Genomic DNA, 55,198 nt, shown 5'->3' with positions numbered 1-55,198 from the left:
GTCGAGCGCGTCGGTTGCCGATGTCGCCGCCGCGCAGACGCTCGACGGCACCGTGACGCCGGTCGACCTCTATCTCAACCTGGCGTTTGCCACCGGCACGGATATCGACGCCGACGGCACGCTGGCGGTGTCGGGCACCATCACGCTGCTCTGGGAGAACTGGGGCGATAATGCCTGAGGCGCTAATCTTCCCCCTTGAGGGGGAGATGTCGCCGAAGGCGACAGAGGGGGTCGGTTCGACCGGGCGCGACGCCCGGCGACAGATGAGGTCGGCGCTCCACGCGCGGCTACCCCCTCTAGCCTGCCGGCCATCTCCCCTCGAGGGGGGAGATACCAAGCGTCGCCATCGGCTCTCCTCTGAAACGTCAACAAAAGGAATCTTCTCATGACAGATCTGGCAGACGCCGGGTCCGTGGTGGCGGCGCCACCGGCGGGCAACCTTGCACGGCCACCGGCCAACGGGGACAACGGGTCCGCCCCGCCTGCGGCCAAAAGCTGGTTTGACGGTCTTTCCGAAGGCAACCGCAAGCTTGCTGAAACCAAGGGCTGGACCAAGCCTGAAAGCCTCGATCGGGTCTTCGCCTCCTATGCGGAGCTGGAGCGGCAGCAGGGCGAGAGCCTGCGCGTTCCGGCAGCCGATGCAGCCGCGGAAGACTGGGACAGGTTCCATGCCCGGCTGCCCGAGGCGATGCGTCCGCTGACCTCACCCGAGAAGGTCGAGTACCGGCGCCCCGACGGGCTCCCCGAAAACTTCGCCTATTCGGACGAGCTCGCCAATGCGTCCAAGACCTGGGCGGTCGAGGCAGGTGCTACCCCGAAGGTCGCACAGGCCTATCACGACCGCTTCGTCGGCTACATGGCCGAGCAGGCCAAGGCACAGCAAATCGCTGTTGCCCGCTCGGTCGAGACGACCCACGACGACCTCGTCAGGGATTGGGGACCGACCGGCAGCGATGGCTTTCGCCAGAAGCTCGAGGTCGCCAACCGGGCGATGAAAAAGCTCGGACTGGTCAATGCCTACAAGGCGAAGGGTATCCTTCTGCCGGACGGCGCCTTGACCGACCCGCAGATCGCCAAGGCGTTCCACGCCATCGGCGAGGCGATGTTCCGCGAAGACACGATCGACGGCGGCACGGCCTTGAGCGGAGGCAATCCCTTCAAGCGCAATGCCGCCGGCGAGCGCAACCTGACTGGCATCTCGGCGCTCGTCAAAAGCGACCCCGCCCGCGCCCGGCGGCTGGCACGCGAGGCCGGCGAAAATCCCGACCTGTGGATGCCCAACAATCCTCTTTAACCCGAACCTGAAGGAAGACAAAAATGGCAGACGCCTATACCCGTATCGCGGACGCGATCGTTCCGTCCGTCTATGCGCAATACTCGTTCGAGGAGCACGTCCAGTCGCTGGAGATTTACCAGGCCGGGATCCTGTTTTCCGACCCGTCGATCGCCTCGAAGCTCAGCCTGGGCGGACGTTCCGTCGACATGCCCGGCTGGAAGGACCTCGGCAACGATCCGTCCGAGCCGGTCAACGACGACCCGGCCGACTCGATCGAGATGAAGAAGATCGGTGCGCGCCGCGAAGTCGCGGCCCGCAATGTGCGTGCGCAGGCCTGGGGCATCCCGGATCTGACCTCGATCCTTGCCGGCGACGATCCGCAGAAGCTTATCGTGCGCCGCCAGACCGACTACTGGCAGCGCGCCAACAAGCTGACGCTGCTGGGCATACTGAAAGGCGTGCTGGCCGACAACATCGCCAATGACGGCAGTGACCTGGTGCGCGTCACCGGCGCCTCCATCGTCGACACCGACATCATCGAGGCCGCCTACCTGATGGGCGACCGCGCCGACAAGTTCAAGACGATCTGGATGCATTCCAAACAGATGAAGGCGCTGAAGCTCGCCGACCTCATCGACTATGTGCCGTCGTCCGAGCAGGGCGGGCCGCTGATCCCCTATTACATGGGGCTCAGGGCCGTCGTCGATGACGACATTCCGGTTGCCGGCGGCGTCTACACGGCGTTCATGTTCAAGGACCAGGCGATCCTTTGGAACGAGCTGCCGGTCAACACCGAAGGCGGCCCGCTCGAGTTCGACCGCAAGCCGCGGCAGGGCCATGGCGGTGGTGTCACCGAAATGGTCGGCCGCCGGCATTTCGTGCCGCATGTGCCGGGCACCCGCTTCCTCGATGCGTCCTCGGCCGGCGAATTCGCCACCGATGCCGAGCTGGCACTGGCGGCAAACTGGGACCGCACGGCGTCGAGCGTCAAGCACATGACGTTCATCGCGCTGAAGACGACCGAGGCCTGATCGGGCGAAGGGGCGGGCGTCAGACGTCCGCCCCTTCGGGACACCAGGTCGGCCACCGTGGCGACCCGCAAGTTCACCCGCTGCGCTGCGTCGGAGTGATGTGAATTTTGGCGTTCGCTACAACATTCATGTTGCCCTTTGGCCAATCGACGGCACCAAACAGTTACAAGAAAGGGCGATGCTGCCTTGTCTTGGTAAGGGAGGTCACCATGAACATGAAGTACAAAACAGTTCAGGAAGTGCTCCGAAAAGCGGGCATTGTCATGAGTAAGAAGGGGGAAGTTCATCGCATAAACTTCTTCAGCGGCCTGGAAGACACCGCCTACTACACGCCAAGTCTTCAGGATGCCCTGGACAGGGGCTTGGCTTTGGCGGGAGGTGCCGGAAGGGTGAAAGCAACCGTCTTTGCCACGTCAGCTGAAACAGGGATCTCGACCGGCGCACGCATCGGCTGACACAATTCATGCAAGACATCGCCGCGTTGCGCGGCGGTGTCGTGAAACTGCAATAGCCGAAGCATTGCCGTCTTCCTTGCTCGAATGGGAAAAAGACGGCTGACGAAGCGTCTGCCACGCCGTTTCATGACGGGCGGGTGGCGTCGTGACGGCCCCCGTGCACGAGACGTGCAACGTTCCGCCCAAGCCAAAATCACAAAAAATCCCCAGCCGCTTCGAAGCGGCTTTTTGCCGTGGAGGCACCATGCCCCGTTTTCTCCGACCAACCATACAGACAGAGGGCTGAGCCATGGCCATCACCCCGCTCGACATCGCCAACATGGCGCTCGCCGTGCTCGACGAGGCGCCGATCGACAGCCTCGACCAGGACGCCAAGGCGGCGCGCCTGCTCAATCTGCATTTTGACCTGACCCGCGAGGCCGAATTGACCAAGCACGCCTTTGTCTTCGCCATCCTGGCGGCCTCGGTCGCCGGCTTCGACACCGGCAGCGGCGCTGGCACGCTGAACTTCGCCTATGAGCTTCCCGCCGACTGCCTGCGGCCCTTGCCGCTGACCCATAATGGCGAGCCGGATGGCGTGCCGCTCTCATGGCGGCAGGAGGCCGGGCTGATCTATTCGGATCAGGCCGGACCGCGCGTCATCCGCTATGTCGCCAATCTGACCGACCCCAACGACTGGGACGCGCTGTTCAGCGAAGTGCTGGTGGCGGCGCTCGCCATCAAGATCGCCCATCCGTTGACCCACAAGGCCAGCATGATCGACGTCGCCCGCAGCGCCTATGACAGGGCGCTGGACGCCGCCTATTCAGCCAATGCCATCCAGCGCGGCGGCAGATTTTCGACGACGTCCTGGGCTTTCCAGCGCGGCGACAGCCGGGGCGTCGGCCGATGACCACGCTCTATCCGGTCCAAGATGCTTTCATCCGCGGCGAGATTTCTCCCCGCTTGCATGCTCGCGCCTCGCTCGATCTTTACCGGGCGGCGCTGTCCAAATGCATGAATTTCGTCACGCTGCCGCATGGCGGTATCAGGAAGCGTGGCGGCACCTATTTTTGCGCGGAGGTGAGGGACTCATCAAAGGCGACACGGCTGATCCCGTTCATCTTCTCGGCCGATCAGGCCTATGCGCTCGAATTCGGCGATCTCTACATCCGCGTCTATGCCTATGGCGCGCGTGTCGGCACGGTCGAAGTCGTTTCGCCTTATCCCGAGGCCGATCTGTTCGACCTGCAATTCGTCCAGTCGGCAGACCAGATGTGGATCACCCACAAGGATCATCCGGTCAAAGTGCTGACGCGCACTGCGCACACGACCTGGACGCTCGCCGATTTCGTCTTTCTCGACGGCCCATACGACAAGATCAACACCACGGCCACGACGCTAACGCCGGCCGCAACCGGCAACGCCATGCCGGTCATGGCCTCGAATACGCTGCCAAGCGGCACGGTCAGCAACAGCAACGGCTCATCCGACGTGTGGCAGGTGTTCGATGGCGACAAGCAGAAGGGGGAGAACATAGCGGGCTTTCCGAGCGGGTATCTGCGCTACCAGTTCGGCGGCGGCGGGGCCAAGACGGTCGACGCCTACTGGATTACCGCCACGAATGATCACTCAGACACTGCATCGCCGACCCAGTGGCAATTCCAGGCCTCGCACAACGGCACCGACTGGACGACGCTCGACAGCCGCGACGGAGAGACCGGCTGGTCCAAGTCGGAAACCCGTTTCTTCGACGGCTTCAACAACACGGTTGCCTACGAATATTATCAGCTACTGTTTTCAGGTGGCGGCAGCGACGGAACCGCTATCGCCGAACTGGCCCTGCACGAATACGCGCCGTCGCAAACGCCATTTGATCTCTCGGCCTCCTCGATCGTCGGCATCAATGACGGCATCGGCTTCCAGACCAGCGATATCGGCCGCGCCATTCGTCTGCTTGGCGCGGATGGCTTCTGGCGCTGGGCCAAGGTCGTTGCCCGGACCAGCACGACGGTAGTCACGGTCCAGTTGTACGGGCACGCTCTGCCCGATCTCAGCCCGATCATCCGCTGGCGTCTCGGCACCTTCGTGCCCGGCAAGTATGTCCAGAGCGGTTCGCTTTACGAGGAGCGCCTGGCGTTCAGCCGAAAATTCTCGGTCTATGCCTCGCAAACCGGCGATTTCGACAACTTCGCCACCGGTGAGAAAGACACCGACGCGCTGGAATTCGTGCAGGCAGGTGGCGGCCAGGCCAACGACATTACGTGGGTGGCGGAATCGGACGGCGCGCTGATCATCGGGACGCTTGGCGGGGTGAGGGCGCTGTCGGGTTCCGGCATCGACGAGGCGCTGACGCCGTCCTCGTTCAAGAACCGCCGGTCGCGGACTTTCGGCTGTGCCCCGCTGCGTCCCGTCGATGCGGGGCAGTCGTTCCTCTATGTCACCCGCTCCCGCAAATCGATCGCCGAGCTGACGCAAAACGCCACCGGCCGCTTCACCTCCGACGATGTCGGTCAGATATCGGAGCACATTCCCAAGAAAGGCGTCGTCGAACTCGCCTTCCAGACCGACCCCGATCCGCTGCTCTGGTTCCCGCTCGGGGATGGCGAACTCGGCGGCTACACGCACCAGCCGTCGCAGGACGTTCGCGGCATGCACATCCACCAGATCGCCGGAAGCTTCGCAGGATCGAACTGGGCCGTTGTCGAAAGCGCCGTGGTGACGCCCGGCCAGGACGGCAACGACGATCTCTGGCTGATCGTCAAGCGCACGATCGGCGGCGTGACCAGGCGCTATATCGAAATCAAGACCGCGCCGTTTGAGTATGGCGGGATCGGCGATGCATTCGAAGTCGACTGCGGCCTGACCTATTCGGGCGCCGCTGTGGGCACGGTCTCAGGGCTTGATCATCTCAACGGCGAAACACTCGACGTCTTGGCCGATGGCAAGGTCTACAAGGGCCTTGCTGTGGCTGCTGGCGCGGTTTCGCTGCCCGGTGGGGCTACGGCAGCCAAATGGCAGGTCGGGCTCGGCTACCAGTCCGAAGCCAACACGCTGGAGCTCGACGTCGGCGGTCGCGACGGATCGATCGTCGGGCGGCGCAAGAAGGTGGCCAAGCTCATTCTTTCGCTGCTGGAAACCGACACAACCGGGCTTCAGGTCCAGTCGTTCATCCGCGGCCGCTGGGAGCAGGTTCGCATTCCGTCTCTGGTTGCACCCGACGGCATGGCGAAATTGTTCACCGGCAATGTCGAGGTGCCGATCGACGATAGCTGGGAAGGGCAGGGGCGGGTGAAGATCCGCCACGTCAATCCAACGCCCTGCACGATCAGGGCGATGACACCGGTGTTCGACGCCGAGCCTTAGAAACTGCTGATCTCCCCCCTCGAGGGGGAGATGTCGCCGAAGGCGACAGAGGGGGTCGGCACGTCCTGACGCGGCCTCCCATCGCCTCCATCGCGGGGGAAGAACGCCGGCGCTCCACGCGAGACGACCCCCTCTGGCCTACCGGCCATCTCCCCCTCGAGGGGGGAGATCACCCGCTCCGTCTTCCATCGCTTCCCCAACCAAGGAACCCACCCGTGACCCCAACCCATGCCGAGCAACTCGGCAAGGCGCGGACGGCTGCCGATTTTGTAGCCGTCATCGCCTTGCTCGACACCGACCTCAACGATGCGATCGCCCGCAAGGGCGAGCTGGAAACGGAAAAGTTTGACGCGATCTTCGGCGCCGGAAATTTGACGGCGGCGCGTGCCGCATTGGACGACTGCAACGCTGAAATCGCACTGATCGAGAAAACCATCGAGGACGCGGACGAGCGCCGCGTTGGCGCCCCCCTGGACGAACCCCCCGCCGAAGCTGCCGTCGCCACGCCTGCGCCCGGCGACGAGGTCAGGACAAAGGCCGAGGCGCTCGGCGAGCGCTGGCGCACGGTCCACTGGCTGATCGAGCAGCTGCGCCAGGAGCTGTTCGCGGCCGATGCCTTGAGCCGCGCCATCATCGCCGCCAACGGCCTTTTCGATGCCGACGGCGCCGTCGACCTGAAGATCAACGTGACCACCATCCGGCGCACCGCCATGGCCGGCCCGCGGGCCGCCGCGCCATCGCGTCTCAGCCGCCCGGCAATCCAGGCCGACCGGCTGCTTTTGTCCTTCCTCAGCCCCGGCGGTGTGCTCGACCGGCGCCCTGCGATCGGCGCACCGGTCGGCGGCATCAAAAGCAAATTCATTCCCGCCGGCGAACGAGGCTGACCATGTGCACACTAGCTCTTATCGGCACGGCGCTTTCGGTCGGCGGCGCGCTGGCGGAAGGCCAGCAGTCGAAGCAAATGGCCGAGTACCAGGCCAAGGCCTATGAACAGCAGGCGCGGGCCGACGCCCAAAGCTCGGCCTTCGAGCAGGGCCAGGAGCGCCATAAGCAGGATCTGCTGCAGGCGCAGGCGCGTGCCCAGGCCGGCGCTTCGGGCGTCGCTATTTCTGGTTCGCCGACCGAGGTGATGGCGGCCAATGCAAGGCAGGGCCAGCTCGACCTCAAGGCGATCCAGTACGGCTCGCAGCTGCGCCAGAACGGTCTCGCCACGCAGGCGGCGATCGCGCGCTTTTCCGGCAGGCAGGCGGTGGGCGCCTCGATTTTCAAGGCCGGCAGCAATCTCGTGTCCGGCATCTCCGGCATCTACGACCCGGCCAAGGCGGTGACGTTCGGCGGAAGCGCCTTCCCGCCGGCGCCGGGTGGAGGCCTCTACTGATGGCCACCATCCCGCTCCAGCTTGCGCAGCGCCGCCTCGATACCGGCACCGTGGCCTCCTATCCCGACGGCTCGCCGGTGGGCGCCGCCATGCAAGGCTTTGGCGACGAGCTCTCGGCGATTGCCGAGCGCTTCAAGCAACAGAAGCAGCAGCAGGACGCGTTCGACGCCGACATTATCGGCCGCGAGCTGAACGCACGCATCGCCCACGCCGAGGCCGTGGCGGTGCAGACCGCGCCGGCCGCCGGCGGCGGCCTGCACGACTTCATGTATGGCCAGCTCGATCCGCGCAGCGACGGCGTCGTCAGGCCCGGCCTGTTCGACCAGATCTTCGACGACACCGTAGCGAAAGTGCCGGAGGGCGAACGCGCCAATTTTCTCGCCCAAAAGCAGGCATTGCGGCTGGCCGGCTCGGCGCGCATGGCCGCGCAGCAGCACGCGCGGCGCCAGAACTATGAGCAGGCCGAGTGGAGCAAGGTCGAGGACGGCTACACAAGCGCCATCGCGCAGGGCGACCCGGACGATAGCGGCACGTTCGAGGCGATCAGGCAGAGCGGGCTCGACCTGATCGGCAAGATGGGCAACCCGGTGGCCCGCCAGGCCGCCGAGGCTGCCTGGCGCAGCAACACGGCAAAGGCGCTCGCCGACGCGATGATCGCCAAGGACCCGAAGCGTGCTGCGGAGGTGCTGGGGACTGGGCCGGTCTCAACGGACGGCAGGACTAAGGACGATACCATCGAAGCTGTGGGCGGACCTCGGGCGAGTGGGTCCAGCGTGCTGGCGACGCGCGAAGCGCCCGTAGGTGGCCTTCCGTCCGACGAAACACCTATCCGCACGGGTTCCGTGGGGCCCGTCGGAAATACGGCTTGGGCTGCCGCAGGACCCTGGATTGCCGACTTGTCGCCGGACACGGTTCAGGATCTCGGCCAGAAGGCGCAGGTAGCGACTGTGGCAAGCCTGGTCGATGCGCGCACGAACATCGACATCGCCTTGCAGAACGCGCCGGCTGCCATTGCCAATACCGGCAGCTATTCTGGCAAGACACCGGGTGCCGAAGACTTCACTGCCGTGTACGGCGCCGAAGATGGCGGCAAGCGTCTCCAAGCCTTCGACATAACGGCTGATATCGGCCGCGCAGTTTTCGACATGCGACCCGTCCCGAACCAGGCGATACACGCCCAGATTCGGGATTTTGAACCCGGCCCCTACGGCTCGCCGGAAGAGCGGGAGCAATATGAGATAAGGGCCGGCGCCGCGCAATTGGTGCTGGGTGCCAGGCGCGCCGATCCCGCCGGTTACGTCGGCCAACTGTTCCCGAACCATGCTCCGGACTGGGATAAGATCACAGCTCCTGAGGATTATAAGGCTGCCGTCACCTGGGCCGTCGCTGCTCAGCAGGAGTTGGGCTTCGACCGAATACTGCCAATGCCCTGGGCTGTAGCTGGCCAGCAGGCGGCGAAATACATCGACCAAGGCGTGCCGTTCGAAAAGCGCCTTGCCAAGTTGAGTTCGATCGTCCTGGCGGTTCGCGATCCTGATGCCCGCAAGGCGACAACCCAACAGATTTCTGTGGCGGCGGAAGCCCAGTGGCGAGCCAAGGCAGCCCAAGATCCGAACGTCGCGCCAGCGTCGTTGGAAGCCCAGGTTGCAGTGCTCAAGAACGGGCTGGCGTGGATCGGGGAACATCCGGCCCAAGCCCAGTACAGCACCATGCCGTGGCTACAGCAATTCGGCTTGGCGTTCTCGGATGTCGGCCGCCTCACGGCTAAGGGCGCGGCCGCCGGCGGTGCGGATGCGATCTCCGCCGGGCTGGACTCCGCTTGGTCCGGAGGAAACTACCAGAACCTCCTCGAAGATGAACAGGCCAAGACCGAGGACGCCGAGGACCGGGCCGGTTCGGCCGGTTGGGCGGCGGAAGCCCTCGGCACCGGCTTAAGCGGATATGGCCTGGCGGAGAGTTTGTTCGGTTTGCTGGGCCGGGCAAGCGTTGGCGCGGCGGCAGAGAACGGCTTGATCGGTCTTGCTGCCCGAACTGGCGTCGGGGGTGTGGTGGGTGGCACTTATGGCGGGGCATACGCCTTCAACACAGGACAGAGCGTCCCCTGGGGAATTGCCAACGGCGCGCTTTGGGGGGCGGGCGGCAATGTCCTTGCCGAAGGGCTCAGTGCAGTTGGCAGCCAGGTGTTGGCAAGGCTTGCCGGGCGTTCTGCGAATGCTAAACCTGATATCGTACTGGATAGTGGGGCTCCCCCGGTTTCTGTCAATGCAGAAGAGATTCCGATCTCGACCGGCAAGGCCCGAGAAATAAGGAGGCCCTATACGCATTTGGAAGATCCTCCCAACGTTGCGTCCGGCAAGGATCCAACAAAGAAGCAGAGGATAGCTATTTTCGAGGAAAATAAAAGGGTGAATGATGGAATTTTGAGATCGGATGAGAGTGGTATAGAAATAATTCCAGCAAAGAAAAGCAAAAGAGGCGTAACTCCTCCAAAAAACGAAGCTCATATCGATCACATAGATCCAGTTAATCCCGCTGACAAGACAAAATCGTCAGGATCAAATAGCTATAAAAATCTTCGTCTTACGGCTGGGTTTGAGAATATAGAAAAATCGAACAAATAGGTGACATATGACCGAATGGAAGTTCGAAAACCCAAAAAACACAGCCGTTATTTCGACTCGGAAGATATTTAGGGGGGGCGGCTGGATTGCGTATGTGTCACATGATGATGACGGCGACGATAATGAGTCGTGGCAATTCTACGGAAATGAAGCTGAAGTTGATCAAGATGACCTAATTTTAGTGGCCTTGGTCGAGGTGGTCGAGCTTGATGGAACTGTTGCACAGTTGGCGGATTTGCCGTTAGGCTGGCGTGCGTGGCGCGATACAAAGTCTTCGCCATGGAAGCGCGACAAAATCACCTAAACACATTCTGAATGGTAGCGGAGTTTACTCTGCTTTGACCCGGTGAAAGTAAAAAAAGGCGTTACTCCTCCGCCAACGAATCACAGTTTGATCACATCGATCCGCTTATTCCAGTTGATCCGACAAAGACTCCCGACGCGGATGAATCCGAAGATTTCGATGAAAGCGATATTATGATCATAAGCCTGAAAAATATGGTTGAAAAAGACAAGACTATTATGCAGTTGGCTGATTTACCTTACGGCTGGTATGCTTGGCGCGAGACAAAAACCTCGCCATGGAGGCGAGGCAAAACCCTCGACGAACACCCAGAATCGGAGCGGAGTTAGTTTCGACTTCCAATTGTAACGGTTGACATGGGTGATTGCGACGCTGAGCGGCGGAGCCGACAGCGGTGCAAGAAACCGGGGCGTCACTTCGCACGGAGCGTTCTGGCAAGGACCAATCAGCCCACGGGCCGGAATATGGATGTGTCTCACGAGAAAGCGCTGGCCGACGGGGGGCAGATCACCTCTCAAACATCACGCATCGTGCGAGAGCAGATCATATTAAACACCATGGCGATGCAGGAGACTATGCTCGCTGGGCAAGAAGAAGATGGCTCAAGCAAGAAATGAAAGGGAACACAGTGGTCGAGAGAAATTATAGCGACGTCAAACCCGACTTGACCAGCGTCACCCGCTTGCCGTCGACTGACAAAAGCACAGGCGATGAAGAGCTTGATGCTGCACGTCTGGAAGCCCTGAAAATATCTTGATTTCTATGATTGGGTTTCAGACATCAAGGGGGAATACCTTGGATACGGGGCCGACGGCATAACCTATATTTTTCTCTTCGAGATTGTTCCGGGCAGGCCGGAAGTTGACCCATGGATATGGGTAATCGTCGGCGATGTGCCCCCGACATATCTGCCGGCGGTAGACGCCAAGACTCCATACGAGGCGCTGGATGGATATATCGGCGCCATGGAAGCGTGGGTCGAAGCTGCGCGACGGGGGACTCGGTGGCAGATCTAATCCCGGTCAACGTGCCGCCTCGCCCAGCCAACGCCGAAATGTTGGATAGCCGTCTCAAATTTCTCGACGAAAGGGTGTTGCCGGAACTTCGAGAGTGATCGGCTGCCGCTTGTCGGCAAGCGCCGTCAGTTCCTTGACGAGAACGTGCTTTCGTTGCTCCCGAAGTGATGTACTGGCGTGCTCCGTGGCTCGTCGCGGATGCAAGCCCGGCACTCGGTTCGACCGGATCAGCACTGGCGCAATCACTGGTGAGTGCGCACGCCGGAAATGGCGACCAGGCACGCAACGTGCCGTCGGTCTGATTGTGGTCACGATGCTGGCTTATGGCCTGCTAACCGCCGAGCGGTCCCAGTCGGTGGTGCCTTCTGGATCGCCTCCTGTTTCAGATGAAGGATTGACCTGTTGCGCACAGACTCTTTTCCGACCATGGCAAGGATCGTTTTTCTGCTCACCCTGATCGTTGTTCTCCTGCTCGCGCTTTCGCCGGTGCGCTTCCTGCAGGAGTTGGACATGGGCTTCACCTTCCAGCACGACAAGCTCAACCACGCCGCGGCGTTCGCGGTGTTGGCGGCACTCGGAAGCCTCGGCTGGCCGGAACACAAGACGAGACTGGTCGTGCTCCTCGCCATCACCGGCGCGGCGATCGAGCTGCTTCAGGGCGCGCAGCTGATCGCGCGGGATATGGATATCCTCGACTGGGTTGCCGACTGCGCCGGCATGGCCTGCGGGCTGGTGGCCATCGGCGGGACAAGAAGGCTGATTGGCGGATTGCTGTAGTCTCGACCGCGTTGCCGCTCTCTGTCCTGAAAATGTAAATCGCCGGCTGCGCCAGATAGCGCGGTGTCCGGCCGCGTAGCTTAAGTCTCCCACCGACAGCACTGAACCCCTTCCAGCCTCGCTTATGCGGGGCTTTTTTATGGAGCAAGCCCTCATGTCCCGACCTGCAACTGCCGCCGTTCGTCTCCTGACCGGCGAACGCGAACCCGTGCGCCTCGCAACCACGGCCGACATCCTCCTGCACGGCCTGCAGGCCATCGACGGCGTGCCGGTCGAGGTCGGCGACCGCGTGCTGGTCAAGGATCAGGCCGACCCGACGCAGAACGGCATCTACACGGCGAGCGCAGGCGAATGGTTCCGCGCCGCCGACGCCCGTTCTACGCGCACCCTGCAGAAGGGCACGACGGTCCATACCCAGATCGGATCGGTCAATGCGGATCGCGTGTTCGAGTTCACGGCCGACGAGCCGGCCGTCGGCGCCGATGCCATCACCATCGCCGCATCCGTCCCGCCCGACATCGCGGACGTGGTCGATGAGGTCGAAGCGCTGCGCGATGAAACCCAGGCGCTGAAGGATGCTGCCGCAGCCAGCGCCGGCCAGGCATCCGCCAGTGCTGCCGCTTCCGCCGCGAATGCCGGACAAACCACAGCCGACCGGGCTGCGACCAATTCCGATGCCGTCGCCGCCGCGGCGGCCGTCATCAGCGCCCAGGCTGCACGCGACGCTTCGCTCTACGGCAAGGGCATTTTCCCGACGACGGCGGCGGCAATCGGCTTCGGCGTCGCCGGCAACGGTGCGATCACCGCCGGCTCCGGCGGCGCCAACGGCACGTTCGACCTGGCGTTTACCGGCGGCACCGGTTCGGGCGCCGCCGGCCGCTTCGTCGTGGCGGGCGGGGCGCTGACGCAGATACTGATCACGGCGCCGGGCTCCTACACAGTGGCGCCGACGTTCAGTTTTGCGGCGTCGGCAGGGCTGGCCGGCGCCGCCGCAGCGGCGGTGCTGGGCAGGAATGTCGTTGTCGGCGAGTATTTCTGGACGGAGGTCAGCGCCGGCATTGTGGGGCTTCACAGCGTCGGGACAGGCCCGATTGCCGTCGATACGGGTATTCGTGCGTCACCGGCGGAAATTGCCCCGATCAGCTCGCGGGCGATTGGGCCGGTTCCGATCACTGGTTCTGTCGGCGGCACGCTGATTACCAACGACAGCGTCTATTTCTGGCCTGGATCGGTGTCTGCGGCCGATGAATATCTCTCGACCTTGGAGCTTGGATTCGGCGCCGTGCCAGGGACAGCCCATATTGTCTTCGCCCACCTCGAGGGCGACGGGACGCTTAGCCTTGTTTCCGAGCAAACGATATCCGTTCCAGCCGGCCCGTCGTCAGTTGTTTCGGGACTCGCGATTCTGAAGCCGGCCGGGAGCGTCATGGGCGTCCAGCGCACTGGAGTTGGCAGCTGGTACTATACTGCCGGGGCAATTCCGAACGGTGGAGTCGAGTGGTTCACAGCGGTGGTACCGACCTCGCATACTGCCAAGACCATAGGCGCGGCAAATGGCCCGCAGTGGAAGGCGACCTTCACCGGCGAAGTCGCCGTCAAGGCGCGCGCTGCCTATTCCACGGCAAACGGTCTCGTTTCCGCTGTCGGCATTAGCCAGGAAATCGGCTGGCCGGCGCTGGTCAACACCGGGTCGGACGTTCCGGGCAGCTACAGCGTCATCATGCAGACGCCAGCGCCGGCCGACGGCTATATTACAGCGGTCGAAGTTGGCGCTGGCGCTGGCGCCGGCGCTGCGCTCATTCATGTAGTGGACTATCTCGGCGGGTTGGTGGTCAACGTCCTAAGCACATGTGCGGTGACGCTGATCAACGGGGTCGCCCATATTCCGCTGGGTATCCCAATCCCAGCCGGCAAATATCCGGCGATCAGCGGCGGCGCCTACAAGTTTCAAAACAGCGTCAACCCGCAAGGCATCCCGGCATGGATCAAGGCAGGCGCACTGTCGCTTGGCGCGACCGTAGCATCGTCCGCCCAGCATCGATATGAGCTTCGCTTTACGATCAAAACCGGTCTGCTCGCCGATGCCGACCGCGCCTTGACCCGGGGCGGCGGTAATGACGGCATGAATCTGCTGGCTGGCGCAGATCCGAATGGCGTCGTTGATGCGACCGCGCTGTTTGCGTCGGCGACCGCCGCTCATCCTAATCCCTATGTGCCGCCTGGGAATTTCGCTTTGACGGCCATTCCTGCATCTGGCGACGGTTTTTGGGGACCTGGCAAGCCGGCTGTCAACGGTAAGCGCTTCTTCATTCCGCGCCAGCCGTCGCTGCAAAATCTTTATGACGGCTTTCGCGCGAAGATGGCCGAACATATTGCCAACAACGATGTGTTCTGCCTGATCGCCGATAGCATCGGCCTTTGGGCACTTGCCAGCGACGGGCCGAAACACTGGTTCAACCTGGTTACCCGCTTTGCCAATATCGGCATTGCCGACGATGAACCGGGCATGACTGCTTTGCGGCCAAGCTCTACCTACGTTCCGACCTTCTATGGCGTCACTGTCGCCGGCAGCGTGTCGACAGGGTCGCGCGGGCCGATCGGCGAGAGCATCATCCTAGCGGCCGGCGCGACCCTGTCGTTCACCGGCGCCTATGAACAGGTCGACGTCCACTACACCCAGGACGCAGCCCAGGGCTCACTTGCCTTTGCCTTCGACGGCGGCGCGGCCTATAAAACCGTCAATTGCGCCGGCGCCCTGGCGCTTGACCGATATTCGGGGCCGTCGCTCACCGCGCAGGCGGCAAGCGGCAATTACACTCTTACGGCTGTCGGCGGTCCTGTCGAGATTACCGGGCTCATCAGGCTTGGCGTCAAGGCGGCCGGCTCGCGTCCGCGCCTGCGCACCTTGCGCGCGGCACACGGCAGCTATGCCTTCTCGTCATTCAACACTGCGCGTCTTACATCGGCCGCCGCTCAATGCGGCTACGCCGGCGGCAAGATCGTGCCCATCCTGGCGCTCGGCATCAATGACAGCTTTGGCACGCCGCCAGCCACGATATCGGCAAACATCGCAACAATCATCAACGCGCTGGAAGCGGCCGCTGCACCGCGTATCCTTGTCATGCCGCCGACGCGGCCTTCGGCGGCATGGGATGCAAGCTACACCGGCGGCCGAACTTATGACGCCGCTCTCGGCGCAATCCGACAGACCTACAGGTCCCGGAACGTGCTGACCATCCCGATCGACGGCTTCGATTACATCAACTCTGGGAACTACCAAGAGGGGTTGCATTTCAACGATGCCGGCCATGACGGCAATGCGCTGCGCTTCATCGAACAAGTTGCGGAGCGGGGATAGCCCAATGCCATCTGCTATTCAGCACAAGGGCGAAATCGGCACGCAGCCGCGAAATCCCGGTTCCTGACGGCGACATTGAGGGTCTCATTGAGGTCTGGGCAGGCGGCGCCGTAGTCGACGCTGGACGCCGTTCGCAGGCAATGGCAGGATGAGGTCGGCGGGGGCTATCCTTGGAGGATTGTCCCATGGCGCATGCCGGCAGCATCATCGACATCTATGATGACTATTACGCCGATGGAAAAGTAGCCGCAAAACGGGACATAGCTTCGAACCAGTCGGTCGGGCACATCGAAGCGATCATTCAAGGCCAGTTCTTCGGCAGGATTCTTGACATCGGGGCGGGCGAAGGTGCGGTGCTGGATAAGCTGAACAGGAAGGGGCTCGGTAAGAAGCTTGGCGCCGTCGAGATTTCGAAGAGCGGCGTCGAGGCTATCAAGGCAAGAAAAATCGCCAAACTGGCCAGCATCGACGTATTCGACGGCTATCACATCCCTCATCCCGACAAGTCGTTCGATCTCGGGCTTGCCATTCACGTCGTCGAACACGTCGAACACGAACGGATGTTTCTCAGGGAGGCGGCTCGGGTCTGCAAGAAGCTGTATATCGAAGTGCCTTTGGAGCATACGCGAGATCTCAGCAAGGCCATTCGGATGTCAGGGCCGTATGGGCATATCAACTTCTACACAACCCAAACGTTTGAAAACCTTCTCAAAACGTCCGGGCTGAAGGTCGAACGGCTAAAGGTTTTTGCGCACGACCTCGCCTATGAACAGCACCTGGCTGGCGAAAAAAAAGGATGGGTAAAACACAGACTGCGGACCGAATTTCTCAGGTTTGCACCCAAGATGGCGATGCGCAGCATGGCCTACATGGCCGGAGCTCTGTGCTTAAGTCGCTGATCTAGCGGCAGCGCCGCCGATTTGCTTTGCAGGATTACCGCCAACCATACTAAAGGGCGGCACGTCTTTTGTGACGACAGACCCCGCACCAACGACCGATCCCTTGCCGATCGTTACGCCCTTGAGAATGATGACGTTGAAGCCGATAAAGACGCTGTCTTCAATCTTCACTGGCGCAATGGTGATCTTTGACCAGTCCTTTTTTCTCTGATGCCAGTCGGCGATATCTTCCTTGCGGTCTTGCCAACCCGTCGCGTGTGAGTTGTGATCGACGACTGTGGTACCCCAACTAATGATCACGTCATCCCCGATTTCGATCCTCTCAGCTGCGACGAGGTGGCTCTTGCCGATATAGGATCTTTTTCCCACGGTGATCTTTGCATCAGCGCGATCGAAGGAAAAGACGCCGTTGATGATGCATTCTTCGCCGATCGCATGCTTGCCTCGCCGCAAACTGCGGACGCTCCGCAAACTTAGCTTCGTCGCGGGACCGGAGTTGATGCCGGCTAGGCGGTAGAGGAATGATGGAACGAATGGCATATCAGTTACGGTCGAAGTGCGGCTTGGACAACCTCTCAGCGAAAGGCTGCGATTGCTCAAAGAATCTGAAATGCTTCCAATGTTGGTGTACCCCTTCGAAGAATGCCGGCGCCGCGTCTTCGAGGTCAGTATCAAGGATTATGGGTGGGATTAGTTGCCCTTCGGCTAACTGAACCGACAGCCGAAGTTGGCTGTTCGCAATAAGCAGGTCAGTCTCCATCATCCATGCGACTCCTCACGGCCTAGCTATTGCGACAAGCGGCGGCGGTTTGCAAGCTTGCAAACGCGCGTGTCCGCCAGTCTGGAGGCCATTTGAAAATCGCCGAAAAGTTCGTCAGAAGAATTGCTCTGCGAGGCCGCTCGGGATGCTGTGCGCACCAACAATGGCACAGCAGGCCGACCAGAAATCCTATAGCTGGGAAGTATTTCGGAATTGTCAGGGTCATCGCCGACGCAGACCCGCCGCCGGCGGAGCAGCTACCGTCTGCTGTCCTGCGGTTTCTGATGCAGGTCCTGGCTTTTCGACCACCAGACAAAATACAGCGAGCCCATCTTCATCACAGGCACGCGGCGGTCGCGTTCCCTGGCCCGCAACTCACGATAGGTCTTCATCTTCAGAGTGCCGCCAGGCAACCTGATACGCACTGCCATCGGTCCAACTCCCGTTGTGCAACGCAGCAATTTTCGTGCAATGCGGTAAGTAGAGACCTTCCGTTATGGGAGAGTCAACAGCAGCCTCATCAACTTATTTTGCAAACTGGCCGGCGGAGGTTGGGGCAGGCTTTCCCAGGCGCATGGCAGCCGAAAAATTCATGCGTCACCCTGGCGACTGATCGTCAACCAGGCGCTGGCGGTTCGACCACCAGGTAAAATAGATCCGGCCGATCTTGACGACGGGTATGCGGCGGGCGCGTTCGCGGTGGCGCAATTCGCGGTACACCTTCACCTTCAGTGTGCCGCCAGGCATCCTGATACGCACCGCCATCGATTCCGCCACCCCATTGTGCAATGCAGCATTAGAGACCTTCCGCTGCGGAAGAGTCAATGCCTGCCCGCCGACTTTTTCTGGGATTTGTCGAGCGGTCTCGGAAGTTTTGGCGCGCACGGCGGTTCCTGATCACCGAGGCGGCATGCCCAATCGGGATCGTCGGGTACGCGGGCTATTTCCTGGGCGAGGATTTTCTGGGCGAGGACGGGCGATCGGACACGCCGCTCGGCCACCAGATGACGAAGTAATTGCCGACCTGCCAAACCGGCACCTCGCGGTTCTGCTCGCGGCGCCGCAGCTCGCTCCTTTTCTTGATCTTCAAGGTGCCGCCCGGAAGCCTGATTCTTATCGTCACGTGTCCTCCCGCTAAAGCTACGAACGATAGACGGGAACAGTTTCATCCCGGCTAGGCAATTTCATCCAGGCCAAGCAATTTCGGGGCCGAAAACGCAGCGCGCCTGACCGCAGCGATATCGCCGGAACCGGCTTCATTTGAAGAAATCCGCAATGCCGTTGATGGCCAGCACCGCATAGACGATCGGTCCGGCGATAAACGCACAATAGAGACAGAGGATCGCCGCCAGCACCGCGAGCAACGGCTTGTCGCGAGCGACGGCGCGGAGCTCGGACTTCACCGACCAGCGTGCCGCAGCGGTTTGTTCATCATCAGACATGTGCACCATCCCGCGGCCATTTCACACGGCGGGTCGAAAACATCAACCTTCCTTGCCACATCGGCGCGGGCTGCCGCCAAATTCTGCTTTGCCGCCGCGCATCTGCTTTTTCAACCTCAAAACCTTGCCCGCGAGGGCGGAAAGGACTGCCCATGGACATGACGTTCAGGGGCGCCGCCAGGCGCCTCGATGATATAGACTTGCCGAAACTCGGTGCCCGGATCGGCGTCGGCGAGGACGAGATGCACGCGTTCCTCGATGTCGAGACCAGCGGGCACGGCTTCGACGCCGTTGGCCGGCCGGTCATCCTGTTCGAACCGCACGTCTTCTACCGCAACCTGTCGGGTGCCAAGCGGGCACAAGCGGTAGCCGCCGGCCTCGCTTATCCGAAGTGGGGCGCAAAGCCCTATCCCAGGGACAGCTACCCACGGCTCAGGGCAGCTTGTGCGATCGACGAAACCGCGGCGCTCAAATCCGCTTCGTGGGGCTTGGGCCAGGTTCTCGGCGAGAATTTCATGGCGGCAGGCTTCCTTACCGTGCAGGCGATGGCCGAGGCGATGATGGCGGACGAGGCGCTGCAACTCGGCGCGGCGATCGATTTCATCGTCGAGAAGCGGCTCGACGACAATCTGCGCAATCATGACTGGTCGGGATTCGCCAAGGGCTACAACGGCGCCGGCTATCGCAAGAACGCCTACGATACCAGGCTTGCCGAGGCCTATCACAAATGGTCGCGCATCAAGGACACGCCCTGGCCGTCTGCCGGTCCGGTGTCGTCCGCGGTCGTCCCCGCAGCCCCGCCAGAGCCCGCTAAGCCAATTGCCGTTCCCCAAGCGACCGCTACGCCCTCTGTGCCTCCCGTGCCTCCCGTGCCTCCCGTGCCTCCCGTGCCTCCCGTGCCTCCCGTGGCTGCCGTGGCTGCCGCCAGGCCCGGCCTCTGGGCAGCGCTGATCGCCGCCATCCTCAAATTATCAGCCATCCTCAAGCTATTCGGAAGGAAATGACATGTGGACCCGGATCAAGAGCTTTTTCCGCGACAGCGAGACAATATTCTGGGCGCGGCTTCAGGCGGCCATCGGCGTCATCGCGACTATCGTCACCTATGTCGACCCGCAGGTCCTTTCGCCGATTATCCCGGGGGAATGGTTCCCCTGGTTTCTTGTGATCAACGGCGTTTTGACCGAGTTCCTGCGCCGCCGCCGCGCGGAGGACTTGTGATGGCAGCGCTTCTCAGCATTCTCAGCGCCATCATCGGCAACAGGGTCGTCATGACGGTATTCGCTGCCGTGGCGGGCGGCATCGGCCTTTACGTTGCCGGCGGCATCAACCGGGCAAAGAAGGAGGCGGTCAAACAGGCCGAGGCAAAAGTCGCGGCCGCCGAGGATCGCCTGGAAATGAGGCGCGAGGCCGCCGCCGAAGAGCGCAAGGCCGCCGGCATGGCCGATGCGGCAGCAAGAGCGGAGGCCGAGAAATGGGCAAAGCGCTGATCCTCTGCGTGGTGCTCGCCGGCTGCACGACAACCGCGCCGGCCGGCAATCCGCGCCAGGTCTGGTGCGACCACAACCAGCCGCGCCGGCCATCCTCCCCGGTCGTTGCCGCCATGAGCCGGCCCGAGCTCGACGAGATGAACGCCTTCAACGGGCAGGGCGCCAGATGGTGCGGGTGGACGCCATGATGCACGAATTGCTCGACGTTCTGGGCATCAAGGCGCCGGTGTTGGTCGCCGGCCTTTCTGGCGGCATTTTGCGGGCCTTGTCGCGCCACCGCTACAAGGTCCGCGAGATGGTGGCCTCGCCGATCTGCGGCGCGCTGGCGGCGGCCTATCTGACGCTGCCGGTCGTGCATTATTTCCGCGCCGCCGGCCTGCCCATTCCTTCTCCGGACGACGACACCACGACGCTGGCCGCGGCGTTCCTCATCGGCGTCTCGGCGATGTGGATCTCGGACATCGTCTTCGAGGTTATCGTGCGCCGGTTCGGGCCGGTGAAGGAGGAATAAGCCGCCCAAGCCCGCCGAAATAGTGACGTTCAGTTGGAGCCCGCCGCGCCGAAAGGTGCGGCGGGCTTTTTGCATTTTTGCTCGCATTCTGTACGATCTTTCTTTCGCGACAGGGCGGCTCGATCCGGCGCTGCCCGACCAAGATGCGCGTTAGGCATGGGAGATGGTGTCATGCTTGCCAAGGTCCAGACACAAGCGGCAGTCCTGACAGCCGGGGCACTTCTGTTTGCCGCGACGGCCTACGCGCGGCCGGACAGCCGCGCGATGACATGCGAACAGACGCAGCTTCTGATCCAGAGGCATCGCTCTGTCGTGCTCACCACCGGCCAGAACACCTACGACCGTTACGTCCGCCAATTCGGCAATGAATGCGACTGGCCGCAGGTGCCGCGCGCCGCGTATATCAAGACGCTCGACGGTCAATGTCTGGTCTATCGCTGCCAGGAGCCGCTCTTCGACCTCCCGAATTGAAAGCAGGCGGCGGCTCATTCCTCGTCGAAAGGGCCACCTTCGCGTGCAAGATCGCGCGAAATGACACGTTCATCGGTATCGTCCGGCAAGGCCTCGTCGCTGTCCTGGTAAGCGTTATCGTCGTCCTCCTCCGGCAGTTCGCCGCTCTTCTCGACGTCATAGCGAATATCGCCGTTTTGCGGCACGCCGTCAGGGAGGATTCTCCCGCTCCGGATGGCATCCCAGTCCTGCTGCTGGATCGTCGGGCTCTCCGTCTCGTCGTCGGTTCGTTCTTTGCTGCGCGGTTCCATCGCCGGTTCTCCATAATGTCAGCGGCCCTGAATTGGCTCAGTGGTTGAACTCATAAGTCTGGCAGCCGGTTCCGGGCCGCTGCGGTCCGCGCGCATTGCCGCACGACGGAACCAATCGCGCCGGCCCGCCTTCACATTCAGAAGACACTGGCGCGAAAGGAGCTCGACATGAGACCGCTCATTTTCTTGCCGTACATGTTGGGTGCGCTGCTGCTGGCGGTGCCGGCGGCCGCGCAGCCGGGCGAACAGGCGCAATCCGACCGCTGCAAAGTCGAGCCGCCGGACCAGAACAGCCAGCAGCAGAAGCCGGCCGGCAACAATTTGTCTGATACGCTCGAGCCATGCGGTGGGGTCCTGAAGCCGCCGCCAACGGGCGATCAGGGCATGGCGGCGCCACCGCCGGATGAGGGCAAGACCCCGGTGATCAAGCCCGGCGAGGTGCCGCCACAGCCGCCAAAGCAGTAGCAGCGACGAGCGGCAACTTCGCGCCGCTCGCGCCGGCAGGTTTGTTGCACTCGCTGAGGAACATTAGCTTGTCCTAAATGTTATTTTAGACGCAGTAGATATCACCCCCCCTCCGGTATCGCTGCTGATCGGGAAACCGATCGGCCCGCGTCTTGCGACGCGGGCCACCGCAAGCTCATTCGCAGTCCATTCGCCGCATCGCGCGGGCACTTCACCGCTGTTCGATTAGCCGCCACTTACGGAACAACAAGGTGGCGTGGGCGTTTGCCTAGAGGGTTCGCCGCTTCGACCGGAATGCCGCGTCGCAATTGTAAGGGCGAGGCCCGTAACAACAGGAGTAGACGATGAAAATCCACCTTGTTCCTGCTGCGGCGGGATTGGCGTTGCTTGCCGGCGTCGGCGTGGCCACCGCGGACCAGGTGATTGTCACGCCCAAACAGCAGACGGTCATCCGCGAATACGTCCACAAGCACCCGCTGGCGTCGATCAGTCTTCTGGGGGTGGAGCTCAATATCGGTTCCACGTTGCCCGATACGGTCGAGCTGCAACCGATCGATGTTCCAGACGTGCGGTACAGATACGTCGTCGTCGGCAATCGCACCGTGCTCGTCGACCCAGACACCCGCAAGATCGTGCAGGTCATCGAGTGATCGGCGTTGCCAAACCGCGAACCGGATTTGGAAGGTCATGGCCTAAATTATCAAATGAGAGCTCCATCCCGAGGGATCGGGATGGAGCCGCTGTCGTCTCGAAACAAGGAAAGGAGCCATTCCCATGCTGCCGCATGTCGAGCCGGTCAACGTGGCCGCAGCCGTCGACAAACTGCTTGCTGAACGAGGCGATGGCCTGCTGTCGATGAAGGCGGCGATAGCACTGTTGCGCGAACGCACCGGAACCGAGCGCTCGGACGCGGACCTTGAAGGGCTGATCATCAAGAAGGCGGCGCTCCTCGGGGTCGCCGTCCTGTGTGACAGAGAGGTTCAATGACGGTGTCGCCTGCCGCTCAAGACGCCGGTCGAAATTTCAGCTAGAACAAGGTTGCTTACGCATCAACCGAGCCGACGGAGGTATCAGTGACGGACAGGCAGGAACGGATTCGCCAGCGAGCACACGCGATCTGGGAACAGGCAGGCAGGCCCGACGGGGCGCATCAGCAGCATTGGGATCAGGCTACCGCCGAAATCGACGCAGAAACCGCCGCGCCGGAGACCGCCAGCCGACCGAAGCCGAAAGCACGCCAGCCTAGGCCGGCCGCCAGCAAGGACGGAAGCAAATCCAAGGCGCGACCACGTAAAGCGTGAACGCAAGCGGATTTGATTCCAACGCTGGATCTCGCGGGTGGTCGGCCCATACATCGTTCCATGATCGGCAGCAAAACCAATCCTGACCGGACCTGCTGCCGCAAGCCCGCGATGGCAAGCCCGATCGGCGCGGCTAACTACTTACCGCAATTGTTGTCGTTGACAGTCGGTGAAACCGTCCCGGCAGGCTTGTTGGATGCATCGGGTTGAGCTCCTTGCGGGGTTGCAGGGCAGTTTTCATCCGCATTGGAGTTCATGGTACCCGTCGTGCCCATCGTGCTGCGGGTCGTGCCAGGGTCAATACCGTTCGGCTTGGGCTGGACGACGATGCTCTTCTCGCTGCCAGGCGCATTGTTGTCCGACCCGGCGTTCTGGGCCATCGCCGCGGTCGCCAGACCGGCTGCAAGTATGGAAGCTGTCACGATTTTCGTAAGCATGTTGATCTCCATCATTGGGTTATCATCATGTGGCGACTACAGAAAAAACAACCCGGGTGATGGAAAGGTTCCGGCAAAAATGACGCAGCACAGTGAAGCAAACCCGCGCAGCGCGGATCTTCTCGGCCCCCCTTGTTCTATTACCGTAGGTAGGTTTGATGTTGTGGTTTGCTGATTAGGAATTCGCCTTCTTTGGCCGCCGACCGTCGCAACGTTCGTCTGTTGCGGCGCCATCAGCTGAGTCTCGCATCGCTTCAATCGGTAGAGGCCATCCCAAAGTAAAACTTTCGGAAAATTTCACTACAAATTTCACGCGGCTGTTATTTGAAAATATACCATGAGGCCAGCGAGCTGATCGGCAACGAAACCGATCATCTTCTTGCAAATTAGTAGGTATGCAACCGGCGACGTCGCGGGCTGTTCAGCGCAACTACAGCAAGGAGAGTGTTATGACCACCTTAATCAAAACAATCACCGATGCGGTGGCAGGCAGCGCAGTTATTTTCATGCTCTCGATGCCCGTGAATGCCGCGGACGGAATTGCCGTTGGTGTTGGAACATCCATCGGCGGCAACGGCGGCATCAAAGCCGGCCTCGGCGCGACGGTTGGCGGTCGCGGCGGCATCAACGCCGGTGCCGGCGCGACGGTTGGCGGCAGCGGCGGCATCAAGGCAGGCCTCGGTGCGTCGTTGGGCGGCAGTAGCGGCATCAACGCCGGTGCCGGCGCGACGGTTGGCGGTTCCAGCGGAATCGCGGCGGGCGCCGGCGCATCGGTCGGGGGCAGAAGCGGCATCAACGCCCGTGCCGGCGCGACGATCGGCGGTTCCGGTGGCATTGCTGCCGGCGCGGGGGTAGGTATCGGCAGCGGCGTTAGGGCTGGCGCGGGGGTCGGGATCGGCAGCGGCATCAATGTCGGCGCCGGTGTCGGGATCGGCGGTGGTACCAATCCGAGCAATCCGTCCAACCCGGGCAGCCCTTCCAATCCCAGCAACCCCAGCAATCCCAGCTTGCCTCAGGTCGTTGCCGACATGTCGGGCGACAAGTTGGCCAGGATGAAGAAGCGCTGCGTTGACGTGCTCAGCAGCGGAGGCACTTACGACAGCGATCTGCGCCAATTGTGCCTGCTGATCGCCCGCCGCTAAGGCGAATACATCGGATGAATGTCGGACCAGGCCGAGAGGCCTTCGTCCACCAAAGCTCCAGCAGTCCAAAGCCCGCCATTGCGGCGGGCTTTTTTCCGAGCACGTGGCGTCAGCATGGCGGGGGCTCACACGAGCACGCGCTCAGTGTGTTTGACGGCCAGGATCCGGCGAAGCGGACGCTTCGTCTTCCAGGGAGTCCCAACCCGCGGCGGGGCTGCTTTGCATCAGCTGAGGGCACGCAAACTCCGCCAGATCGGTTTCCGCGAAGCCGTCGAACTCGATAGCCGCCCCGTAGAGCTGGGCTGCTTGCATGACGAGCCATTCGATGTCCTCGCGCGCAACATTCTCGGCGAGGTTCTGCAGTCGCGCGGCTTCGGCGACAGCAGTCAGATTGATGGCAATCCCGGACCGCAATACAGCCCGAACTCGGGAACTGACGTCTTCGTGCAGGCGAACCGAAAATCCGTAGCGCATGGAAAACCTTCCCTTCAGGAGCGGTTTGTCCCTCATGTTCCACGATGCGCCCAGGATTCGCGATTGGCAAGCGAAATTCCTTAAAAACTCGTTTTATGTCAAATAGTTAGCGTATTTTGTTGATTGCCTATCTGACGCTTGATCCGCTTCATCTGACTTCTGCATGACTCGCTGATCCGAAGGCCTTGACGCATTCTGCTCACGTACCTAACTCTACAGAAAATTAGGAACACACTAACTCAGCTGCATTTAGGCTGGTGTGACAGGAGGCCGAGATGTCCGAACTGGAACGCCCGGAACGATTGCAGATCATGCTGACCGTCGATGAACTGGCGGCGTTGGAGAACTGGCGCTTCGACAAGCACATGCCGAGCCGGTCGGCCGCGGTACGTGAGCTTTTGAGACGAGGTCTCACAGCCGATGGTTTCCTGACGGCGGCGCATGGGACCAAGTCGCGCGATTTCGGCATTCTGCCGCATTCTGCAGATGGTGACCGCAGCGCGGCCGACGGACCGTCCCAGAAGGAATAGCGCCGAAGGAATAGCGCCGTTTCCGCCGCGGATCGCCCGCTCTGCGACCGTGCTTCGCGTCTCTCTTGCTTCGCGATGAGCTGTGAACGTCTGGTCTGCTGACGGCTGCGAAGTAGAAGAGATCCAAAGCTCTGTCTTGCCAGACGCTCCGTAATCAGGGAGTGCTTGATCGGCATAGTGCGGGCTCGGGGAATATTGCCGATGACGCTGGAATTGACGGCCGGCGACCAGTCGATGCTGCATGGCGAGCAAGGCTCGGCAGCGGCTGCCGCCATGACGATCCTGGTTGCCTTTTCCAAGGCGGTCGGCGCGCGCAAGTTGCTGGACATTGCCGGTGCCCATATCGACGGCTGCCTCTATCACGGCCAGGCCAGCCTCGATTTCGTCGAAAGGCTGATCGAGGGCGGCGGCCGCGTTCGGGTGCCGACGACGCTGAATGTCGGTTCGTTCGACCTCATCCATCCCGGATTGGTGAAGATGCCGGTGTCGCAAGAAACGCCGGCGCGACGCCTGATGAAGGCGCATCTGGAACTCGGCTGCCAGGCGACCTTCACCTGCGCACCCTATCAGACCCGGTTCCGGCCAAGGTTCGGCGAGCAGATCGCCTGGGGTGAATCCAACGCCATCGTCTTTGCCAATTCGGTGATCGGCGCGCGGACCAACCGCTATGGCGATTTTATCGATTTGTGCTGCGCAATGACCGGGCGCGCGCCGGCATGGGGGCTGCATCTGAGTGAAAATCGACGAGGCCAGGTCCTGTTCGAGCTGACTGACGCTGCTTTCGAGCCAAGCGACGCTCTGTTTGTCGGCGTCGGGCTGATCATCGGGCAAAGGGCTGGCGACCGCATCCCTGTCATATCGGGCCTGCCGCAGCCGCGCGACGAGGACCAATTGAAGGCGCTGGGGGCGGCGGCGGCAACGACTGGTGCCGTGGCGCTGTTTCATGCCGTCGGCATCACGCCAGAGGCGGAGACGCCGGATGAGGCGTTGCACGGCCTGGCGCCGGAGGAAAAAATCCGGATCTCTCGCGCTGACATCCACCATGCGCTGGCCAGGCTGTCGAGCGTTCCCGACGGCGTGCAGCTCGCAGCCGTGTCGTTAGGCACGCCGCATTTCTCCCATGAAGAGTGGATGCGCCTGTTGCCGCTGCTGCGCGAAGTCGGTCCAGGCAAAGGTGTCCCGATCTATGTCAACACAGGGCGCGCGACGCTGACGCGGTTGCAGGACGAAGGCGCACTGGCCGGCATGGAAGCCTTCGGCCTTGTCCCGGTCACCGACACCTGCACCTATGTCACGTCGATCCTCGAGCGTCTCGATGGCGTGGTGATGACCAATTCGGGCAAATGGGCGCATTACGCACCTGGCAATATCGGTGTCTCGGTGGCCTTCGGTGACATGGAAGACTGCGTCCGCTCCGCTGCGGCCGGCCGCGTCGTGCGAGGCGCGCCATGAAGACGCCGGCCAGAACCGGTACATTCCACCTTTCCGGCTCGGCACAAGGCCCAGCGCTGGTGCTTTCGCAGGCGCTCAGCTTCTGGGGCGGGATCGACGTCGAAACGGGCGACATCATCGACCATTCGCATCCGGACCTGGGCGGCAATATCGCCGGCAAGATCCTGGTGATGCCGAGCGGGCGAGGGTCGTCGTCCTCGTCTTCGGTTCTGGCCGAAGCGATCCGCAGAGGCACGGCGCCGGCCGGCATTATCCTGGAGCGGCCGGACCCGATCCTTGCCGTCGGCGCCATCGTTGCCGAATTCCTCTACGAAATCAGCATGCCGCTGGTTGTCTGCGACGTGTCAGGCATTGCATCCGGCGACCGGATCGCAATCGGTCTGGGCGAAGATGCGCAAGCGATGGTGAGCAAGCTCTAGCCGGCCATCAGTCCCGCCGCGCCCCGCCGCCAGTAGGCTGCCGCCAGTGTTTCGTTGCGGCCGAGCGCCAGCGTGCCGCGCCAGTGTTCGCGCACCGTCGTGGCGGCTGCCGCTTCGGCCGCAAACCAGCCGAATGCCGAACCGGTCGGCCATGCGACTGACCGGATGGCGCGCGCCAGCCTGTCGTCGAGCCCGGCTGGCACCCATTTCTCGGCAGCCAGTGCACCTCTATTCCGGTTGCGTTGTCGACGACCTGCCGTTCGCCATCGTCGGCGATCTCTATGAAGGCCACGCCTTTGGTCTCGGCGGGCAGAGTCTCCAGCATGCGAGCCAGCGCCGGCAGGCCGGTTTCGTCGGCGCCCATGAGATACCAGGACGCCGGTCGCACCCGACGGCCGACCGGCCCCATCATGCCGATCTTCATGCCGGGCGCCGCCTGCATGGCCCAGCGGGCGCCGACGCTGTCGCCGGGGTGGATGAGGAAGTCGACCTCGATGATGCCCATTTCGACGTCGAGGGCCCGGATGGTGTAGACGCGCGCTGCCGGGCGCCTGTCGTCCGAGGGCCATGCCGGGAGGCCATTGCTGCCGAGCACGGGCCAGAGCGGATCGGGGACGTCCCTGGTCGGAAACAGCATGCGGATATGCATGCCGCCGAATTTCGCAATACGAGAGAGATCCTCGCCGGCGAAGCGGATGCGGCGCATATGCCGCGTCAGGTCGCCGACTTGGGTGACGACCATCTCACGGAACTGCGCGAGGCGGGTTTCTTCGGCGAGATCGCCGGTCCAGACGATCTCGGGACTTTCTTCCTTGGCATATACCTCTACGGCGGTGGCCAGCAGGTCCTTGATGCGGGCCAGCCCATCGCGGTCGGCGGCGTTGGCCCGCATCACCAGCCGCTCCATGTCAAGGGACGCGTCGCCGAAGGCGAAGCGGAAGTCGAGCCGCTGCCCCTCCCGCGAGGCATCGGCATCGAAGCTCTGCAGCCTGTCGCTGATGCGGTCGATGTAATGCGGCAGGTTGCGCAGGTTCAAGCGCGCTTCGCAGGCCAGTCCGCTCACTGAAGCTTCCCTCATTCTCAACCTCCGATCCTGCCTGTGAGCGCCACCTTGAAGGTGCGGCCCTTGCCCTGTTCCGTCGCCGCCGTCGTCGACCAGGCGCTTTGCGGGTCGGTGTAGGCGGTGTTGAAGACGTTATCGACGCTGAAATCGAGCTTGGCGTAGTCGTTGATGCGCCAGTTGGCAAAGACGTTGACCAGGTCGAAGCCGTCATCGACAACGACCGGCGCGTCGGGATTGGTGCGGCTTGTCCGGGTGATCTTGCCGACGCTGAGATATTGCGCACCGATGGTGAGCTGGTCTTCCAGCATGCGGAAGCCGACGGTCGCCGAGAAGCGGTCGAGCGGCGTGTTGTTCAGCGTCTGGCCGGAATAGACGCCGCTGACGACCTTGGCGTCGATCAGGGCGCCGGCGAGGTTCGCGAACCCCCAGCCATAGTCGTAGACGGCTTCGGCCTCGACGCCCTTCAGCCGCGCGTCGCCGATGTTGATCGCCATGCGCGGCAAAACGGTGAGGTCGACGTCGATATAGTCTTCGACGGCGGTGTGGAAGACGTTGACCTTGGCACGAAACAGGTCGCCCGCGGCCAGCACATCGTCATATCTCAGATTGATCCCGGCTTCCCAGTTCTTCGCCGTTTCGGGCTGCAGAAGCAGGTTAGGCTGGTAACTGTCGCCGCCGCCATGCGCGCCGCCGCCGCGATAGACGTCCTGCAGGCCTGGTGCCCGGTAGCCTTCCGAATAGGTGCCGTAGAGCTGGAAGCCATCCAACGGCATCACGCCGACGGTGAGGCGAGGCGACCAGCGATCGCCCGAAATCGAGGCTTCCGCCGGCGGCACGGTCTTCGTTTTGCCGTCGAGCTGGTAGCCGTCATAGCGCATGGCGGCGATGAGCTGCAGCCAGTCGCTGTAGTCGCCCTGCCATTGCAGGAAGCCGCCATAACCCTGCTGCTCGCCCGAACCGAAATGCGCGGCCTCCGACGTGGCCTCCAGATAGTAGTAGTCGAGGCCGTAGGTGAGGGTATGTGCCAACTCCCAGGCGTCGAAACGCGAGGAGTTCTTCAGGTTGAAGCCGGTCGTGGCGACGTCGTAATAGCGGAAGTTGCCGATCGCCGTTGCCGGCCAGACCTGCGTCTGCTCGGCGCGCGTGCGGTTGTGGTATGCGTTGACACTGAGGTCGATCAGTTCGTTGTCGTCCGGCCTCCACATATAAGCAGCCGTGTAGGTCTGGTTGGTCGTGTCGGTGTCGTAGCGGCTCAGCGTTGGCGAGGTCGAGCCGCTCGATCCGGTGATCTGGTCATTGTAGCGCTGCAGGATCGCGCCGAGCTTGAGCTCGTGGCCGTCGGCCGGCCGCAGGGTCGCCTTCATATAGCCGCTGGTGATGCTCTCGCCGGTCCATGGCACGGCGTCGCCATTGCCATCGGTGTAGCTGTCGCGGTCGCGATGAATGAGGTTGCCGATGATGTCGGCGTCGTCGCTGAAACGGTAGGCGCCGGTGGTGCTGGTGGTGAAGTCGTCGCCATTATCCTCATTGCCCAGCTTCTCGCTCAGCGCCCAGCGCTCCTCCTGCTTGAGGAAATCGCCGGCGTCCCTGGTTTCGAAGGAGACAACGCCGCCGATGCCGCCCGAGCCATAGGCGTTCGAGACCGGGCCGCGAATGACGGTCGCTTCCTTGATTAGTTCCGGCTCGACATAGAACGAGCCCGAGCCGTGGCCGACGCGCCAGTAATCCTGGCGGGCGCCGTCGAGCGTCACCACCACACGGCCATATTGTTCGAGGCCGCGAATGTTGATGGCGGTTGCCGGATCGTCGCCGTTCATCGAAGCGGCAACGCCGGGCGTGGTGCGGAACATGTCGGCGGCGGTGTCAGGCTGGATGCGTTCGAGCTCTTCCTGATCGACGGCGCTGATGGCGGCCATCGATTCGATGATCGCCGTCTTGATCATCGTCGCCGAGATGGTGATCAGGTCGAGCACGGTCGGCTCGTTCTGCCCAGTTCTAGCCTGCTGGGCGACCTTGACCGGCCGATCGGCCTTGGCGGCGGCGCCGTTCTTCTCCGGCTCCTGCGCGGCGGCCAGCGGCGCGGCACGCAGGCCGAGCGCGAAGGCGAGCGCGGTGCTCGCCATCAAGGTCTTGTTGCTTGTCTGTTTCATGCGTGCAGCCCCGGGAAAAGCAAAGATTGCTGGCGGCGGCCGTTGGCCCTGGCTGGCATGATGGAGAAGCCTCGACACACGGGCCGGGCAGGGGTACTTATTAAAACATGATGATAATAGTCAATTTAATTTTGCAGGTCTGAGCCTGATCGAAGATTCTCGGTCGGACCCTTGATCTGGCCGCCAAAATCTCGCCCGAGCGATTATGAATTTGTGACGCATCCCGTGCTTCACCTGGTTCAGATCTCCGGGATGCTTTCCCTGAAGATCACTTGCAGCCGTGGCTGGTGCAGTTCGTAAGGCAAGCCCCTGACCGCATGGGTCAAGGTGTTGAGCGCCTCGCGGGCTTCGACGCGCGGGTTCTGGTCGATGACTGCGTCGAGCGTGCCGTCGAGCAAGAGCTCCTTGGTGCCTTCCGTCACCTCATGGCCGAGAAAGACCGTCGACAGCGCGCGCCCGCGCTCCTTGAGTGCGCGGGCGATGCCGGTGTTGCCGGCGCCGACATTGTAGATGGCGGCCAGGTCCGGGTGCCGGTCCAGCAGGGCGGAGGCCTCCGAATAGGCCTTCTCCCGGTCGTCGAGCATCTCGCGCATCTCGACGATCTGCAGATTGGGCGATTCTTCCGCCAGTATGTGGCGGAAGCCCATCTCGCGCTCCTCGTGGCCGCGGTAGGAGAGCGAACCGGCGAACAGCGCGACCTTGCCCGGACGCCCTGCGCCCATGAAGCGGTTGAGCAGGTAGCCGGCGAGCCGGCCGGCGGCGCGGTTGTCGATGCCGATATAGGCAACCCTCGGCACATGTAGGATGTCGGAAGCGATGGTGACGACCCTGACGCCGCTGGCCGAAAGCGAGCGGATCGCCTCGCGGACCGTTGGATGGTCGAGCGCGATCACGCCGACGCCCTGCGTCTGCCCGTGCAGTTCCTGCAGCAGACGCGCAAGCCGGTCCGGATTGAAACCTTCGATAGTAGCGACACGGACGTCGAGGTCGGGCCGCGCCTGCGCCTGCGCCTCGATCTGGCGGTGCAGCATCTTGATGAAGGAATTGGTGCCGGCGGGCAGGGCGAAATCCAGCCGTATGACCTCGCCGCGCAGCGCGTTGAGCGAGCTCGGATTATTCGAATTTTCAGCAATATAGCCAAGCCGCTGTGCCGTTTCGAGCACGACCTCACGGGTGCGCGCCCTGACCCCGGCGCGGTTGTTGAGCACACGGTCGACCGTGGCGGCCGAAACGCCGGCCTCCCGGGCTATGTCTGTCAGGGTGGACCGCACTGTCGATCACCTCATTCCAAAACGCGCCAGGGGCGCATCGAGATCACGCATTTCATGGGTCCACCGTCGGAGAGCGGCTTCATCGCCGTCCGCGATTCTGATGGGAAATGATGTAACCGGCCTTGGCCGATGCGCAAGCCGTTGCGCTACACCAGAGTGCCCAAGCAGACCAAAGCGGGGAGGTGGGCAGCCGGGCTCCCTCAAATTCAAGCACCGGCTTCAGTATGAGAGCCTTTACAAACGCCATTCTTCCCCTCCCGTGAGATGTTATGATGTATTTTGATTATTTATGATGTTGACAGGCTTCGTATAGTGCCGTCAATATCCATCATAAGGGCCGTGGAGGAAACAAGGCCCTGAGGGAGGAGTTCCAATGTCGAATTTGATCCGCGTGTCGCGGCGCCGTTTGCTGGCGTCCGGTGGAAAGGCGGCAGTCCTTGTTGCCGCCGCAGGTATTGCACCGAAATTCATTCGCCCGAGCCGTGCCTATGCGGCCGATGCCCTGGCGCCCGGCATGATCGGCGGCCCGACGGGTTTCGACGGTTCGGAGCGCTATCAATATGGTGCCGATACGCCGGAGGGCCGCGCCATCGAGGCGGCCAAGGCGATGAAGGGCGCCGGCAAGGCGCCGGCCAAGATCGTACTTGGCCTGTCCGACGGCTCGATCGGCCAGTTGACCCAGCCGTTTCCGGCCGGCGCGCCGTCGATCAAGGATCTCTGGGAGAAGGAAACCGGCATTCCGTTGGAAATCGTCGGTGTGCCAAACGGCCAGGAATTCACCAAGACGATGCAGGACATCTCCACCAAGGGTGGGGCGTATGACATCTACGCGGTCGAATGGAACCGTCTTGGCGACCTTGCCGAAACCGGCGGCATCCTCAAGCTCGACGACTTCGTCGCGCAATACAAGCCGGAATGGGACGATCCCGAGCGCGGCTACGTCGACGGCGCCAAGGGCGTCTCGCTGCTCAACCAGTATCGCGGCTCGACCTACGGCGTGTCGCTGGATGGCGATTTCCAGACCTGGGTCTACCGCACCGATCTGTTCGGCGACGCAGCCGAGAAGAAGGCTTTCTCCGACAAATACGGCTATGAACTGGCGGCGCCGAAGACCTGGAAGCAGCATGACGAGATCGCGGCTTTCTTCCAGCGCCCGGACAAGGGCCTGTTCGGCTCGACCGATCTGCGCAACCAGGGCTGGGGCTACACCAACTGGTATCAGCGTTATGTCTCAATGTCTTCGCCCAATCAGTTCTTGTTCGACGATACCGGTAAGCCGCTGATCAATTCGGAGCAAGGTATCGCGGCGACCAGCGAGTACATCGCGTCGCTTTCGCACCATTCGCCGGATGCGATCTCCTGGGGCTGGCCGGAGCAGTACGGCAATTTCGCCAAGGGCGGCGCGGCCATGACCTGTGCCTTCTCCAATCTGCCGAAATTCCTCGACAATGCCGGCAACAAGGATTCAGCTGTCACCGGCAAGATCGGCTCGATGCTGCCGCCCGGCCGCGAAATCGACGGCAAGCTGGTCAGCCGGTCGGTGCTGTGGCTCAACCTGTCGGCGTCGGTGTCCTCGCAAGCCAAGAATCCGGAGGCCTGCTACCTGTTCCTGCAGTGGCTGGGCTCAAGCCGCATCTACGCCTGGATGACTGCCAATCCGGGCGGCTACTTCGATCCGTTCCGGCTATCGGATTTCTCGGATCCGCTGGTTCGCCAGACCTACCACGCCTACCACATGGACGTGGTGCGCGAGACGGTCGCCCGCACCGTGCCCACCATCAACTATCCCGGCGCCACCGCCTTCCACAACGCGCTGGACGAGAACCTCGTCGCCGCGCTGACCAAGGCCAAGACAGCCGAGCAGGCGATGGCCGACACCGAGGCCGAGTGGAAGAAGATTGCCCGCCGCACCGGCGAGGAGAAGCTTCTCGAAGCGATCAAGACCAACAAGGAGGCCTGGCCGACCGTCCTCGATCCGATCGCCTGATCCTTCCAGGATCCTACCAAGAAGGGGAGGAGCGGTCGCTCTTCCCCTCGGCAACGAAGGACCCAGCAAAGCCGCAAGATGAAGCGTTCAGTTCCTTTCGAGATATTCCGCTATGCCGCGATCCTTGCGGCGATGGCGGTGACGCTGGTGCCGATCCTGTGGATGGTGTCGATGGCGTTCAAGCCGATCGCCGAATGGTCGGCGACCGGCGCCGACCTGACATGGTGGCCGGAGAACCCGACACTCAGCAATTTCCGCTTCGTCTTCGGTGAGTCGACCAACAGTCTGATCGTCGCCCTCGACCGCACAGCTTTGAAGCCGATCCTGTCGTCGCTGCTGTCGGCCACATTCGGTACGGCAATCGCCATGTCGGCGGGCACCGCGGCGGCCTACGGTCTGTCGCGCTTCGGCTCGGGCCAGAACCTGCCGCTGGCGCTGATCCAGCTTCGCCTGTTTCCGCCGATGGCGGTCATGACCCCGGTGATGATCATGTGGGCCTTCCTCAATTTCACCGACAGCTGGTGGGGGCTGTCGTTGATCTACGGCATCGTCACGCTGCCTTTCGCCTTCTGGCTGATGAAGACCTTCTTCGACGACATGCCGCGCGAGATCGAGGAGGCGGCACTGGTCGAGGGCTGTTCGCGGTGGCGCGTCTTCACGCGCATCACGCTGCCGATGATGCGCGCGCCGCTGGCCAGTGCCGCGCTGTTCGTCTTCATCCTCAACTGGTCGGACTATCTGATTGCGCTGCTTCTGACGACGCGCGAATGGGTGACGGTCCCTGTCTACATGGCCTCGCTGTCCTCCTCGATGACCGGCCAACTCTACGGCGCCAAGGCGGCGCTCGGCCTGATAGCCGCAGTGCCGCCTGTCATCATGGGCATCGCCATCCAGCGCCATCTGGTGCGCGGGCTGACCTTCGGGGCGCTCAAGCAATGAGCACGGTGAATGCGACGATTTCGGAGGGCGACATGCAAGCCTCCAAAGCGGCGTCGGTGCTGCCGGACGAGGGCGCAAAGCTCGGATTCCGGCTGACGCTGCCGGCGCAGATCCTGGTGCTGTTCATCGCCGTCTTCCCGCTCCTGATGCAGCTCTACATCAGCCTGACCGACTGGTCGCCGCTGTCGGGCACCGGCTGGTGGAACGCCTGGTCGATGTGGAACAGTTTCGCCAACTACACCGACCTTGCCGCCGATGCGCGCTTCTGGAGTGCGCTGAAGCGCACGGCCATCGTCATGATCGTCTGCGTGCCGGCGGAGTTCCTGCTCGGCTTGGCGCTCGCGACACTGTTTGCGGACGAGTTCCCCGGCAAGCGGATCTTCTACTCGATCCTCTTGATGCCGATGATGGTGGTGCCGGCGGTGGCCGGCTACATGTTCTTCATGCTGTTTCAGTCGGGCGGCCCGGTCAACGACATCCTGTCGGCGATCTCAGGCTTTCCCGTCACCATCGCCTGGCTGTCGGACCCGACGCTGGCGCTCATCGCCGTCATGGTCGCCGATATCTGGCAGTGGACGCCGCTGATGTTCCTGATCCTGCTTGCCGGCCTGGTCGGCGTGCCTGAGGACCAGATCAAGGCGGCGACGCTGCTCGGTGCCAACCCTTGGCAGCGATTCATCACCATCGTGCTGCCGAAGATGAAGACGATCATCATCATCGCGCTGGCGATCAGGGTGATCGAGAACTTCAAGATCTTCGACACGCTTTACATCATGACCGGCGGCGGTCCTGGCGTCGCTACCGAAACCATCTCCGTTTACATATACAAGCTCACCACCCAGGACCTGATCTGGGGCTATGTGGCGGCAATCGCGCTGGCCATATTGATCGTGCTGTCCATCGCCGCGGTGTTTGCCATGAAACGCATGGCTCGGGTACGCGAGGTGGCGGCATGAGCACCATCCATCTGCAGAACCTGGTCAAGAAATTTGGCGATTTCATCGCGCTGAAGACGATGGACCTGGCCATTGCCGACGGCGAGTTCATGGCGCTGCTGGGGCCGTCCGGCTGCGGCAAGTCGACGACGATGAACATGATCGCCGGCATGGAAGAGCCGACCAGCGGCAAGATCCTGTTCGGCGAGCGCGACATGGCCGGCGTGCCGATGGGGCGGCGCGGCGTCGGGTTCGTCTTCCAGAACTATGCGATCTTCACTCATATGAGCGTGCGGCAGAACCTCGCCTACGGGCCGAAAATGCGCGGCGCACCAAAGGCCGAGATCGACCGCCGTGTCGGCGCCATTGCCGAGATGCTGCAACTGACGCCGCTGCTCGACCGCAAGGCCGACAGGCTGTCGGTAAACATATTGCAGCGGGTGGCGATCGGCCGTTCGGCGATCATGGAGCCGGCGATCTTCCTGCTCGACGAGCCGCTTTCCAATGTCGATGCCGCATTCCGGGCGGTGATGCGGACCGAACTGAAGCAGTTGCAGCGGCAGTTCCGGCAGACCATGGTCTACGTCACCCACGACCAGCTCGAAGCGATGACCATGGCCGACCGCATCGCGGTGATGGACCATGGCGTGCTGCAGCAAGTCGGCACGCCGCTGGAAGTCTACAACGATCCGGCCAATGTCTTCGTCGCCCGCTTCATCGGCGCGCCGGGCATGAACCTGCTCAAGGGCTGGCCGGCGGAAAGCGACCGTGGCCTGGTCGTCGATCTCGGCCCACTCGGCGTGACACCGCCGCTGCCGGTCGAGATCGCCAATGCCGTACGCAGGATGCGCGGCGAGGTGTTTTATGGCTTTCGACCGGAGCAGGTGACGCTGGCTGAAGACGGCCGTGGCCTGTCCATGCCGGTGAGTTTCGTCGAGCGGATCGGCGCGCGCACCATCATCCACCTTGGCGACGGCGAGACTGCGGTGAAGGCGGTGTTCGACAATGATGTCGGGCTGGCGATCGGGCAGACAGCCGTCGTCGCACCTGCGGTGGAGGCGGTGCGCGTCTTCGACGCCGTCACCGGCCTTGCCTTGAGAGCGGGCTGAGACCATGGCCAATATCGCCTTCCGCAATGTGACCAAACGCTACGGCAACACGCTCGCCGTCGACGACGCCTCGTTCACTGTCAACGACAATGAGTTCTTCTGCTTCTTCGGGCCGCCGCTGTCGGGCAAGTCGACGATACTGCGTCTGGTGCTCGGGCTGGAAACCCCGGACGCGGGCGAGATCCTGATCGGCGGAAAGCCGGTCAACACGGTGTCGCCGGCCGAGCGCAACGTCGCCATGGTGTTCCAGAATTTGGCGCTGTTTCCGCATATGAGCGCGCGCGCCAACATCCGCTTTCCGCTGGTCGAACGCCGGGTCGCCGAAGCCGAGATCGAAAAGCGCGTCGCCGACGTCGCGGCCAAGCTGCATATCGGCCATATCCTGCACAAGCCGCCGGCACAGCTTTCAGGCGGCGAGCGGCAGCGCGTGGCGATCGCCCGTGCGCTGGTACGGGATCCCGCCGCCTATCTGATGGACGACCCGATTTCGGCGCTCGACGCCCGGCTGCGCGAGGAAACGCGGGTCGAGCTGAAGCGCATCCAGCGCGAGCTCGGCAAGACGCTGATCTATGTCACGCACGACCAGGAAGAAGCGATGTCGGTCGCCGACCGAATGGCCATTCTGGAGAACGGCAAGATCAGGCAGATCGGCGCGCCGGCCGAGATCTATGACCGGCCGGCCAGCACCTATGTGGCGCGGCTGCTCGGGTCGCCGATGATGAACATATTGAAGTCGGTGCACGGCGCGGAAGGCGTAGAGGCGGCGGAAGGCACAGTCCGCATCGCGGATGCCGGCGCCCCGGCCGATGCCGTGGAAATTGGACTCAGGCCGGAAGACATCAAGGTCAAGGCCTGGTCGGAGGGGGGCGCGGGCCGCCCGGCGCGAGTGTTCGAGGTCGAGCCGCTCGGCGGCTACACCGTTGTGACGCTCGCCGCCGGGCAGGCGCGTCTGCGGGCGCTGTTGCGCGGCCAGCCAGACATCAGGCCGGACGCGATGGTGGCGATATCCTGCGAGCCGGGCAGGGTGCATTATTTCGGACAGAGCGGGGGAGCGCTGGCACGATGACGGCGGCTGCAAGGAACGAGCTTCGGGAGGAACATATGGCAAGCCAAGAAATGGTGGGCAACGGCTTCGAGCCGGACGTTGAAGTCCGTACCAGGGAATACAGGATCGGCTGCGTCGGCGCCGGCATGATCATGGCCGAATGTCACCTTGCCGCCTATAAGGAAGCCGGTTTCCCCGTGGTGGCGATTGCCTCGCGGACCAAGGCCAGCGCCGAGAAGGTCGCCAAACGCTGGGATATCCCAACCGTCCACGACACGCCGGAACAGCTCATCGAGGACAAGAACGTCGAGATCATCGACCTTGCCTTTCCGCCCGACCAGCAGCCGGCGCTGATCCGCCATGCGCTGAAGCAAGCACATATCAAGGCGATCCTGGCGCAGAAGCCATTGGCGCTGTCCCTTGAAGAGGCCGTCAAACTCCGCGACGAGGCGGCCAAGGCCGACAAGATCCTCTCGGTCAACCAGAACATGCGTTACGACCAGTCGATGCGCGTCTTGAAGCAGATCATCGACAGCGGCGCGCTCGGCGACATCGTTTTCGCCCAGATCGACATGCATGCGATCCCGCACTGGCAGAGCTTCCTCGAGGACTATGACCGGCTGACGCTCGCCAATATGAGCGTCCACCATCTCGACGTATTGCGCTTCCTGTTCGGCGATCCCCTGGAGATCACCACCCTGACCCGCAAGGACCCGCGCACCCGCTTCGACCATTCGGACGGCATCACCGTGTCGACGATCAAGTTCCCGTCCGGCGTGCTCGCCGTATCGCTGGAGGATGTCTGGTCCGGGCCGCGCCAGGAGGGCTACAAGGACGACCAGCACATCAATTGGCGCGTCGACGGCACCAAGGGCGTCGCCAAGGGTACCATCGGCTGGCCGACTGGCGCTGCCTCGACGCTGACCTATGCCTCGACCGAGACCACCGGTGGTGAATGGGTGACACCCAGCTGGGACACGATGTGGTTCCCGCATGCTTTTATCGGCGTCATGGAGCAGCTCCAGCACGCGGTCAAGACGGGCGAGCCGCCGGCGCTGTCGGTCGCCGACAACGTCAAGACTATGGCGCTGGTCGAAGCCGGCTATCGTTCGATCGACAAGGGCCGGACAGTCAAACTTTCCGAAATATCAACTGACTGAATCACTTACAGGGAGGACTTCACACCATGATGCAGGCAGGTATTTTCACGGGTTATTTCCCGTATGGCCTCAAGGAGACCGCGCAGAAGATCCGTGCGCTCGATTTCAACACCGTGCAGCTCGACCTGCATTTCAGGGATATCGACCTTTCCGCCGGACAGATCACCAGGGACAAGGCCAAGACTGTCCGCGACACGTTCCGCGACCACAATCTGCCGATCTGCTGCGTATCGGGCTACACCAACATCATCCATCCGGATATGGGCGAGCGCGAGAGGCGCGTCGGCTATTTGAAGGAGATCATCCGCAACGCACGCCATTTCGGCACCCCTTACGTGATCTCGGAAACCGGTACCTACAACACCGAGTCCGACTGGGTGCATCACCCGAAGAACAAGACCGAGGAAGGTTTTGAGGAATGCCGCAAGGTCATCGCCGACCTTGCCCAGACCGCCTATGACCACGGCGCGGTCTTCCTGCTCGAGACCTATGTCAACAATGTCGTCGGCTCGGTCGAGGAGACGGTGAGGATGTTCGCGCAGGTCGACCACCCAGGCCTCGGCCTGCTGATGGACCCGACCAACTATTTCGAAACGCACAACATCGACAGGATGGACCAGATCCTGAACCAGGTGTTCGACACGCTGACCGACAAGATCAAGATAGCCCACGCCAAGGACGTCAAACGCTCCGGCGGCGACAAGTCGGAGAAGCACGCCGACATCGGCGACGAGGACGCGCTGGAGAGCCACACTTTCCGCGGCGTCGGCGAGATCGAGCTGCCGGCGCCCGGTCTCGGTTCGCTGAACTACGACCTCTATCTCAAGCGGCTGGCCGAAAAGCACCCGAACATCCCGGTCATCATCGAGCATCTTTCGGAAGACGACGTGCCGCGCGCCAAGAAATTCCTCGACGGGAAATTCCGCGCCAACGGACTGTGATGGCGCGGTTCGGCTACGAAACAAGGGAGGAAGAGAAATGTTGAAATTCGCGTTGAAAATCGCTGCCGCGGCGACCGTTCTCGCCGGTGTGGCGCTGGGTACGCCGGCGCTGGCGCAGGACGCTCAGAAGACGTTCTACCTGCTGTCGCATGGCGGCCCGTCGGATGCCTTCTGGATCGACTGGAATGCCGGCGCCACCAAGGCCTGCGACCAGCTCAAGGTGACCTGCAAGATCTCGTTCAGCGGTGGCGACATGGCGGCGCAGAAGGAGGCCTTCAACTCGGCACTCGCCGCCAAGCCGGACGGCATCGCCACGACCTCGGCGCAGCCCGGCCTGTGGACCGAGGAGGTCAAGGCAGCCAAGGCGGCCGGTATCCCGATCGTGTTCTTCAACACCGACGATCCGGCAACCGGCCGGCAGGCCTATGTCGGCGCCGATCTCAAGGAGGCCGGTGTCATCTGGGCGAAATATCTGGTCGACCACAAGATGGTGAAGCAGGGCGACAAGGTGTTCCTGCCGGTCGAAGTGCCGGGCGCCAGCTACCAGCAGCTCGAGACCGAAGGCATCGCCAGCGTCTTCGATCCGCTCGGCATCAAATATGATGTGGTCGATTGCGGCACCGATCCGGCCGGCATCATCGCCAAGATGACCGACTACATGGTCGCCAACAACCCGCCGGCGATCATCGCGCTCGGCGATTCCGTCGCGGCCAGCGTCAAGCGGGTGTTCGACGGCGCCGGCGTGCCGGCCGGCAAAATCCCGGTCGTCGGCTGGGGCAATTCGAAGGAAACGGCCGAGTCAGTGAAGTCCGGCTTCATCAACGCGGCTGCCTGGCAGTTCCCGTCAGCGCAGGGCTTCATGCCGGTGGCGCTGCTCGGGTTGGCCGCCGCTGGCGAACCGATCGGCTACGACATCCACACGTTCAGCCTCTACGACGCGTCGAGCGTCGAACCGATCCTGAAACTCTACAACAAGTGATTGGAACTGACGCTCGCCGCGCAGGCGGCGGGCGTCACCCTGAGATATGGTCGAAACAGTCATGACAATTGCCGCAGAAGAGGAAATGCCGCGTGCCAAACGCAGGTCGAGCCTGATGCGCTCGCCACAGTTCTCTTCGCTCGTCATCCTGATTGTCCTGCTGGCGGTGTTCGCGATCGCCGACGCCAATTTCCTGTCGCCGCTCAACATCTCCAACATGATGGCGTTCCTGCCCGAGCTCGGCATCATCGCCCTCGGCATGACGCTGCTTCTGACGGCGGGCGAGTTCGACCTTTCGGTCGGTGCCGTGTTCGGGCTAGCGCCGGTCGTGGTCATGCTGCTGGTGCAGAACGGCGGCTTTGATATTGGCGTCGCGCTGTTGGCCGGCCTGCTGCTCTGCATAGCGATCGGGGCGATCAACGGCCTGATCGTCACCAAGATCGGCATCTCGTCCTTCCTGGTGACACTGTCGATGTTGCTCGTCGTGCGTGGGGCAGCGCTTTACATCACCCAAGGCTTTCCGCTGAAATCCTGGAACCAGCCAGGCTTCTTCGTGACGCTGCTGGCCGGCAGCTTCAATATCGGAACGTTCCGTTTCTATACCTCGCTGTGGTGGTTCATCGGCCTGTCGCTACTGGCGATCTATGTGCTGCACTACGCCAAGCTCGGCAACTGGATCAGCGCTATCGGCTCGAACCGTAACGCCGCCGTAGCGCGCGGCGTGCCGGCCGATGCGGTCAAGATCTGGCTGTTCATCCTCACCTCGGTGCTGGCCGGTCTCGCCGGCATGATCAGCGCCTTCCGCATCTCTGCCGCCTCGCCGGTGGCCGGCACCGGCTACGAGCTCGAAGTGATCGCCATGGTGGTGGTTGGCGGCACCGCGCTGACCGGTGGACGCGGCACCATTTTAGGCACCATCGTCGGCGCGCTGATGCTGCGCAGCATCCGCAACGGCATCGTGCTGATCGGCGTGCCTGGGCTCGCCTACAACATCTTCGTCGGGGTCATCATCCTTGCCATGCTCATCCTGCACGCTTTGCTGCAGAAGAACGCCGCCAGGAGCTGATCATGGAAGTGCTTCGGCTGCAGAATTTGCAAAAATCCTTCGGCAGCGTCCGCGCCCTGAAGAACGCGTCCTTCGCGCTCAACGAGGGCGAAGTGGTGGCCTTGCTCGGCGACAACGGCGCCGGGAAATCGACGCTGATCAAGGCGATCTCGGGCGTGTTTCCGGTCGATCGCGGCGAGATCTATGTGCGCGGCCAGAAGGTCTCCATCCGCTCGACGCGCGACGCGATGGATCTCGGCATCGAGACCATCCACCAGGACACCTCGCTGGCGCCCGACCTCAGCATCGCGCGCAATCTTTTCCTCGGCCGCGAGCCGGTCAATCTCAAATGGCTGGGCGTGTTCGCGCCGCTCGATCTTGCCAAATTGCGCGATGCCGCCTCGGCGCTTTTGAAGCGCGTCGGCATCTCGAAGAAACTCGACGCCGATGCACTGGTCAGCACGCTGTCGGGCGGCGAGCGCCAATCGATCGCCATTTCGCGTGCCATGCAATTTGCCGCCAAGGTCATCATCCTCGACGAGCCGACCAACAATCTCGGCGTCGAGGAAACGCACGGCGTGCTGCGCTTCGTCAAGGAAGTGCGCGACGCCGGTCACTCGGTGCTTTTGATCACCCACAACATCCATCACGTCTTCCAGGTCGCCGATCGCATCATCGTCATGCGCCGCGGCGAGATCGTCGCCGAGCAGACGGTCGCCGATACCGATCTGCTGACCGTGGAAAGCATCATCACCGGTGCCGACATGTCGGCCCTGCTCAAGGAGACGAGAGCGAAGTGAAGGACGGGAGCAAAGTGAAAGAACTGGCCGTCACATGGTAGAGCTTTACGGCAAAACGCTGTCGCGCCGGCAGGTCTCGGAACGCTCGGGCATGCTGTCGCAGTTCGCCGGCGTGCGGCTGATGACGCTTGGCGACGGCGTCGAGCGCGGCATCCGCATGCTCGAATTCCGCACCGGCTCCGGCCTGCGCTTCACCGCGCTGGTCGACCGGGCGCTCGATATCGCCGATTGCGACTTCAGGGGCCAGGCGATCGGCTGGCATTCGCCGAGCGGCTTTCGCCATCCCGGCCTGCACGAATACGAAGGCGAGGAGGGGCTGGCCTGGGCGCGGTCGTTTTCCGGCCTTCTGCTGACCTGCGGCCTCGACCATATATTGTTCATGAACGAGGTACCCGCCGACACCTACAACTACCCGCCGAAGAAGACGGTACGCCATTCGCTGCACGGCCGTGTTAGCACCATTCCGGCGCGGCTGACCGGCTATGGCGAGACCTGGGACGGCGACCGCTGCGTGTTGTGGGCCGAAGGCATCGTCCAGCAATCGACTGTATTCGGCGAGGATCTGCACCTGCTGCGGCGGATCGAGGCCGATGTCGGCGGCAACGAGATCCGGCTTTCGGACCGTGTCGTCAATCACGGTTTCAACCGTACGCCGCATATGTATTTCTACCACATCAATGTCAGTCATCCGGTGCTCGACGAGGGATCGCGCTACCTGGCGCCGATCCGCGACGTCGTCTGGGCCGGGCATGCCGGCGAGCGCTATGAAGCGCAGAAGGTCGGCTACCGCACGGTGCCGGCGCCGCAACCGGGATTCAAGGAACAGGTCTGGCAGCATGAACTCGGCGCCGACAGCACCGGCGAAGTCCCGGTGGCGGTGGTCAACGACAGGCTCGGCCTCGGCTTCGAGGTGGTCACGCGCAAGGACCAGTTGCCTTGCGCCTATCAATGGCAGAATTTCCAGGCCGGGCAGTACGCGCTGGGCATCGAGCCGTCGACGCATCATGTGCTGGGCAATCTGGCGGCGCGCGAACGCGGCGAGATGATCTGGCTGGAGCATGGCGAGAGCCGCTCCTACGATGCGGCGTTCCGGGTCCTCGACGGCGCCGGCGAGATCGCCGCCGCCGAAAGCCGGATCGCTGCAATCGCCAGGCAGCCGCAGCAGGATTATCCGCAGCCGTCGGGCCGTTTTCCTGTTCTTGGAGGCAGGTCGTGATAATGGCGAAGACGACACGGGACACCAGTTGGGAGGCTGGTTCCGGCCGGAGCGGGGAGGGTTCGCGGCCGATCGGGAATTGGAGGTCACAATGGCTGGCACGGTAAAGCGCGATTACAGCCTGGTCGGCGAAAGCACGCGCAGGGCGATCGAGACGGGACTGGCCTCGGCGGAGTGGTACCACACGGATGTCCCCCGCAAGGCGATCAAGGAGTTGATGCAGCGCTCAGACGGTCCGGCGATCCGCGACACGATCATCTGGATCGTCGCCATCCTCGGCTCCGCCGCCGGCGCCATCTATTTCTGGGGTACCTGGTGGTGCGTGCCGTTCTTCTTCGTCTACGGCGTGCTCTACGGCTCGTCCAGCGACTCGCGCTGGCACGAATGCGGCCATGGCACTGCCTTCCGCACGCGCTGGATGAACGATGTCGTCTACCAGATCGCCAGCTTCATGCTGATGCGCAACCCGGTGACCTGGCGCTGGAGCCATGCCCGCCACCACACCGATACCATCATCGTCGGCCGCGACGCCGAGATCGCCGTGATGCGCCCGCCGGACCTTTTGCGTGCGGCGCTGGCTTTCACCGGCATCCTCGATTTTCGCTATTCGCTTCCGGCACTGGTACGCCAGGCGTTCGGCAAGCTGACGCCCGACGAGAAAAGCTACGTTCCCGAGATGGAACAGCACAAGGCTGTCATCGCGGCGCGCTGGCATATTGCCATCTACATCGCCACGATAGCACTCGCCCTCTACCTGCAGTCGTGGGTGCCGGTGGTGCTTATCGGCGTGCCGCGCCTTTACGGCACCTGGCACATGGTGATGACCGGCCTGCTGCAGCACATCGGTCTGGCCGACAACGTCGTCGATCACCGGCTCAACACCCGTACCGTGTACATGAACCCGATCAGCCGGTTCATCTACTGGAACATGAACTACCACGTCGAGCACCACATGTTTCCGATGGTGCCCTATCACGCGCTGCCCAGGCTGCATGAACTGATCAAGCACGATCTGCCGGAGCCGAACCCGTCGATATGGCATGCCTATCGCGAGGTCTGGCCTGTCCTGCTCAGGCAGCTCAAATACGAGGATTATTTCCTCAAGCGCGAACTGCCGCCAACCGCACGGCCCTATCGTGGCGAATTCCACGAAGTGAACATGTCGGCAGCGGCTGAGTAGGTACTGCGCACAAGCGCAACGCAGAAATTTCAGGAGAGATAGAGATGGCCGATTGGGTCGAAGCGTGCGCCGTGGACGATGTCGAAGAGGAAGATGTCATCCGCTTCGACCATGGCGGCCGCACCTTCGCGATCTACCGTTCGCCGGACGATGAATTCTTCGCCACCGATGGGTTTTGTACGCATGAGAAGGCGCATCTGGCCGATGGGCTTGTGATGGACGACATCATCGAATGCCCCAAGCACAATGGCCGCTTCAATTATAAGACCGGGCAGGCGAAGGGCGCTCCCGTTTGCGTCAATCTCGCGACCTATCCAGTCAAGGTCGAAGCTGGCAAGGTGATGATCCAGATCGCCTGACCGGCCTTCTGTCACGTAGCAAAGGGGACCAAAATCCATGAGCCGGAAAAGACCGACCGTCGCAGATCTGCGTGCCATGAAGGGCAAGCGGCAGCTGACGATGCTGCGCGTGCTGACGATGGACGAGGCCGAGGCCGCCGAACGCGCCGGCGTCGATATCGTCTCGGTGCCGCCGGAGCTGGTACTCAATCCGCAATACCGCGATGCGGCACCCAGCCTGTTCACCATGCCGGGCGAGAATTTCTTCGAAATCGGCACCGCCGATGATTTCGTCCGCTGGGCGTTCCGGCTCTACAAGGCCAGCGCCGATGCGGTCTATTGCAGCGCCGGGTACGCCACCATCAAGCGGATGGCCGACGATGCCATTCCGGTGATCGGCCATGTCGGCCTCATCCCGTCACGCGCCACCTGGACGGGCGGCTTCAAGGCTGTCGGCAAGACCGCCGATACCGCCATGCAGGTGTTCGAGGCGGTGAAGCAACTGGAGGCCGCCGGCGCGATCGGCGCCGAGATCGAGGTGGTGCCGGTCGAGGTGGCCAAGGCGATTTCGGAACGCACGTCGCTGATCATGCTGTCGATGGGAGCGGGCACCGGCTGTGACGCGCAGTATCTGTTCGCCGACGACATCCTCGGCCAGAACCGTGGCCACATGCCGCGCCATTCCAAGGTCTATCGCAATTTCGCCGCCGAATACGATCGCCTGCAGGCCGAACGAATCGCTGCCTTCTCCGAATATGTCGCCGATGTGAACAGCCTGGCCTATCCCGAAGACAGGCACGTCGTGCACATGGACCCGGAGCAGCTCAGCCTGTTCCTGGAGAAGATCGAAGCCGCATAAGACGCCCCGGCAGCGGCACGAAGCGTCATCGCGGATCGTAAAAGGCCGGTTCGGCGCCAGCGCCGGGTCATCGCATGGCCGGCTGCGATGCCACACGAAAGTTTGTTGAACCAGGTCTGGACGGCACCGGCCAGATACTGTTGAAACCGGTGGGTCATCGGTTTGCCGGATAATTGTGCGGTTGCCGATGGAGCGGGTGAAAATTCCCCTTCGGACAGTTCTGTGCATGACCGCCATTCCCGAAAACAAAGCCTTGCCCGAAACCGCGCCGGCGGCGCGGCAAGCCCGGCGGGTGGCGCTGATCGTCGCCGTCGCCTTCTTCATGCAGCTTCTGGATTCGACCATCATCTCGACGTCGCTGCCGCAGATGGGAGAATCCTTCGGCGTGCCGGCGGTGGCGATGAGCATCGGCATCACCGTCTATATGCTGACCATGGCGGTGTTCGTGCCGCTGTCCGGCTGGGTTGCCGACCGTTTTGGCGCGCGCAACATCTTCCTCGTGGCGATCGCCCTGTTCACATTGGCCTCGCTCGTTTGCGGCATCTCACAGAACTTGGCCGAGTTCGTCGCCGCACGCGCGGTTCAGGGCCTGGGCAGCGCGCTGATGACGCCGGTCGGCCGCATCCTGGTATTGCGCAACGCGCCGAAATCCGAGCTTCTCAACGCCACGGCGCTGATCACCTGGCCGGCGCTGTTTGCGCCGGTGGTCGGGCCGGTGCTTGGCGGCTTCATCACCACTTATCTCTCCTGGCACTGGAATTTCTTCATCAACATCCCGCTTGGCGTTGCCGGTTTGGCACTGGTCGCCCGCTTCATTCCCGGCGACCGCGAAGCCGGAGCCAAGCCGCTCGACTGGCCGGGCTTCCTGCTGACCTCGGTGGGGCTCGCCGCGATGCTCTATGGCCTCGAGCGCATCGCGCATCCGCAAGAGGGTGTGTTGCCGACCGTGGCACTGCTCGGCACGGGCATTTTGGTCGGCTGGCTGGCGGTGCGGCATCTGCAACGCGCCAACCAATTGCGGATTTGACGCAGGAATCCAGCGGCAATCGCGGACATAAATTATGCCTGCTTCGCTCGTTCCGGAGCAAACCTTTGCCGGCGGTCCGATCGGCGCGATCAATTGCAAAACAGCTTGAGTTCCCGGCATTGCGCCAGCCTCGCCAATCGGTTTGTCCAACTGCGGAATTTCCTCGCAAGCCGGCCTGCAATGCGCGGATTCATTTGACGAATTGGTCTTGAGCCGATTAGCTTTCGTTTCGATGGCCGCAGAGGGAGCAGGGCGTAGCCATCGCGGGTGAAAGCGGGCAATGAACGCGACCGGCTGGCTAAACTGGAGAAGCCTGAACCAGGAGGGCATTGTCTTTGCCATCGCGGTTGTGCTGTTCATTGCCGCCGCCATCGGACTGCCTGGGTTTATCAACTCGAACAATCTCGTTGCCATCGTGCGCTCGGTCTCGGTGCTGGGAATATTGGCGCTCGGCATGGCGGTCGTCATTATCGGCAGAGGCATCGACCTGTCGGCGGTGGCGATCATGGCGATGTCGGTCGCCTGGTATCTGCAACTGCTGAATTCGGGAACATCCGACGGGCTGGCCTTCGCCTATGTGCTCGCCGGTGTTCTCGCCATCGGGCTGTTGAACGGACTCCTGGTCGCCTACGCCGAGGTCCCGGCGATCTTCGTGACGCTGGCGACCGCGTCCTTCGTCTTCGGCTATGTGCGTTCACAGTTGATCACGCAGGACGCCGTGCCGGTGCCGCCCGGCCATTGGGTCGAGCTTCTGGGCGGGCTGCGTTTCCTCGACATCCCGGTCGAGGTGTTTGTCTTCGCCGGGCTGGCTTTCGCCTTCTTCCTGTTCCTGCGCTACACCAAATGGGGCCGCTACGTCTATTTCGCCGGTGACAACCCGGTCGCGGCGCGCAATATCGGCATTCCAGTGCGCCCGATGCTGGTGCTGCGCTACGTGCTGTCGGCCCTGGTCTCGCTGGTGGCTGGCCTGCTCACCGCCGCCAGCCTGCATTCAATCAACACCCGCATCGTCAATTCCACGCTGCTCTACGACATCGTGCTGGTGGCGGTGATCGGCGGCATCGGTCTGTCGGGCGGGCGGGGCGGGGTGCGCAACGTGCTGGTGGGTGCCGCGCTGATCGGCATCCTGCTCAATGCCATGACCATCATCGACATTCCGCTGCTCTATCAGAACCTGATCAAGGCCGCGATCCTGCTGGCGGCGATCATCGTCGATGGGTTCATCAATCCGCGCGACGAGCAGACCGCGCAGCAAGGCGACATTTAGACTGACGCGAACGGTTGGGGCCGGCCGCGAACGACATACCAAACCAGAGGATGTGACATGAAAATCATCAGGACATTTATGGCTGCCGCGGCAGCGCTTGCCATCTCCGCCTTCGTGGCGCCGGGCTTCGCTGCAGAAGATCCGGGTCCGGCCGCCTATTCGCAAGCGCTCAAGGGCAAGCGTGTGATGCTGGTGCCGATGGCGATGGGCTTCGACCTGGCACAGGGCTGGGCGCATTACCTGAAGACGGAGGTCGAGGCCTGGGGTGGCGTGTTCGAGACGCGTGACCCGAACTGGGTGGTCGATGCCGGCGCGCAGGCGATAACCGACGCAATCTCGTCGGACGCCAGGCCGGACGTGCTGATCATCCATTCGCCGGACCTCAATTCCTATGCCAAGCTGATGAAGAAGGCGCAGGCGGCCGGCACCTATGTGCTTTTGGTCGACAATCCGGCGAACTTCCCGGCCGATGCCTTTGTCGGCAGCGACTGGGATCGCCTCGGCCAGCTGGAAGCCGAAGCGGCGATCAAGGGTTGTGGGCCGAACTCCTCCAAGAAGATCGGGCTGGTGCAGGGCGACCAGGCCAACTCATCGAGCCTCTACCAGTATGCCGGCATCATGAAGGTGCTGGACAAGAACCCCGACTTCAAGGTCGTGGCCAAGCCGGACTCCAACTGGGATGCGACGACCTCGCGCAACGTGACGACGACGATGCTGCAGCAGAACCCCGACATCTGCGCCATCATCGATTTCTGGGACGGCGACGCGACCGGCGCATCGGCTGCGATCCGCGATGCCAAGCTCGAGGGCAAAGTCTTTCTGGTCACCACCGGCGGTGGCGAAAAGACCGCCGACTGCGACAAGCTGCAGGACGGCACTTATGGCGCGGTGGTGATGACCGATCTTGCCCGCCAGTCGGGCGACATGAACGCCGTCATAAAATTCCTGTTGCAGAGCGGCCAGCCGGCCGGCACCTCGCACACCTACATCTACACGCTGGAGAAGGCGACGACCAAGGCCGACCTCAAGCCGGACAGCTGCTGGGACTTGAAAGCACTGCAAGCCCAAGCTGCGGCCAAGTAGGCCGGCTTTCCTGAGCTTGGCGCTGCCCCTCATCCGCCTGCCGGCACCTTCTCCCCGTATAGTGACGGGGAGAAGGGATACGCTCCAACGCTGGCGACCCCCTCTCCCCGTCTCTACACGGGGAGAGGGTAAGGGCGAGGGGCAGCGCAAACCTGAGGCGATTGTTCTGCCCGGCCCCTTTTTCCCTTTCCTCTCGAATAGCAGCAACCGATGTCTTTTCGCGAACGCCTCCAGTCCTGGCGCTACAATCTCGTGCCCGACCATCTCGTCGGCGAGATATTGAGCAAACGCTGGACCGACAACGCCATTCCGTTCCTGGCGCTGGTGGCGACGCTCGGCGTGTTCGGTTCGATCATTCCCGGCTTCTTCAAGCCGATGTCGCTGCAGGAATCGACCCGCCAGCTCGGCGAGTTCTCGCTGGTCGTCACCGGCATGACGGTGGTCATGCTTGGCGGCGGCATCGACCTTTCGGTCGGCTCGATCTTCGCGCTGTCCTGCTTTTCCGCCGTCTTCGTCTTCTTCATCCTCGAACAATCGGTGTGGCTGGCGCTGGCCGCCTCGATCGCCACCGGCCTGCTGTTCGGCGCGATCAACGGTTACCTGATCGGCTATTTCAGGCTGCGCGCTTTCCTGACGACACTGGTCACCTTCATCTTCGGGCGGGCGCTGTTCGACATACTGGTCACCACCTATGCGGCCGACGTCCAGCTTTCCGATGCCACATCGGATGTGCTGGACTTCATCGGCGACGATACCTTCTGGGGCCTGTCGGTCGCGGTGTGGGCGGCGATTATCCTGGCGATTATTACGCATGTCGCGCTGACGCGCTCGCGGCCCGGCTGGCATGTGCAGGCGGTAGGCGGGTCGCGGCGCTCGGCCCACAATGCCGGCATCCGCGTGCGCCGCACCGTGTTCATGACTTATGTGTTCTCCGGCTTCTGCGCCTCGCTCGGCGGCTTCCTCATCGCTTGCCGGCTGAGCGGGGCAGGGCCGGGCACAGGCCTCAACCTCGAGGTCATGGCGCTGACAGCGGCGGTCGTCGGCGGCGTCAGCCTGGGCGGCGGCCGCGGTTCGGTGATCAAGGGGCTGATGGGCGCGATCATCGTGCTGACGATGACCAACGGGCTGATCCGGCTGGGCTATGGCACCGGCACCAACCAGATGGTGCTGGGCATCATGCTGGCCGTCGCCGTCACCATCGACATTCGCTGGCTGAAGAACCGCCACAAGGTTCTGGACGAGGTCTATGTCGCACCGGTCTACCTGAAGATGGGGGCAACGCAGTCGGCGGCACCGGGTTCGGGCACCCCTTACGAACTCGACAACCGATTGTCGGAGGCCGACCATATCGGGCTCGGCGAGCTGGAAGGGCCGGAAGACGTCATCCTCGACCGCGACGACCATCTCTATTGCGGCACTAGGCATGGCGAGATCGTCCGCTTCTTCGCGCCGGACTACAAACGCTCGGAGGTCTTTGCCCATATTGGCGGCTTTCCGCTCGGCCTGGCCTTCGACAAGACAGGCAATCTGATCAGCTGCGTTGGCGCGATGGGGCTTTATTCGGTCTCGCCGCAGCGCGAGGTGAAGCGGCTTTCGGCGGAAACGTCGCGCTCCTGGACTTCGATCGTCGACGATGCGCGGCTGCGCGACCCCAATGATTGCGACATCGCGCCGGACGGCCGCATCTACTTCACCGATTCCACCAAGCGCTATGACGCGCACGACTGGGCGCTGGATTCGATCGAGAACCGCGCCACCGGGCGGCTGCTTGTCTATGATCCGAAGGACGGTTCGACCAAGACATTGCTCGACGGCTACCGTTACACCAACGGCGTCTGCATGGCGCATGACGGCAAGTCGCTGTTCTTCGCCGAGAGCTGGGCCTGCCGCGTGCACCGCTACTGGCTGGAAGGGCCGAAGGCGGGCGTTGCCGAATGCGTCATCCGCGACATGCCTGGCTACCCCGACAACATCAACCGTGCCTCCGACGGCAATTACTGGATGGCCTGGCTCGGCATGCGCACGCCGAGCTTCGACCTGTCGCTGCGCCATCCCGACATGCGCAAGCGCATGACGCGCCGGCTGCCGCAGGACGAATGGCTGTTCCCCAACATCAACACCGGCGGTGTGGTAAAATTCAACGAGAAGGGCGGCATCGTCGAGGCGATGGGCGACCTGTCGGGCGCCGCGCATCCGATGGTGACTTCGATGCGCGAGCACAAGGGTTTTCTGTTCGTCGGCGGCATCCTCAACAACCGCATCGGCCGCTACAGGATTGCCGGCGCCGACCCGAACTGGACCAGCCCCGCTTCCTACTGGGGTGCCAAGCCATGATGCTGGACCCGATCCTCGACATCTTCCGCGGCAAGGCGGTTACGATCCCGCCGCTTGACGGTGCCTTCAGGCCGAACACGCTGCTGGACGATGTTGCGGCCTTCGCCGAACTGCTAGAGCCCGATAATCTGCTGGTCGCCGACGGCCGGCTGCTGGTTTCCAGCGGCAATGCCATCTACACGGTCGCCGCCGGTGACGCGCCTGTTCTGGTCGAGACATTTCCGGCCGCCGTCATCGCGCTCGCGCGCTCGCCCGCCGGCGAACTGACGGTCGGGCTCGAAAGCGGCAGGCTGCTGATTGCAGGCAAGGAGGCCGCCCTGCCGGCCGAGATCCGCTGCATAACGGCACTCGCATACGCAGAAGATGGCACGCTTTGGCTGGCCAATGGCTCGGCCGAACACGCGCCGTCGCAATGGGCCGCCGATCTGATGAAGAAGGGTGCGTCGGGTTCGCTGTGGAAGCGCGATCCGGCAGGCAGCGAATTCCACAAGCTCGTCGGCGACATCGCCTTTCCCTATGGGCTGCATCCTGCCGGCAAGGATGTGCTGGTCAGCGAGAGCTGGCGGCACCAACTTGTCCGCTTCGACAGCGCGACAGGCAGCCGCTCGACCACGCTGGCGCATCTGCCCGGCTATCCCGCGCGGCTATCGCCCGCCGCCGATGGCGGTGCTTGGCTGGCGCTGTTTGCGCCCCGCAACCGTCTGATCGAATTCGTGCTGCAGGAAACGCACTATCGGAACGACATGCTGGCGCAAGTGTCGCCGCAACACTGGATCGCGCCGGCACTCGCCTCCAACCGCAGCTTCCTCGAGCCGCTGCAATGCGGCGGCATCCGCACCATGGGCATCCACAAGCCGTGGTCGCCGAGCCGCTCCTACGGGCTGGTGGTCAGGCTCGATCGGGAGATGCGGCCGCAATTCAGCCTGCACAGCCGCGCCAACGGCACGCGCCACGGCATCTGCAGCGTGGCGGAGACAGACGGTCGCCTGTTCATTGCCTCGAAAGGCGGCGATTGCCTGCTGGCCATCGATCTGACTTCAGGAGGGCATCGCTGATGGAGCCGATCGTCCGCCTGGAGAACGTGACCAAGACCTATCGCGGTGTTCCCGCAGTGAAGAATGTCAGCTTCGAGCTGCGCAAGGGCGAGATCCACGCGCTGCTCGGCGAGAATGGTGCTGGAAAATCGACGCTGACCAAGATCATCGCCGGCGTTGTCGACGCGACATCGGGAACGATGTTCCACAAGGGTCAGGAGATCGCCTACGCCTCGCCGCATGCGGCACTTGAAGCCGGCATCGCCATGGTGTTCCAGGAAACCAGCCTGGTGCCGTCGATGACGGTGGCGCAGAACCTCTACCTCGGCACGGAGCGCTTTCTCAACCGGCTGCGCGGCACCTATATCTCGGCGCAGCAGTTCCTGCAGTCGCTGAATTTTCCCGTCGACCCCAATGCCATGGTGGCGACGCTGGGCGCCGCCAAGCGGCAGATGGTCGAGATCGCGCGCGCCGTCCACCACAATGCCGAGATCATCATCTTCGACGAGCCGACGGCGACGCTGACGCCAGAGGAAAAGCGGCACTTCTTCGCGCTGATCCGCCGGCTTAAGGCAAGGGGCGTGTCGATCGTCTTCATCAGCCATGCGCTCGAGGAGGCGCTTGATATCGCCGACCGCATCACCATCCTGCGCGACGGCGAGCTGGTGATCACCGACGATACCGCCGCCTTCGATCGCGACAGGATCGTCGCGGCGATGGTCGGGCGCACGCTGTCGGGGCAGCTCTACAGCCAGCGCGACGAGACCAGGCTGCGCAAGGCCGGCAAGAAGGTGCTGTCGGTGCAGGACATCTCGATGAGCAATGTCGTGCGCAACAATTCCTTCTCGATCTTCGAGGGCCAGATCACCGGCGTGTTCGGGCTGATCGGCTCGGGCCGCACCGAGACATTCAAGATCGTCTCCGGCATCTACAAGCGCGATTTCCTGCGCGGCGGCACCATCGAGCTGGACGACCGGCCGGTGCGCTATCTCGTGCCGAGCGAGGCGGTGGCGGACGGCATCGTCTATGTCACCGAAGATCGCAAGAGCGAGGGGATTTTCGAGACGATGGACGTCGCCGAGAACCTGTTCGGCGGCTTTTTGGCGGCGGGGCGGGAAAAGAGCTGGGTAATCAACGCGCAGGAGATGCGGGCGCTGTCTGCCGAATGGACCAGGACGCTGAACGTCAAGGCGATCAACGATAATGCGCGCGTGATCGAGCTTTCCGGAGGCAACCAGCAGAAGGTGGTGATCGGCAAGGGGCTGGTGCAAAAGCCGCGCATCGTCATCTTCGACGAGCCGACGCGCGGCGTCGATGTCGGCGCCATCGCCGAGATCCACCAGATCATCAACCGGCTGGCCGACGAGGGCCTGGCCGTCGTCGTCATCTCGTCCTACCTGCCGGAGATCATGAACCTGTCCGACCGCATCCTGGTCTGCCGGCAAGGCCGCATCGTCGAGGAGTTCTCGCCGGTGGAAGCGACGGAGGAGAAGATCATGTACGCGGCGGTTCACTAGGTTCCCTGGGCGCGGAAGGTTGACATTTGGACGGTTTTGCGCGGGCGGATCGTACACTTTGGAGATCGGCCGAGGCGCCCGTCGTTTCGTCATCCTGGGGCAAGCAAGGAGCGAAGCGACGCGGCGCAGATCCCAGGATCCATGCCGCTACATCAGAGCGCTGCAGCGGTGCAGAATTCTGTTTCGCTGCACCCTTCGGCTTAGGTCACGGCATGATGGGGTGGACGGCGCCCGACGGCATCGGATGTGCCAGAATGAGTTCGTTGAGATCTCAAACA

The 55,198-nt window shown here is 62.7% G+C and carries 57 protein-coding genes and 2 pseudogenes (1 of these 59 cut by a window edge); 47 read left to right on the top strand and 12 right to left on the bottom strand.

Annotation, left to right across the window (positions count from 1 at the left end):
* The 13 genes from NKH67_RS14625 to NKH67_RS14565 form a co-directional block, all read left to right on the top strand.
* Positions 1-178: the final stretch of a hypothetical protein gene (locus tag NKH67_RS14625; RefSeq protein ID WP_352501178.1), read on the top strand. The gene continues 395 nt to the left of window position 1, outside the view; only the last 178 of its 573 coding nucleotides appear in the window; its start codon lies beyond the left edge, outside the window; its stop codon occupies positions 176-178.
* A 207-nt stretch (positions 179-385) separates the two neighbouring features.
* Positions 386-1,294, top strand: a complete 909-nt coding sequence (locus NKH67_RS14620) for a hypothetical protein (RefSeq protein WP_353031220.1) — start codon at positions 386-388, stop codon at positions 1,292-1,294.
* A gap of 23 nt (positions 1,295-1,317) precedes the next feature.
* The gene (locus NKH67_RS14615) at positions 1,318-2,307 is read left to right on the top strand and encodes a Coat protein (RefSeq protein WP_352472068.1); all 990 of its coding nucleotides are present in this window, start codon (positions 1,318-1,320) and stop codon (positions 2,305-2,307) included.
* 209 nt (positions 2,308-2,516) lie between these two features.
* Positions 2,517-2,762: a hypothetical protein gene (locus tag NKH67_RS14610; RefSeq protein ID WP_352501176.1), complete on the top strand. Its 246-nt coding sequence runs from the start codon at positions 2,517-2,519 to the stop codon at positions 2,760-2,762.
* Between the two features lie 289 nt (positions 2,763-3,051).
* Positions 3,052-3,654, top strand: a complete 603-nt coding sequence (locus tag NKH67_RS14605) for a phage connector family protein (protein WP_352501175.1) — start codon at positions 3,052-3,054, stop codon at positions 3,652-3,654.
* Entirely contained in the window at positions 3,651-6,107 is a 2,457-nt protein-coding gene (locus NKH67_RS14600) for a phage tail protein (protein WP_352616481.1), read from the top strand. Before NKH67_RS14605 ends, NKH67_RS14600 begins: the two co-directional genes overlap by 4 nt.
* Positions 6,108-6,322: 215 nt before the next feature.
* Entirely contained in the window at positions 6,323-6,991 is a 669-nt protein-coding gene (locus tag NKH67_RS14595; RefSeq protein WP_352501173.1) for a hypothetical protein, read from the top strand.
* 2 nt (positions 6,992-6,993) lie between these two features.
* On the top strand, positions 6,994-7,485 hold the full coding sequence (locus NKH67_RS14590; protein WP_352501172.1) for a hypothetical protein: 492 nt from the start codon (positions 6,994-6,996) through the stop codon (positions 7,483-7,485).
* Positions 7,485-10,106: a hypothetical protein gene (locus NKH67_RS14585; protein ID WP_352616478.1), complete on the top strand. Its 2,622-nt coding sequence runs from the start codon at positions 7,485-7,487 to the stop codon at positions 10,104-10,106. The genes NKH67_RS14590 and NKH67_RS14585 overlap by 1 nt, the downstream gene beginning before the upstream one ends.
* 7 nt (positions 10,107-10,113) lie before the next feature.
* Positions 10,114-10,410: a hypothetical protein gene (locus NKH67_RS14580; RefSeq protein WP_352472061.1), complete on the top strand. Its 297-nt coding sequence runs from the start codon at positions 10,114-10,116 to the stop codon at positions 10,408-10,410.
* A 1,418-nt stretch (positions 10,411-11,828) separates the two neighbouring features.
* Complete coding sequence (locus tag NKH67_RS14575) at positions 11,829-12,203, top strand: hypothetical protein (protein ID WP_352501170.1); 375 nt, start codon at positions 11,829-11,831, stop codon at positions 12,201-12,203.
* A gap of 154 nt (positions 12,204-12,357) precedes the next feature.
* Positions 12,358-15,561 (top strand): SGNH/GDSL hydrolase family protein, encoded by a 3,204-nt coding sequence (locus NKH67_RS14570; protein WP_352501169.1) that lies wholly within the window; start codon positions 12,358-12,360, stop codon positions 15,559-15,561.
* Between the two features lie 185 nt (positions 15,562-15,746).
* A complete protein-coding gene (locus NKH67_RS14565; RefSeq protein ID WP_352501168.1) occupies positions 15,747-16,460 on the top strand; it encodes a class I SAM-dependent methyltransferase in 714 nt (237 codons plus the stop codon).
* On the opposite strand, the gene NKH67_RS14560 is transcribed toward NKH67_RS14565, so the two are convergent.
* The 5 genes from NKH67_RS14560 to NKH67_RS14540 all read right to left on the bottom strand — a co-directional run bounded on the left by NKH67_RS14560 (position 16,449) and on the right by NKH67_RS14540 (position 18,662).
* A complete protein-coding gene (locus NKH67_RS14560) occupies positions 16,449-16,913 on the bottom strand; it encodes an acyltransferase (protein WP_352501167.1) in 465 nt (154 codons plus the stop codon). The two genes, NKH67_RS14565 and NKH67_RS14560, sit on opposite strands and share 12 nt — an antisense overlap.
* A 564-nt stretch (positions 16,914-17,477) precedes the next feature.
* Positions 17,478-17,651, bottom strand: coding sequence for a hypothetical protein (locus NKH67_RS14555; protein ID WP_352465314.1), 174 nt, complete (start codon positions 17,649-17,651; stop codon positions 17,478-17,480).
* Positions 17,652-17,817: 166 nt separating this feature from the next.
* Positions 17,818-18,105 carry a hypothetical protein gene (locus NKH67_RS14550; RefSeq protein WP_352501166.1) on the bottom strand — a complete coding sequence of 96 codons (288 nt, stop codon included), beginning with the start codon at positions 18,103-18,105 and terminating at the stop codon, positions 17,818-17,820.
* A 55-nt stretch (positions 18,106-18,160) separates the two neighbouring features.
* Positions 18,161-18,343, bottom strand: coding sequence for a hypothetical protein (locus NKH67_RS14545; protein WP_352491000.1), 183 nt, complete (start codon positions 18,341-18,343; stop codon positions 18,161-18,163).
* A gap of 133 nt (positions 18,344-18,476) precedes the next feature.
* Positions 18,477-18,662, bottom strand: a complete 186-nt coding sequence (locus NKH67_RS14540) for a hypothetical protein (RefSeq protein WP_352474196.1) — start codon at positions 18,660-18,662, stop codon at positions 18,477-18,479.
* Between the two features lie 152 nt (positions 18,663-18,814).
* On the opposite strand from NKH67_RS14540, the gene NKH67_RS14535 reads away from it, so the two are divergent.
* The 6 genes from NKH67_RS14535 (at position 18,815) to NKH67_RS14510 (ending at position 21,131) form a co-directional block, all read left to right on the top strand.
* Positions 18,815-19,666 (top strand): N-acetylmuramidase family protein, encoded by an 852-nt coding sequence (locus tag NKH67_RS14535; RefSeq protein ID WP_352503638.1) that lies wholly within the window; start codon positions 18,815-18,817, stop codon positions 19,664-19,666.
* A 1-nt stretch (position 19,667) separates the two neighbouring features.
* Complete coding sequence (locus NKH67_RS14530) at positions 19,668-19,880, top strand: hypothetical protein (protein WP_352503639.1); 213 nt, start codon at positions 19,668-19,670, stop codon at positions 19,878-19,880.
* Positions 19,880-20,149: a hypothetical protein gene (locus NKH67_RS14525; RefSeq protein ID WP_352503640.1), complete on the top strand. Its 270-nt coding sequence runs from the start codon at positions 19,880-19,882 to the stop codon at positions 20,147-20,149. The genes NKH67_RS14530 and NKH67_RS14525 overlap by 1 nt, the downstream gene beginning before the upstream one ends.
* Positions 20,134-20,337 (top strand): hypothetical protein, encoded by a 204-nt coding sequence (locus NKH67_RS14520; protein ID WP_352491004.1) that lies wholly within the window; start codon positions 20,134-20,136, stop codon positions 20,335-20,337. The genes NKH67_RS14525 and NKH67_RS14520 overlap by 16 nt, the downstream gene beginning before the upstream one ends.
* On the top strand, positions 20,337-20,660 hold the full coding sequence (locus tag NKH67_RS14515) for a hypothetical protein (RefSeq protein WP_036245970.1): 324 nt from the start codon (positions 20,337-20,339) through the stop codon (positions 20,658-20,660). The genes NKH67_RS14520 and NKH67_RS14515 overlap by 1 nt, the downstream gene beginning before the upstream one ends.
* Before the next feature lie 171 nt (positions 20,661-20,831).
* Positions 20,832-21,131 carry a hypothetical protein gene (locus tag NKH67_RS14510; RefSeq protein WP_352503641.1) on the top strand — a complete coding sequence of 100 codons (300 nt, stop codon included), beginning with the start codon at positions 20,832-20,834 and terminating at the stop codon, positions 21,129-21,131.
* Positions 21,132-21,145: 14 nt separating this feature from the next.
* Here the strand turns inward: NKH67_RS14510 and NKH67_RS14505 are convergent, their stop codons facing one another.
* On the bottom strand, positions 21,146-21,421 hold the full coding sequence (locus NKH67_RS14505; protein ID WP_352474207.1) for a hypothetical protein: 276 nt from the start codon (positions 21,419-21,421) through the stop codon (positions 21,146-21,148).
* Positions 21,422-21,589: 168 nt separating this feature from the next.
* Here NKH67_RS14505 and NKH67_RS14500 point away from each other — a divergent pair, with 168 nt between their 5' ends.
* From NKH67_RS14500 to NKH67_RS14485, 4 genes are all read left to right on the top strand, one after another.
* Entirely contained in the window at positions 21,590-21,886 is a 297-nt protein-coding gene (locus tag NKH67_RS14500; protein WP_352474209.1) for a hypothetical protein, read from the top strand.
* A 344-nt stretch (positions 21,887-22,230) separates the two neighbouring features.
* Positions 22,231-22,536 (top strand): DUF1236 domain-containing protein, encoded by a 306-nt coding sequence (locus NKH67_RS14495; RefSeq protein WP_352474210.1) that lies wholly within the window; start codon positions 22,231-22,233, stop codon positions 22,534-22,536.
* 124 nt (positions 22,537-22,660) lie between these two features.
* Positions 22,661-22,873, top strand: a complete 213-nt coding sequence (locus NKH67_RS14490) for a hypothetical protein (protein WP_352452715.1) — start codon at positions 22,661-22,663, stop codon at positions 22,871-22,873.
* Positions 22,874-22,959: 86 nt separating this feature from the next.
* Positions 22,960-23,187 (top strand): DUF2934 domain-containing protein, encoded by a 228-nt coding sequence (locus NKH67_RS14485; protein WP_352503642.1) that lies wholly within the window; start codon positions 22,960-22,962, stop codon positions 23,185-23,187.
* A gap of 137 nt (positions 23,188-23,324) precedes the next feature.
* On the opposite strand, the gene NKH67_RS14480 is transcribed toward NKH67_RS14485, so the two are convergent.
* The gene (locus tag NKH67_RS14480; RefSeq protein ID WP_352474216.1) at positions 23,325-23,639 is read right to left on the bottom strand and encodes a hypothetical protein; all 315 of its coding nucleotides are present in this window, start codon (positions 23,637-23,639) and stop codon (positions 23,325-23,327) included.
* Positions 23,640-24,019: 380 nt separating this feature from the next.
* Between NKH67_RS14480 and NKH67_RS14475 the strand changes: the two genes are divergently transcribed.
* Positions 24,020-24,766: a hypothetical protein gene (locus NKH67_RS14475; RefSeq protein WP_502893750.1), complete on the top strand. Its 747-nt coding sequence runs from the start codon at positions 24,020-24,022 to the stop codon at positions 24,764-24,766.
* A gap of 141 nt (positions 24,767-24,907) precedes the next feature.
* Here NKH67_RS14475 and NKH67_RS14470 read toward each other — a convergent pair whose 3' ends face one another.
* Positions 24,908-25,240, bottom strand: a complete 333-nt coding sequence (locus NKH67_RS14470) for a hypothetical protein (RefSeq protein ID WP_352474220.1) — start codon at positions 25,238-25,240, stop codon at positions 24,908-24,910.
* Positions 25,241-25,515: 275 nt separating this feature from the next.
* Here NKH67_RS14470 and NKH67_RS14465 point away from each other — a divergent pair, with 275 nt between their 5' ends.
* The 3 genes from NKH67_RS14465 (at position 25,516) to NKH67_RS14455 (ending at position 27,641) form a co-directional block, all read left to right on the top strand.
* Positions 25,516-25,770, top strand: a complete 255-nt coding sequence (locus NKH67_RS14465; RefSeq protein ID WP_352474222.1) for a hypothetical protein — start codon at positions 25,516-25,518, stop codon at positions 25,768-25,770.
* 201 nt (positions 25,771-25,971) lie between these two features.
* A complete protein-coding gene (locus NKH67_RS14460; RefSeq protein WP_352503643.1) occupies positions 25,972-27,222 on the top strand; it encodes an aconitase X in 1,251 nt (416 codons plus the stop codon).
* Positions 27,219-27,641: an aconitase X swivel domain-containing protein gene (locus NKH67_RS14455; RefSeq protein WP_353031215.1), complete on the top strand. Its 423-nt coding sequence runs from the start codon at positions 27,219-27,221 to the stop codon at positions 27,639-27,641. The genes NKH67_RS14460 and NKH67_RS14455 overlap by 4 nt, the downstream gene beginning before the upstream one ends.
* On the opposite strand, the gene NKH67_RS14450 is transcribed toward NKH67_RS14455, so the two are convergent.
* The 4 genes and pseudogenes from NKH67_RS14450 to NKH67_RS14435 all read right to left on the bottom strand — a co-directional run bounded on the left by NKH67_RS14450 (position 27,638) and on the right by NKH67_RS14435 (position 32,125).
* On the bottom strand, positions 27,638-27,844 hold the full coding sequence (locus NKH67_RS14450) for an SIP domain-containing protein (protein WP_352503645.1): 207 nt from the start codon (positions 27,842-27,844) through the stop codon (positions 27,638-27,640). The genes NKH67_RS14455 and NKH67_RS14450 overlap by 4 nt on opposite strands.
* An 83-nt stretch (positions 27,845-27,927) precedes the next feature.
* Positions 27,928-28,347 (bottom strand): annotated as a pseudogene (locus tag NKH67_RS14445) (siderophore-interacting protein); the annotation flags it as partial.
* Positions 28,348-28,721: 374 nt separating this feature from the next.
* Positions 28,722-30,854: a TonB-dependent hemoglobin/transferrin/lactoferrin family receptor gene (locus NKH67_RS14440; RefSeq protein WP_352503646.1), complete on the bottom strand. Its 2,133-nt coding sequence runs from the start codon at positions 30,852-30,854 to the stop codon at positions 28,722-28,724.
* Positions 30,855-31,093: 239 nt separating this feature from the next.
* The gene (locus NKH67_RS14435; RefSeq protein WP_352503647.1) at positions 31,094-32,125 is read right to left on the bottom strand and encodes a LacI family DNA-binding transcriptional regulator; all 1,032 of its coding nucleotides are present in this window, start codon (positions 32,123-32,125) and stop codon (positions 31,094-31,096) included.
* A 373-nt stretch (positions 32,126-32,498) separates the two neighbouring features.
* Between NKH67_RS14435 and NKH67_RS14430 the strand changes: the two genes are divergently transcribed.
* The 20 genes and pseudogenes from NKH67_RS14430 (at position 32,499) to NKH67_RS14335 (ending at position 54,920) form a co-directional block, all read left to right on the top strand.
* Complete coding sequence (locus NKH67_RS14430; RefSeq protein WP_352503648.1) at positions 32,499-34,112, top strand: extracellular solute-binding protein; 1,614 nt, start codon at positions 32,499-32,501, stop codon at positions 34,110-34,112.
* A 78-nt stretch (positions 34,113-34,190) separates the two neighbouring features.
* Positions 34,191-35,051 carry a carbohydrate ABC transporter permease gene (locus tag NKH67_RS14425; protein ID WP_352503649.1) on the top strand — a complete coding sequence of 287 codons (861 nt, stop codon included), beginning with the start codon at positions 34,191-34,193 and terminating at the stop codon, positions 35,049-35,051.
* On the top strand, positions 35,048-36,007 hold the full coding sequence (locus tag NKH67_RS14420) for a carbohydrate ABC transporter permease (RefSeq protein ID WP_352616465.1): 960 nt from the start codon (positions 35,048-35,050) through the stop codon (positions 36,005-36,007). Before NKH67_RS14425 ends, NKH67_RS14420 begins: the two co-directional genes overlap by 4 nt.
* Positions 36,004-37,095, top strand: coding sequence for an ABC transporter ATP-binding protein (locus tag NKH67_RS14415; protein WP_352503651.1), 1,092 nt, complete (start codon positions 36,004-36,006; stop codon positions 37,093-37,095). The genes NKH67_RS14420 and NKH67_RS14415 overlap by 4 nt, the downstream gene beginning before the upstream one ends.
* Before the next feature lie 4 nt (positions 37,096-37,099).
* The gene (locus tag NKH67_RS14410; protein ID WP_352503652.1) at positions 37,100-38,161 is read left to right on the top strand and encodes an ABC transporter ATP-binding protein; all 1,062 of its coding nucleotides are present in this window, start codon (positions 37,100-37,102) and stop codon (positions 38,159-38,161) included.
* Positions 38,162-38,211: 50 nt separating this feature from the next.
* Entirely contained in the window at positions 38,212-39,300 is a 1,089-nt protein-coding gene (locus NKH67_RS14405; protein WP_352452746.1) for a Gfo/Idh/MocA family protein, read from the top strand.
* A gap of 26 nt (positions 39,301-39,326) precedes the next feature.
* Positions 39,327-40,241, top strand: coding sequence for a sugar phosphate isomerase/epimerase family protein (locus tag NKH67_RS14400; protein ID WP_292661966.1), 915 nt, complete (start codon positions 39,327-39,329; stop codon positions 40,239-40,241).
* A gap of 37 nt (positions 40,242-40,278) precedes the next feature.
* The gene (locus tag NKH67_RS14395; RefSeq protein WP_023675781.1) at positions 40,279-41,220 is read left to right on the top strand and encodes a sugar ABC transporter substrate-binding protein; all 942 of its coding nucleotides are present in this window, start codon (positions 40,279-40,281) and stop codon (positions 41,218-41,220) included.
* Between the two features lie 61 nt (positions 41,221-41,281).
* Entirely contained in the window at positions 41,282-42,286 is a 1,005-nt protein-coding gene (locus NKH67_RS14390; protein ID WP_245274659.1) for an ABC transporter permease, read from the top strand.
* Positions 42,283-43,065 carry an ATP-binding cassette domain-containing protein gene (locus NKH67_RS14385; protein WP_352474248.1) on the top strand — a complete coding sequence of 261 codons (783 nt, stop codon included), beginning with the start codon at positions 42,283-42,285 and terminating at the stop codon, positions 43,063-43,065. Before NKH67_RS14390 ends, NKH67_RS14385 begins: the two co-directional genes overlap by 4 nt.
* Before the next feature lie 34 nt (positions 43,066-43,099).
* On the top strand, positions 43,100-44,281 hold the full coding sequence (locus NKH67_RS14380; protein ID WP_352503653.1) for an aldose 1-epimerase family protein: 1,182 nt from the start codon (positions 43,100-43,102) through the stop codon (positions 44,279-44,281).
* Positions 44,282-44,372: 91 nt separating this feature from the next.
* Complete coding sequence (locus NKH67_RS14375) at positions 44,373-45,461, top strand: fatty acid desaturase family protein (RefSeq protein WP_352503654.1); 1,089 nt, start codon at positions 44,373-44,375, stop codon at positions 45,459-45,461.
* 44 nt (positions 45,462-45,505) lie between these two features.
* Positions 45,506-45,820: a MocE family 2Fe-2S type ferredoxin gene (locus NKH67_RS14370; protein ID WP_023675786.1), complete on the top strand. Its 315-nt coding sequence runs from the start codon at positions 45,506-45,508 to the stop codon at positions 45,818-45,820.
* A gap of 37 nt (positions 45,821-45,857) precedes the next feature.
* Entirely contained in the window at positions 45,858-46,658 is an 801-nt protein-coding gene (locus NKH67_RS14365) for a 3-methyl-2-oxobutanoate hydroxymethyltransferase (protein ID WP_352503655.1), read from the top strand.
* Between the two features lie 226 nt (positions 46,659-46,884).
* Positions 46,885-47,667, top strand: a pseudogene (locus NKH67_RS14360) (MFS transporter); the annotation flags it as partial.
* Positions 47,668-47,965: 298 nt separating this feature from the next.
* Positions 47,966-48,952, top strand: a complete 987-nt coding sequence (locus tag NKH67_RS14355) for an ABC transporter permease (protein WP_352503656.1) — start codon at positions 47,966-47,968, stop codon at positions 48,950-48,952.
* A gap of 57 nt (positions 48,953-49,009) precedes the next feature.
* Positions 49,010-50,035, top strand: coding sequence for a sugar ABC transporter substrate-binding protein (locus tag NKH67_RS14350; protein WP_352503657.1), 1,026 nt, complete (start codon positions 49,010-49,012; stop codon positions 50,033-50,035).
* Between the two features lie 210 nt (positions 50,036-50,245).
* Positions 50,246-52,369 carry an ABC transporter permease gene (locus NKH67_RS14345; protein WP_352503658.1) on the top strand — a complete coding sequence of 708 codons (2,124 nt, stop codon included), beginning with the start codon at positions 50,246-50,248 and terminating at the stop codon, positions 52,367-52,369.
* Positions 52,366-53,424: an SMP-30/gluconolactonase/LRE family protein gene (locus tag NKH67_RS14340; RefSeq protein WP_352503659.1), complete on the top strand. Its 1,059-nt coding sequence runs from the start codon at positions 52,366-52,368 to the stop codon at positions 53,422-53,424. The genes NKH67_RS14345 and NKH67_RS14340 overlap by 4 nt, the downstream gene beginning before the upstream one ends.
* Entirely contained in the window at positions 53,424-54,920 is a 1,497-nt protein-coding gene (locus NKH67_RS14335) for a sugar ABC transporter ATP-binding protein (RefSeq protein ID WP_352503660.1), read from the top strand. Before NKH67_RS14340 ends, NKH67_RS14335 begins: the two co-directional genes overlap by 1 nt.
* The last annotated feature ends 278 nt before the right edge of the window (positions 54,921-55,198 follow it).

The organism is Mesorhizobium sp. M0968, assembly GCF_040319065.1.
In the GTDB taxonomy this organism is placed as follows: Bacteria; Pseudomonadota; Alphaproteobacteria; order Rhizobiales; family Rhizobiaceae; genus Mesorhizobium.
This window is presented reverse-complemented; position numbering and strand designations above follow the sequence as displayed.

What these genes read in the sequence shown, in the direction of transcription:
- NKH67_RS14620 (WP_353031220.1), top strand. Translation starts at nt 386, where the DNA reads ATGACAGATCTGGCAGACGCCGGGTCCGTGGTGGCGGCGCCACCGGCG.
- NKH67_RS14615 (WP_352472068.1), top strand. Translation starts at nt 1,318, where the DNA reads ATGGCAGACGCCTATACCCGTATCGCGGACGCGATCGTTCCGTCCGTC.
- NKH67_RS14610 (WP_352501176.1), top strand. Translation starts at nt 2,517, where the DNA reads ATGAACATGAAGTACAAAACAGTTCAGGAAGTGCTCCGAAAAGCGGGC.
- NKH67_RS14605 (WP_352501175.1), top strand. Translation starts at nt 3,052, where the DNA reads ATGGCCATCACCCCGCTCGACATCGCCAACATGGCGCTCGCCGTGCTC.
- NKH67_RS14600 (WP_352616481.1), top strand. Translation starts at nt 3,651, where the DNA reads ATGACCACGCTCTATCCGGTCCAAGATGCTTTCATCCGCGGCGAGATT.
- NKH67_RS14590 (WP_352501172.1), top strand. Translation starts at nt 6,994, where the DNA reads ATGTGCACACTAGCTCTTATCGGCACGGCGCTTTCGGTCGGCGGCGCG.
- NKH67_RS14585 (WP_352616478.1), top strand. Translation starts at nt 7,485, where the DNA reads ATGGCCACCATCCCGCTCCAGCTTGCGCAGCGCCGCCTCGATACCGGC.
- NKH67_RS14580 (WP_352472061.1), top strand. Translation starts at nt 10,114, where the DNA reads ATGACCGAATGGAAGTTCGAAAACCCAAAAAACACAGCCGTTATTTCG.
- NKH67_RS14570 (WP_352501169.1), top strand. Translation starts at nt 12,358, where the DNA reads ATGTCCCGACCTGCAACTGCCGCCGTTCGTCTCCTGACCGGCGAACGC.
- NKH67_RS14565 (WP_352501168.1), top strand. Translation starts at nt 15,747, where the DNA reads ATGGCGCATGCCGGCAGCATCATCGACATCTATGATGACTATTACGCC.
- NKH67_RS14555 (WP_352465314.1), bottom strand. Translation starts at nt 17,651, where the DNA reads ATGGCAGTGCGTATCAGGTTGCCTGGCGGCACTCTGAAGATGAAGACC.
- NKH67_RS14540 (WP_352474196.1), bottom strand. Translation starts at nt 18,662, where the DNA reads ATGTCTGATGATGAACAAACCGCTGCGGCACGCTGGTCGGTGAAGTCC.
- NKH67_RS14535 (WP_352503638.1), top strand. Translation starts at nt 18,815, where the DNA reads ATGGACATGACGTTCAGGGGCGCCGCCAGGCGCCTCGATGATATAGAC.
- NKH67_RS14530 (WP_352503639.1), top strand. Translation starts at nt 19,668, where the DNA reads ATGTGGACCCGGATCAAGAGCTTTTTCCGCGACAGCGAGACAATATTC.
- NKH67_RS14525 (WP_352503640.1), top strand. Translation starts at nt 19,880, where the DNA reads ATGGCAGCGCTTCTCAGCATTCTCAGCGCCATCATCGGCAACAGGGTC.
- NKH67_RS14520 (WP_352491004.1), top strand. Translation starts at nt 20,134, where the DNA reads ATGGGCAAAGCGCTGATCCTCTGCGTGGTGCTCGCCGGCTGCACGACA.
- NKH67_RS14515 (WP_036245970.1), top strand. Translation starts at nt 20,337, where the DNA reads ATGCACGAATTGCTCGACGTTCTGGGCATCAAGGCGCCGGTGTTGGTC.
- NKH67_RS14510 (WP_352503641.1), top strand. Translation starts at nt 20,832, where the DNA reads ATGCTTGCCAAGGTCCAGACACAAGCGGCAGTCCTGACAGCCGGGGCA.
- NKH67_RS14505 (WP_352474207.1), bottom strand. Translation starts at nt 21,421, where the DNA reads ATGGAACCGCGCAGCAAAGAACGAACCGACGACGAGACGGAGAGCCCG.
- NKH67_RS14500 (WP_352474209.1), top strand. Translation starts at nt 21,590, where the DNA reads ATGAGACCGCTCATTTTCTTGCCGTACATGTTGGGTGCGCTGCTGCTG.
- NKH67_RS14495 (WP_352474210.1), top strand. Translation starts at nt 22,231, where the DNA reads ATGAAAATCCACCTTGTTCCTGCTGCGGCGGGATTGGCGTTGCTTGCC.
- NKH67_RS14490 (WP_352452715.1), top strand. Translation starts at nt 22,661, where the DNA reads ATGCTGCCGCATGTCGAGCCGGTCAACGTGGCCGCAGCCGTCGACAAA.
- NKH67_RS14480 (WP_352474216.1), bottom strand. Translation starts at nt 23,639, where the DNA reads ATGATGGAGATCAACATGCTTACGAAAATCGTGACAGCTTCCATACTT.
- NKH67_RS14475 (WP_502893750.1), top strand. Translation starts at nt 24,020, where the DNA reads ATGCAACCGGCGACGTCGCGGGCTGTTCAGCGCAACTACAGCAAGGAG.
- NKH67_RS14470 (WP_352474220.1), bottom strand. Translation starts at nt 25,240, where the DNA reads ATGCGCTACGGATTTTCGGTTCGCCTGCACGAAGACGTCAGTTCCCGA.
- NKH67_RS14465 (WP_352474222.1), top strand. Translation starts at nt 25,516, where the DNA reads ATGTCCGAACTGGAACGCCCGGAACGATTGCAGATCATGCTGACCGTC.
- NKH67_RS14460 (WP_352503643.1), top strand. Translation starts at nt 25,972, where the DNA reads ATGACGCTGGAATTGACGGCCGGCGACCAGTCGATGCTGCATGGCGAG.
- NKH67_RS14455 (WP_353031215.1), top strand. Translation starts at nt 27,219, where the DNA reads ATGAAGACGCCGGCCAGAACCGGTACATTCCACCTTTCCGGCTCGGCA.
- NKH67_RS14440 (WP_352503646.1), bottom strand. Translation starts at nt 30,854, where the DNA reads ATGAAACAGACAAGCAACAAGACCTTGATGGCGAGCACCGCGCTCGCC.
- NKH67_RS14430 (WP_352503648.1), top strand. Translation starts at nt 32,499, where the DNA reads ATGTCGAATTTGATCCGCGTGTCGCGGCGCCGTTTGCTGGCGTCCGGT.
- NKH67_RS14425 (WP_352503649.1), top strand. Translation starts at nt 34,191, where the DNA reads ATGAAGCGTTCAGTTCCTTTCGAGATATTCCGCTATGCCGCGATCCTT.
- NKH67_RS14420 (WP_352616465.1), top strand. Translation starts at nt 35,048, where the DNA reads ATGAGCACGGTGAATGCGACGATTTCGGAGGGCGACATGCAAGCCTCC.
- NKH67_RS14415 (WP_352503651.1), top strand. Translation starts at nt 36,004, where the DNA reads ATGAGCACCATCCATCTGCAGAACCTGGTCAAGAAATTTGGCGATTTC.
- NKH67_RS14410 (WP_352503652.1), top strand. Translation starts at nt 37,100, where the DNA reads ATGGCCAATATCGCCTTCCGCAATGTGACCAAACGCTACGGCAACACG.
- NKH67_RS14405 (WP_352452746.1), top strand. Translation starts at nt 38,212, where the DNA reads ATGGTGGGCAACGGCTTCGAGCCGGACGTTGAAGTCCGTACCAGGGAA.
- NKH67_RS14400 (WP_292661966.1), top strand. Translation starts at nt 39,327, where the DNA reads ATGATGCAGGCAGGTATTTTCACGGGTTATTTCCCGTATGGCCTCAAG.
- NKH67_RS14395 (WP_023675781.1), top strand. Translation starts at nt 40,279, where the DNA reads ATGTTGAAATTCGCGTTGAAAATCGCTGCCGCGGCGACCGTTCTCGCC.
- NKH67_RS14390 (WP_245274659.1), top strand. Translation starts at nt 41,282, where the DNA reads ATGACAATTGCCGCAGAAGAGGAAATGCCGCGTGCCAAACGCAGGTCG.
- NKH67_RS14380 (WP_352503653.1), top strand. Translation starts at nt 43,100, where the DNA reads ATGGTAGAGCTTTACGGCAAAACGCTGTCGCGCCGGCAGGTCTCGGAA.
- NKH67_RS14375 (WP_352503654.1), top strand. Translation starts at nt 44,373, where the DNA reads ATGGCTGGCACGGTAAAGCGCGATTACAGCCTGGTCGGCGAAAGCACG.
- NKH67_RS14370 (WP_023675786.1), top strand. Translation starts at nt 45,506, where the DNA reads ATGGCCGATTGGGTCGAAGCGTGCGCCGTGGACGATGTCGAAGAGGAA.
- NKH67_RS14365 (WP_352503655.1), top strand. Translation starts at nt 45,858, where the DNA reads ATGAGCCGGAAAAGACCGACCGTCGCAGATCTGCGTGCCATGAAGGGC.
- NKH67_RS14355 (WP_352503656.1), top strand. Translation starts at nt 47,966, where the DNA reads ATGAACGCGACCGGCTGGCTAAACTGGAGAAGCCTGAACCAGGAGGGC.
- NKH67_RS14350 (WP_352503657.1), top strand. Translation starts at nt 49,010, where the DNA reads ATGAAAATCATCAGGACATTTATGGCTGCCGCGGCAGCGCTTGCCATC.
- NKH67_RS14345 (WP_352503658.1), top strand. Translation starts at nt 50,246, where the DNA reads ATGTCTTTTCGCGAACGCCTCCAGTCCTGGCGCTACAATCTCGTGCCC.
- NKH67_RS14340 (WP_352503659.1), top strand. Translation starts at nt 52,366, where the DNA reads ATGATGCTGGACCCGATCCTCGACATCTTCCGCGGCAAGGCGGTTACG.
- NKH67_RS14335 (WP_352503660.1), top strand. Translation starts at nt 53,424, where the DNA reads ATGGAGCCGATCGTCCGCCTGGAGAACGTGACCAAGACCTATCGCGGT.